The sequence below is a fragment of the Bacteroidota bacterium genome (assembly GCA_035506275.1).
GTDB lineage: Bacteria > Bacteroidota > Ignavibacteria > UBA10030 > UBA8401 > JAGVPT01.
The window spans coordinates 288,358-346,028 of sequence record DATJPT010000008.1 but is presented as its reverse complement, the minus strand read 5'-3'; the positions used below and the strand labels follow the sequence as shown (position 1 = coordinate 346,028).

The following is a 57,671-nucleotide window of genomic DNA, read 5'->3' as shown; positions in this document are numbered from 1 at the left end:
CGTCGAAATCCTTCAACGCTGCATCCATGTTGCCGGCATCCGCATCCACGACAGCTTCAACGAAATAGGCTTGCCGTTGTTCCCCTTCATTGCGGGCGATCTCATAGAGATGGTGCGCCTCCTGGGAGGCGAGTTCCGGTTTTCCCTGGTAGAGAAAATTCATCGTCAATCCGACCTCAGAGGAAGTAAAATTCGGGTCGATGGCGAGCGCCTTCTTGTAGTTGGCTATTGATTCGTCAAAACGTCCCATTTTTAAGAGCAGCTCCGCATAGGAATCGTATGGATTGGCATCGCCGGGGATCAATTCAGTATATTTTTTGAAGGCAGTTTCTGCGTTGTCGTATTGTCCGGCTTGACGATATGCGTACCCGAGCAAATTGTAGGAAGGGGCGAATTTATCTGCGATGCGGACCGACCGGACCAGCTGACCAATGGCGCTGTCGTATTCCTGCTGGCCAAAGAAAAACGTCCCGAGGGTGAGGCGGGCACGCTCGTCGTTTGGATACATGGAGACCAGCTTTTCGAGATACCCGCGCTGTTGTTCAAACTGGGCGTTCGCTCCAGCTTGAGCTGCCAAGATCATGAGGCGTTCCCCTTCGGAAGCGGCGTCCTTATGTGAGACTGCCCCGTTCATATTCTCCAGAAAATCCTTCATCGTCAGTGAGACGTTCGCGCGGTTGAGATAGGCAGTCGCAAACGACGGGTCGAGTGCGATGGCTTTGTCAAAATGGGCAAGGGATTTAGCGGTTTCGAGATTGTCGGCAAGCTCCAGCCCTTCAAGGAATTCTTTCCGTGCTTCATCCGATACCGTTGTCACCGGGACCTTCGCCGAGACATTCTCTGCGGATCGAACTGTCGCACTCGATAGAAGCATCGATGCAACTGCCAACATTACAATTTTCTTCATACTACCTCCGATTTGTGATGATAAAATGGACCGATCGTAAATACGCGACGTTACCGCCGTTTGGTCTCACGGCTGGATGAAAAACCGGCCGAAGAATTACGCAATTCTTCCAATACAACTGCTGTGGTAACTGGCGTTTAGCGAGGGAATTCAGTTCGTGTATATTGATACGGAAAATAAGGAAAAAAGTTGCGAGTGTGGGATGTGGTACAGAGGAACCGATGTGGGATAGTTAGTGTGCCCGAGGGGAGACTTGAACTCCCATGCCCTTGCGAGCGCTGCCTCCTGAAGACAGTGTGTCTGCCATTTCACCACTCGGGCGAATTACCAGCACAAAGATACAAAATTCCGCGACGCAAATCAACAGAGCATCATCTTTTTAAAGAGACGGACGATAATGCGCATAGAATCTCGAGAACAATTTATTATTTTTGTTCTCAGCAGGAGATTTTGTATCTTTGTCATCGCTGGCCGCGGGTGATGTGTGCAGTGCAACAGAGGGTGGAGGCCGACGCTCGAGTCGCAACGATACGGCTCACAACAACATCTCAAAGTACAGAAGTTTCTATGTCCGTCCGGAAGGCAATTCTCTGGAGCATTTTTTGGGTCGTGCTCTCATTGTTGCTGAACATCGGCGTGTATGTTACGTTGGGGGAGCAAAAAGCGCTTGAATTCTTCACCGGCTATGTGATCGAAAAGTCCCTGAGCGTTGACAACCTCTTCGTCTTTCTCCTGATCTTCACCTTTTTCAAGATTCAGCCGGCACAGCAGCGCCGCGTATTGAATTTCGGAATTATCGGCGTCATCATCCTTCGGGGGATCTTGATCCTGCTGGGAACGACTCTTGTCAGGCAATTCCATTGGGTGCTGTACATTTTCGGTGTCGTCCTTTTGTACTCAGGGTATCAGATCACTTTTGGGAAAGAAAGGACGATCGACCCTGAGCGCAACGGGATACTCAAACTGTTTCGCACCTTTATCCCGGTGTCGGACAAGAACGCAAACGGCCATTTTTTTTTTCGCGAGAACGGGACGCTCTTTGCGACATCGCTCTTTGTGGTTCTGCTCGTCATTGAAACCACCGATGTTGTCTTTGCCGTGGATTCCATCCCGGCGATCTTTGCCATTACGACCGACCCGCTCATCGTTTTCAGCTCGAACATCATGGCTGTGCTGGGGTTACGATCGATGTACTTCGTGGTCGAGCAGGGACAGCAGAAATTTGAGTATATGAAGTACGGCGTCGGCGTTGTCCTCGGATATGTCGGGACAAAGATGCTGCTGATGGATGTCGTGAGGATCAATCTCATCGTTTCACTCTTGATCATCGGAAGCGTCCTCGGAGTGTCCGTGTTGCTATCGTATCTTCTCAGGCCGAGGCATTCTGTTCCGTCATAGTCAGCTGCGGTGAGGAAACGTCGGTCGGTTCATCCATTAATCCGGATCAGTAATGAAAAAGAGTATTCTCACTCTTGCGATAATGCTCGCAATGTCTCATTCCCTTTATGCCCAGACGGTGTATCTGCCTGCGACGCATGAAGTCTATAAATTTCTCGACGAAATGGCTGCCAAGCAGATCATCGGCGACTATCGCGATGCGGTAAAACCGCTCTCCCGTCATGCCATAGCAAAATTTTTGATCCGGGTTGACAGCCTTGCTTCCCAGTTGACGGCGGTCGAGCAGGGAAGGTTGAAGCTCTATAAAGAAGAGTTTTACCAGGAATTGAAAAGTCTCAACTCTACGAACCTTCCCGATGAGCGGTGGCATTTGTATGGCTATCAAAGCGACCCGACGCAGGTCGTGGTGGATGTGATCGGTTCAGCTTCCGAGAATCGCATGGCGGACGGGAAAAAATTGTCGGAAACGACCAACGGAATATTTGGATACGGCTATGTCGGGAGCAATGTCGGCGCATATTTCTATTATCATGATTCACACGACGGCGGGTCGTACGTGAATTCGGCGGGAACGTACACAGGATCGGCGGCCTCGTTTCGCCCGTTGACCCCTTTGCCGGCGGCTGTCATCACGAACCCGGGAGCGTCGGTGAGTTCCTTCGATTACGATGTTTTTAACGCGCAGGTTAATTTTGACCTTGGCTTTGTGACGTTGACCGCAGAACAAATGCAGAATGTCTGGGGCTCGGGAGAGAACAGCAACATCATTCAGTCGACCAAAGCGCCTGCGTTCCCGCAGTTGAAACTTCGGGCGCGGCTCAGCAAGGATATCGACTTCACTTATATTCACGGATGGCTTTTCTCGGGAGTCATCGATTCGTCGCAGACGTATAATACCCAGTATTGGGGAATCCGTCCGGTCTACATGAACAAATACATCGCTGCGAACATGCTCGAGGTTACGCCGTGGAACGGAGTTAACATCGCTGTCGGAGAATCGGAAATTTATGGCGGTCCGGGGCGAAGTCCCGAATTATTCTATCTGATCCCGATCATGTTCTTCAAAGCCGCCGAGCATTATCTTGATAATCAGGACAACTCGCAGGTCTATTTTAACCTGAAGTGCGACGTCATCAAAAATTTTGATTTTTATTTCCCCATTTTTTTTGATGAATTCAGCACCACCACGTTCCTCAGTCCGTCAAAAAACCACAACCAGGTGGCGTTTACCGCAGGAGGAAATGCGTACGATCTGTTTTACCACGATACGAGGATCAACGTCGAGTATACGCGCGTCAATCCGTGGGTGTACAATCATCAGTACGTGGAGGATTCGTACCAGAATCATGGCGCGAATCTCGGTGATTGGATCGGGCAGAATGCCGACCTCTTTACGGTGAGCGCTTACCATCGTCCGCTGTACAATTTGGAGGTCGGGCTGACCTTTCAATCGTTGAGAAAGGGGGGGAAGGAGAACACGTACTATCAGTATAACGAGGTCGGTGAGCCCCCCCTGTTGTACGGTCCGTTGACAAAGCAGCAGTCGTTCGGCATTGTTGCAACTTATCAGCCCCTGCGCGACCTCTTTATCGATTTCCATGCTTTGCGGACCCGATTCACGACGCAGATGACGCCGACATATACCGACAACACCGGCTATAATGAATACACCAACAATGTCTTCGACTACGTCATCGACCCGAGTTACGCCGGCAAGTATGATGTTTTGCTGGGAATTCGCTATAATGTCTATTAAGAGCGCCTGCTCGTGTTGCGATGGGAGCGAAGGGGTAAGTGCTGTAGAGGGAGTCATTTCCATCGGGGACTTACCCTAGTAGTTGAATTTACCTTAAACTTTGGCACTATTTCCGTGTCAAAAAAAGTACGGCAAAATATTCGATGGATCAACGCAGCGACCTTGAGCTGATTCGTGAGTTTAAGGATGGGAATGACAAAGCGTTCAACCTCCTCGTACTTCGCTACCAGGAAAAGATCTATTGGGTTGTCCGGCGCTTGCTCCCCGACCACGATGAAGCCGACGACGTCGTCCAGGATATTTTCGTAAAAGTCTACCGGTCGCTGGATTCGTTCAAGGGCGATTCAAGTTTCTACACCTGGCTCTACAGGATCGCCGTGAACCTGTCGCTGAACGAGATCCGCCGCAAGAAGACACGGAGGACGTTTGCCCTCGACGAGACCGTCGCGCAGCATGAGTCGGACGAAATGCTGCCGCTCGAGCGGATGGAGCGTGAAGAAAGAACAGCGTTGATAAAGGAAGCCATCGAGAGGCTGCCGGAGAAGCAGAAGAAAGTGTTCGTCCTGAGGTATTATGAAGAGCTGCCGTATGAAGAAATTTCCAAAATCCTCAAGACAAGCGTCGGCGGGCTCAAGGCAAATTATTTTCATGCAGTAAAAAAAATAGCAGAGTATGTCAAACATGGATTGCGATAAGATTCAGGGGCTGTTGGTGGGGTTGAGAGAGGGGACGATCTCTCAGGAAGAGCGGGAAATCGTTGAGAGGCATACAGCAGCCTGTCCGCAGTGCACGGCCGATCTGACGCTGATCGACGAGGCGCTCGAGGCGTTGCGGAATGTCGCGGACGACACTGTGCCGAATCACTACTTCACGAACCTCCTGCCGCGCGTGCGTGCGAGGATCGAACAGGACTCCCGAAAGAGGATTCCCATTGCTTTCCCGGCATGGCTGCAGCGCTTTCTGGCGCCCGCCTCCGCCGGCGCGGTGCTCGCCTCGATGATCGGCATGTACTTCCTGTTCAGCCCCATGGCCGATACGCAGTTTGCGCTGAGGGAAATTGTCTCCGACCTTCCGAAAGACGAGATCGAGGGGGTTGCGGAATCGGTGACCTCTGCGGGAGTATTGGCACGGGCGACCGAACCTTCACAAAGGCTCGAGGAAACGCTTGCAAATCCGACCGCCGTGACCCGGAGGATCGAGCGGGAACTGGTTGACGACCAGCTGAACCACGGGCACTCCCTGTCGATATTTCTTGCGGCTGAAAATCCTTTTGAAGATATTATAGAAAATGATGATGTCGATTCCATTATAAAGAAACTTAACGATACATCACTTTAACTCAGAGAAGGTCACCATGAAATATTTTGCTACAACGGCACTCGGCATACTGTTGGTGACAGGTTCTGTGCTGGCCCAGCCTGGAAGCGGAGACCGCCCCCAGCGTCCGGCATATGACCGTATTGAAAGCTATAAAAAAGTCCGCATGCTTGAGTCGCTGAAACTGGACGAAGACCAGTCTGCAAAGTTTCTCACACGCTATAATAAACACTCCGATGCGATGCATGCGTTCGAAAAAGAACGGAATGAGTTGGTCGATAAACTCGATGAACAATCGAAAGCCAATGCGGTGGACGACGATTACAATCAGACGTTCAACCTCCTGCTCGACATCGACAAGAAAATCTCCGGAGAACGTCAGCACTTCCTGACGGAGCTTAAAGAGGTTCTCTCCAACAAACAAATTGCGCAGTATATCGTCTTCGAGAGAAATTTTGCCCAGGAGCTGCGTCAGATGGTTCGGGATATTCAGCGTGAGCGAATGAAGGATAGGTGACGGCGAAGCATTATCCGGCAGGATCAAGAGTGAGGATCGTCTCTGAACCTCACTCTTTTTTATTTTAGGGGGGAGAGGATCTGGGTGCCGTGTCTCGGAAATTGTCAGTGCGTTCTTGTGTCTTGAAGATCCAAAAACAGAGACCTTCCCCCGGTCCGAGCCGCATTCGCTCCATCTCCGATAGAAGGGGCCTGCCGGACGCAACCGTCATTCATTTGGGAAATTTCCGCGCTCGCTCCGAAACTCGGTTTGGGAACTGCTTGGGCACTTTGTCTTTCGGCTGGAGGTTTCACTCCGTTCCCAATCGGAGATTGGGAGCGAGAGAACCCGTGCCCAATCGGTTCGAATACGGATCTGTGACGCCGCCCGGCAATTCTTCGGGTTGATTCTTCCTCCATCAATTGATATATTTTTGAATGCCGAACGGCCACGCTGAAAGCGTCTACCTGGATTACAGTGCGACAACGCCCGTCGACCCCGAGGTCGTTGATGCGATGGAGCCGTATTTTTCGCGTTCGTTCGGCAATGCCTCATCCATTCATGCATTCGGCCGGAAAACGAAAATTGTCCTCGAGGAGAGCCGGGAAAAAATTGCCCGCGCGATCGGGGCGGAGCCGGGGGAAATTTTTTTCACGAGCGGCGGGACAGAGGCGGACAACCACGCGCTCGCAGGTGTGGTATCTGCCGCAAAGCGTTCTCATGGGAAGCATCACCTTATCGTTTCTTCCGTCGAGCACCATGCGGTGCTTCGCTGCGCCGAGTACCTGTCGGCAAACGGTTTCGATGTGACCTATCTTCCCGTTGACGGATATGGAAGAGTCGACCCGGATGATGTCCGCGGGGCGATACGTCCGGAGACGGCGCTTGTCTCCGTGATGCACGCGAATAACGAAATCGGAACGCTGCAGCCGATCCGGGAAATTGCCAGGGCTGCTCATGACCAGGGTGTTGTCTTCCACTCCGACACCGTGCAGTCCGCCGGAAAAATTCCGGTCGATGTCAATGACCTCCCGGTTGACCTGCTCGCGCTTTCAGCGCACAAATTCTATGGTCCCAAAGGGATCGGCGCGATCTACATCCGCAAAGGGATCGACATAGACCAATTTATCCACGGCGGAGCGCAGGAACGGAACAGAAGGGCCGGCACGGAAAACATCCCTCTCATTGCCGGTTTTGCCAAAGCGATCGAAATCAGCCGCCGCGATATGGAGAAAAATATTGCTCATGCGAACGAACTGAGGCAGGAGTTGCAACGCCTTCTTTCGCGCCGCTTCGAGTCGATATTGTTTAACGGTCACCCCGTCGATGCCCTGCCGTCGATCGTCAACATCTCCTTCGACAGCACGAAAGCCGACATCGACGGCGAGGCATTGCTGTTGAATATGGATCTGCGCGGGATCGCCGTCACGAGCGGATCAGCCTGTTCGTCAGGGAGCATGGAGCCGTCCCACGTCCTCCGGGCTATCGGGCGCGATCTTAAAACCGCGCGCGCCAGCATCCGTTTCTCGACGGGAAAGAATACGACGATGGATGAGATACGGAAGGCCGTCGATGTTTTGGAGGAAGTTGCGCGGTAAAGTACCGCAGCCGCTGTCTAATTTTTTGAAAGGGATCGCTATGAAGTTCGTGGTCATCATTGTCTTCGCAGTGCTCTTCTTCGGGTGCGACAACACTCCGGAACAAGCGCCGGCGAATTTGCAAAAAGGGGACGAGTATTTCGCCGCACAGCAATACGAGGTAGCGGAGTATTATTACGAGAAGATCCCGGAAGAAAGTCCTCTCTACAAAGAGGCTCAGCTGAAGATCGACAAGATCGACGAAATCCAAAAAAATTCGATACCAAAGATCTCAGTGGCCGAAGAGTCCCAAAAAGTTTCGATCTTTGAACAGACAATGACGAGCAATTCGGGGGGAACCGAGCCGGTGCATTCTGTCGAGCTGAACAACGAGTCCTCCCATAAACTCGTGTCGGTCGTCCTGGAGTTCACGTACTTCGATGCCGGCGGGAACGTTGTTGCGGTGAAACAACTGAAGGTACCGTCGCCGATGCTGGGAAAGACTCAGGAGACATTCAAGGAGATCGCGCCGGGCCACCTCGAATCGCCGTGCACGTCGAGCAAGGTAAAAGTTGTTTCGGCAGAATTTCAATGAGAGGAACCGCCTTTTTCGACCTCACGCAAAAGAATGCCGTAGCGTAAACCGCGGTCGCTCACCACAATTGTCCTCAACCGGGCGGCATCCATGAACTCCAGCAAGATCATGATGCCCGCCAAAAGGATATCAGCTCTCCCCGCCGAGATTTGAGGAATGGCCTTGATGTCATCCAGGGTCTTACCTTTTAAGAGATTGAACGACGATACAATATCATCCAGCTGAAGTTCATATCCGTGGACTTTCTTCGGATCGTACTGCGGCAATTGAAGCATCATTGCGGCGAGCGTCGTGACGGTCCCCGCCACACCGACTGCAAGCGGGATAGACGACCGGATGAAAGAGACGGATTCAAGCTGTTGTCTGATGAATGCTCTCGTCTCGGCGAGCGCCTGATCTGTCGGCGGCGAGGTCTGCAGGAGCCGTTCTGTAACACGGACGCAGCCGATATCAAGGCTTACCTTGTCGAGGATCCCCGATTGCGCGGCCGCGATGATCTCCGTGCTTCCACCGCCGATATCCAGGACAGTAAAATTACCGAAGGAAGTATCAATGCCGACCACGGCGCCGCGGCACGTCCATTCCGCTTCGTCGTTCCCCGTGAGGATCTCGATCGCAATGCCGGTTTCTTTGAGAATGAACTCGCGGAATTCCTCTCTGTTTGCGGCATCCCGAAGAGCGCTTGTTCCCACCGCGATGATTTTTTCTGCGCCGAGCCGCGTTGATGTCCCCCCATACTTCCGCAGAAAATCCGCGGCGCGATGAAAGGTCTCTCGATTGATCACGCGCTTCTCGTCGACCCCCTTGCCGATCCGGGCAATGACTTGTTCGTCGTGAACCACTCTGGCGATCCCGTTCACGCCAATGTCGGCAACGAGCAGCAGAATGGTATTCGTGCCGATGTCAATGCTGCTTACTCTCATGTCATTTGCTTCCGCGCCGCTATCCCGATCCATTCATTTTCGCTTTCAACGAAGTGGATCGCATATCGACGTTCTGAAAGGACTTTGTTTATGGGATCGTAGTCGTCGCGCAAGAGCCCTGAGAGGAGAAGGGTCCCGTGCTGACTGATCTTCTCCAGCATCGAAGGAAATAACTCGGTGATGGTGTTCCGTGTGATGTTTGCAAGGATGAAATCAAATTCGTGCTCTGTGACGACGTCGAGCGATCCGAAGCGGATCTCCACCTTCTGTTCGCATCCGTTTCGTTCGACATTTTCTTTAGCGTTGACATACGACCATTCATCGATGTCGACTCCCACCGCAAATCGGGCGCCGAATTTCACCGCAGCGATCGCAAGGATCCCGGTGCCCGTTCCCACGTCGAGGACGAACGAACCCGGCGTTATCGCCCGCTCCATGATGCGTAGCATCAGCCGCGTTGATTCATGATAGCCTGTGCCGAACGACATTTTGGGGTCGATGATCAACACAACTTGTCCGTCCGGGTTCGTCACATCGCGCCACGACGGGGTGATGATGATGCTCTCCGTCACCGCAACGGGCTGAATCGATGCTTCCCATTGCTGATTCCAATTCTGCTGCTGAATTTCGGAGACGCTGGAAATTGTGTCAAAAGGGAGGCCGTTCTGTTTCACGATCGACGATACCTTCATCCCGACCGCTTCATCCCAGTGACTTTTTGGGATGTAACAATACAGTACGGCGTCGTCCTCGAGAAATCCGTTGAAACCGATTTCAAAGAGTTGAGAAGAAAGAAGCTCTCTCAAGGCAATGTCTGCGGCGAGGCGGAGAGCGACTTCGACGTACGGTTCATTCATAGCGGGTCAAAGGAGGGGGAGCGTTTCACGAAGCTGCATGGATTGCCTATGCATCTACTTGCCCGTACCCGGCAATTCTGAATAGATGACCTGCATTAACACTTTCCCGACTGCACCTAGGCTTTCAGCGCTGCATTTGTCAGGCGTATCCTGTGTTGTGTGCCAATAGGGGTATTGAAAGTCGATAATGTCAACCGCGGGGAGTCCCCCTTCGTTGAGAGGCGTATGGTCGTCCGATATTTGCTCCCCGGGGACATTAATGAACTGCGTGACGCCGAGATTTTCTGCCGTTGACCAGATCCGTTCGACGACCTCGGGGGCATAGGCCGCGGAGCTTTGTTCCATCGGGATCTGGAGGTCCTTGTAGCCGACCATATCGAGCAGCACTGCGAATCGCGGCCTGTAATTCTCGCTTTTGACCTTCATAAAATATCGGGTACCCAAAAAATAATTTTCGAGATCGTGGCTTGTGCCGTAATCTTCTCCATCCACAAAAAGAATGTCGACGCCGATGCGCGGGGGAGTTTGTTTGAGAAGACCGGCGATTTCCATCAGCACCGCCACGCCGCTGGCTCCGTCATTCGCGCCAAGGATCGGCTGATTCCGCTTGGCAGGGTCTTTCTCTTCGTCGGATCGCGGACGAGTATCCCAATGAGCCAGCAATAATATTCGGTCCGTTGCCGAACTGTTGAAGGTTCCGAAAATGTTCGTCAGTCGTAAAATTTCGCCGCCGTACCCGTGGTGAATAAAATCCTGCCGTGTCACGTGTTCTGCATAGCGTGACAGCTCATGCGAGAGGTATTCCAGGCACTGTTGGTGTCCGATTGAATTCGGGTTGCGCGGACCGAAATCCGTCTGCGCCTTCAGATACGAGAATGCTTTTTGACCGTCGAACTCGGGCATGGCGATTTTTGCCGGGAGTGTTTGGGATGGCGGCGATTGCTGCGGATGCGGGCTTTCTGGACGCTGATTGCACGATGTGAAAAGAACTGCCGCCGTTAACAGCAATGGAAATTTGATCATAATCCGGAAGTTGGTGGTGAAAAATGATACAAAAAAGGCCAGCGAGAAGCAATGACATAGGCACCATCGCCATTGATCCATGGAACAAAAGGGAGTATCTGCAAACGATTTGCCGTGAATACCCTGCAACTTTTCTCTAAAATATTCGTTATGTGAACGAGGGGAAAAGAATATAAAACCAAGGAGCGGCTATGAAAATATCACCTTCCTCATGGGCTAAAATAATTGTCTTTATCGCTGTCGGCATCATGTTCGGCGGCGTGATGGTCCTTTATTCGAATTCGCAGTTCGACAACCCGTCTTCGGATTCGCCGCGGGATGAACTGCGATCGATGTTCGGTCACGATGAATCTTCGTCGACCAACCGGCACATCGAAAAGAATTTCTCAGTGAAAAGCGGGGGCAATCTTCTGCTCGACACCGACGCCGGGGATGTCGATATCGTCACATGGGATAAAGAGGAGGTCCTCGTAAAAGTCGATATCGAGGGGAGCGACCGCCGTTCCGATAAATTCGACGTCCGGTTTTCGGAAAGCCCCGACCGGATCTCGATCATCGGCAAAGCGAACGATAATAATTTTTTTAAATGGGATATGGGCGATCTGGACGTGCGGTTCCATGTTACCGTTCCGAAAAAGTTTTTCATCAAGGCAAATACCTCCGGCGGAAATATGACGCTGCGCGACCTTGACGGGGATGTACGCTTCGAGACGAGCGGAGGCAATCTGACGATCGACGACGTCAACGGGACGGTCGACATCAATACTTCCGGAGGGAACATCGACGTTCGCAAGATCAAGGGGGGGCTGAAAGGCGTCACTTCTGGCGGGAACGTCCATGCCGACGAAGTTGCAGGCGGGGTCAATGTCGAAACCTCCGGCGGCGAGATCGAGCTCTCCGGTATCGACGGAAACGTTCACGCGGAAACGTCCGGCGGCAGCGTCATGCTCAAATTGATCGGAGACAACAAGGGCGTTGACATCCACAGCTCGGGAGGGGATATCAATATTTTTGTCAACGACTCTATCTCGGCAAACCTCGAAGCGTCGACGAGCGGCGGAAAAGTCAGGTGCGAACTGCCGATCACCGTCAAAGGAGACATGGCGGACGACGAACTGCGCGGAAAGATCAACGGGGGGGGGAATGTGATCCGGGCGGAGACTTCCGGCGGGGACGTGCGCGTAAAAGCGTTGAAGTAATCTTGTTAGAAGAGAACCGGCGATACGGCCGCTGAAGAAAGTTTCGGCGGCCGCTCTATTTTTGGCCGTTCGTGGAGTGCGTCCGCGAAAAACCTGCCATGAGTGAGCCGATGGCGTCCTGGATTCTTCTATACGGTTCTCCCGACCCGATATAATTCTGCATCATCATCGAGAAGCAAAGCATTTCTCCGTCGGTGGTCGTCACGTATCCTGAGAGAGCGCTCACCCCGCCCAGAGTGCCGGTCTTTGCGTGAAGATTATTCTGCGCCGGCGTTCCTTTCATCCTATTTGCCAGGAGCCCATCGACGCCGGCGTTGGGAAGCGAGGAATAGTAGAGATCGAAAAGATCCTTCCTGGAGTACATTCCCCGAAGAAGCGAGACCAATAGTTCCGGCGTCAGCAAATCATAGTGAGAGACGCCCGACCCATCCACCATGAGAAACTTTGCGGTGTCGATGCCGAAAGTAGAAAGTGTCCGTTTCACTGCCGAGATGCCGTGGAGCGTCGTTCCGGGAATTCCGCAGCATTCCGCTCCGATGCTCTTCAGCGCGTTCTCAGCAGAGAGATTATCGCTCATTTTATTCAGATAGACGACCATCGAATCGATCGGCTGCAGATGCCGGCCGAGCAGGAGGGCGGACCGCGGGATCGTGTCGAGCAGCAGCTTCCCATCGAAGGAAATATTCTCACGCTGTAATTCTTCCTTCACTTGCGTGAGGAAGTACATCTCGGGTTGCCAGACGGAGAGCTCTTCCTTCTGGGGCTTTGATCCGCGCGGAATTTGCCCTCTGACCGTTATGACGTTGAGCCGTTCCTTGAATTTTCGTGATATCTCAAGCGTCAATGGTGCAGTGTCGGGCGACGTGGTTGCCGCGGCGAGAAGAGAAACGTAATGCGTTGGAGGATCGATGGCGACAATGGCGGTATCCCCGGCATTCTGAGCCGGCGTGACGGTCACCTCGACGCAATTGCGGTTGATCGAAAGCGCGGAGTTGTAGGCGGCAAACCCCGACGGCTCGTCGTCCCACATCCACCCGGTTCCCCAACGCTCATCGTCGAAATAGCTTGCGTCGCCGATCACGTTCCCGCCGATGTGAGCGATCCCTTTGGTCTTCAGCGTCGAAAGGAGATCTGCCAGCTGCGCCGAAGTGAGATCGGGATCTCCAAATCCCCTCACATAAATATTCCCGAGGAGCGTATCATTGCTGCTCGCCGTGTCTGCGTAGAGTTCGGTCTTGAAGGAGAAATGCGGTCCCAACGTCGCCAGTGCCGCTGCCGAGGTGACCAATTTCATGTTCGAAGCGGGCCGGAGGAGCGTTTTCGCTTCGCGCTCATAGAGAGTTTCGCCGTTCTCAAGAGAGACGATCTTGATTCCGCATGTCGTTGCCGTAAACAAAGAATCGGCAAAAAGAGCGTCCACTCGTCGTCGAAATTGCTCCAGAGGAGTTTCGCCGCGTGTCAACCGCTCAAGAGTGGAACAACTCTGCAGCGTCAGAGCGATTATTGTCAGTACCGGAAATAAGAGATATTTTTTCAACGGAGGTGTTCGTTGTTTTTGCGAACGATCGGACGCAGTTCAATGTAGATAAATTCTTTTGTGCGTGCAAGAAAAAGGAGCGGGGGCCGAGATGCAGGCTCGTCCCGCTCTTTTTGACATTCATATCTCAATTGTTATATTGAGAACATGAATGCTCCGGTGACAATTCTTGGCATAGAAACTTCCTGCGATGAAACGTCCGCCGCCGTTATGCGCAACGGCATACTCCTCTCGAATATCGTCTCGTCCCAATTTGTTCATGAACAATACGGGGGAGTCGTCCCCGAACTTGCGTCGCGGGCGCACCAGAAATTGATGATTCCGATCGTCCAGGAGGCCTTATTGAAGGCCGGCGTCGGACAGGATGAACTCTCCGCCGTCGCCGGCGTTATCGGCCCGGGGCTGATGGGTTCACTTCTTGTAGGATTGAATTTCGGGAAGTCGTTTGCCTACGGATTGAAAATTCCTTTCATCGGCGTCAATCACATGGAAGCGCACATCTATTCGAACTTCATCGAAGAACCGAGTCCGGCCTTTCCGTTTCTCTGTCTTACCGTTTCCGGCGGGCACACCGAATTGGTCCTTGTGCGCGGGGATTTCAACTATGAAGTGGTTGGCCAGACGCGGGATGATGCCGCGGGGGAGGCCTTCGATAAGGTCGCAAAAATGCTGGACCTTGGTTATCCCGGAGGGCCGAAGGTCGATGCCCTGGCAAAAAAAGGAAATGCTGCGGCGATCGATTTTCCCCGCTCGTTCCTTGACGATGACCCATTTGGATTCAGTTTCAGCGGGATCAAAACCTCCGTCCTCTATTACTTGAGAGATCATGGGGAGGTCCTTCCGGACCGCCTGGCCGACATTTGTGCGAGCTTTCAGGCATCGATCGTGGAAGTGCTTGTCGGCAAAACGATGGCCGCCGCCCAAAAATTTGGTATCAACGATGTTGCAATGGCAGGCGGAGTTTCTGCGAATTCCGGGCTTCGGCGTTCGATGATCGACGCCGCGTCGCATGCCGGTGTGCGGCTCTTTATGCCGAAGCTTGAGTATTGCACCGATAACGGCGCGATGATCGCTGCCGTAGGGCATAGAAAATTTTTGCATGGGTTGTTTTCTTCGATCGCGGAGAGCGCTGTCGCGGCACTGGGACTGACCGCTCAATCTACCAACTGACGCCGATTTCACCCGTGAACCGTATTCATACTCTTTTCCAACAGCTCCGATCTCAAAACAGGAAGGCGCTCATTCCATACATCACGCCTGAATTTCCGGTTCGCGGGACGACTGTTCCGTTGATCCTCGGCCTGGAGAAAGCCGGCGCGAGTCTGATCGAGGTAGGCATTCCGTTCTCAGACCCGATCGCGGACGGCACGACCATTCAGCATTCGTCCCATGTCGCGATCCAAAACGGGGCGACAGTGGGAAGAATTCTGGAGTCCGTTCGCGCGGCACGGCGCGAGACAGCCGTCCCGATCGTGTTGATGGGCTATTTGAATCCGATCTTCCGGTACGGGATGGAGAATTTTCTTCGGGACGCCGATCAATGCGGGATCGACGGAGTCATTGTTCCGGACCTGCTTCCCGAAGAAAGCGAGGTGTGGAGGTCATTGTCCGCTAAATACGATGTGAGCAATATTTTCCTTGTCGCCCCCACGACTCCGGCGGAAAGGATCAAATATCTTGATTCTCTCTCCAGCGATTTTTCGTATTGTGTTTCGGTCACGGGGGTGACGGGCGCCCGGTCGAACTTTGACGGAACGCTGGACGGCTTCCTGCAGCGCGTGAAAGCGAACACTGTCAAGCCGTTCGTCGTTGGTTTTGGAATTTCAAAGCGGGAGCACGTCGTCTCGATCTGCCGGTACGCGGACGGCGTCGTCGTCGGCTCTGCGCTGCTTCGCAGCATCGAGAACGAATCGGGCATCGATCGCGTCGTTGCATCGTCGCAGGAATTTCTCTCTTCGCTGCAGGAACGATAATCACACTGTGTCACGCTGGACCGTTCCCCACAACCAATCAGGGACAGACGATGGGTTCTTCTATAGATGAGTGGCGGATCAAAATTGACAACATCGATAAAACATTGGTCGACCTGCTGAATGAACGCGCCAGGTACGCCGACGAAATCGGAAAGATAAAAGAACAGCTCGGGCTCGATGCATATTCTCCAAAACGCGAACATGAGGTCCTGGAAAATGTCCTCGGCGCCAATAAAGGCCCGCTTTCCGACGCGGCGCTCCGCCGGCTGTTCGAACGCATCATCGATGAATCCCGTAAACTTGAACGTGAGGCAATGAGTGAACGCAAAAAATCTCCTTCCCAAAAGTAACAGTCGTTCAGTCAAGCTCCTTCAAACGTCAGCCGTCGTTGTCGTGCTGCTGGTCCTTGCGTCCCTCTATTTTCTTCTCTGGGAATCCAATTCATTCGACCCGTCTCCTAAGATCGTCACTGTCAGCCGCGGAGAAAGTTTTTCCCAGGCGGTCGATGCATTCTCGGCGTCGGGTCTTTTGAACCATCCGACATTGTTCAAGATCAGCGGAAAGGTTTTCGGCTATGCCGGGAAGATCAAGATCGGAAAGTACAGTTTCACGAGCGGCATGTCCAACAGGGAAATTCTCTATGCCATCAGCACCGGTACATCGACAGCGAATCCTTCCGTCACCATCTATGAAGGCTTGCGCGGCACGCAGATCGCCAGGATCCTGAGGAAGGAGGTAGGTATTGATTCGGCCAAACTGGCACAGGAGCTTAGCGACACGTCGCTCATTCAGCTGAAGAATCACGGCGCCTCTTCGCTGGAAGGGTTTCTGCTTCCGGATACCTATGAATTCTATTGGCAGGTGGATGAAAAGGAGATCATTCGCGATATGCTGGGAGAGTTCCGAAAATTCTTTGCCGACAGTCTGCAAGAACGGGCCAGGAAAATGCGGATGACGATCGGCCAGGTCCTGACGATGGCCTCCATTGTCGAGGGGGAAACGGTCTTGGATCGCGAACGCCCGATCATTGCAGGATTGTACTACAATCGTCTCCGCCGAGGCATGAAATTGGAGGCCGACCCCACGATTCAATATCTCATCCCCGACGGTCCGCGCCGGCTTCTCTACAACGACCTGAAAATAGCATCCCCGTACAATACCTACCAGAATTACGGACTCCCCCCCGGACCGATCAACAATCCTGGAAGGAAATCGATTCTTGCCGCGTTATATCCCGCACAACATAACTACCTGTATTTTGTTGCCGACGGCCTCGGAGGGCATCGGTTTGCACGGACGTTCGACGAACACCTGAAGAATGTCCGGGCCTACCGCCGCGCCCATGCCGCCGCACTTCCCAAATAATACCACTCATCACCGAAACTAAGATCTTTCGGCCGGAGTAATTCTGTTGACTTTCGCCGGCTAATTTTATATAATTGTATAAGATTCAATGACTTAGACACTTTTCCTGCTTCATGCTATGACCAAAACGACTAAGTGGGTGCTTGCAGGTATTGGCACTGTCTTCATTCTCTTTATCCTGTTTTGGGCTGCAATTTTCTTTTTCATTTTTCAAGGGGACAACGAAGAGGAGTATACTTCCGGCGGCAGCGGAGGGACTCTTGCAGTCGTGGAGTTGAAAGATGAAATCGTCTCCTCGGAAAACATCGTACGTCAATTCAAAAAATACCGCGAGAGCTCGTCGGTGAAAGGGATCGTTTTTCGCATCGAGTCCCCCGGCGGGGGCGTTTCGGCAAGTCAGGAAATTTACGAAGAAGTGAAGAAGACGCGCGACAGCGGCAAGCCGGTTGTCGTCTCGATGGGCTCCGTTGCGGCAAGCGGGGGTTACTACGTCGCATGCGGCGCGACAAAGATCATGGCGAATCCCGGCACAGTGACCGGGAGCATAGGCGTCATCACGCAATTTTTGAATTTTAATCAGTTGATGGGAAAAGTAGGGGTCGGTGCAACGACGGTCAAAAGCGGCAAGTTCAAGGACACGGGAAGCCCGTACCGGGAAATGACAGAAGACGAGAAAAAATATTTTCAGGAAACGATCGACGATGTCTATCAGCAATTCCTTGGCGTGGTCGAGACCGAGCGAAAGCTTTCGCACGACGCCGCGAAGAGACTGGCGGACGGACGGATCTACACCGGGAAAAAAGCGTACGAGGCCGGTCTTATCGATACGCTCGGAACGTACGAGGATGCGATCGCACTGGCGGCCAAGCTGGCGAAAATTTACGGGACTCCGAAGATCGTGAAGGAACGGAAGAGGGAACGGCTATCGGATATGTTGTTCGGCAGCCTGACGGAACAATTTGTCGGCCTGAAAGAGAATCTCTTCAGTCAGCCGATTCTGCAGTATAAACTCACACAACCGTAACAACACAGGAGAACGGACTTGACCAAAGCAGATATCGTGGACGTCATTGCTTCCGGCACGGGCTTGACGAAGGTTGAAACAGAAGCGGTGGTCGATGGCTTTATTCAGACCGTGATCGCTTCGCTGCGCGACGGCAAGAACATCGAGATTCGCGGGTTCGGCAGCTTCAAAGTGAAAAAACGGAAGGGAAGAGTCGCGCGGAATCCGAGGACGGGGGAACAGGTTCAGGTGGACGAACATTACGTTCCGATCTTCAAGGTGTCGAAGGATCTGAAAGCTATCGTCAACGACAATCTTAAGAAAACGCTCGGCTAGAATATTTGAAAGGCATCTCTTGTGGCAGTACGACCCTCCATTGTATGCGGCAGCTGCGGCGCGCCGTTGACTCCGGGCGATAAGTTTTGCGCCAAGTGCGGAACGGCCGTGTTGTGGGATGCCGTCCCCCCTCCGGTAAAAGAAAATGTCCAGCCGTCCCCTGTCGTTACTTGCCCTTCCTGCGGAATTCAAAACGCCGCCGAAAATACTGTGTGCAGCGGATGCGGTTCGCCGCTGACGGTAAAACCTTCCGCGAAGAAAAAATCCGCCGCGCCTGACGACGAACCGGTCAGAAAAGGGGAGGCGAAACAGAAGATCGAATCCTGGAAAGTCCTTTCGGTCGCCGGCGCTCTTGTCATCGCGGTTCTTGTCGGCATCGGCGTGTTTCGCAATCCCCCCAAAGAACCTTCTCCTGAAACCCAGCAGCCCGACAATAGCAGCAGCGCTCCCGCGGTCAGCCCGACGCTGATCAGCGATATCGAGGTGCTTCAGAAGAATGTCGATGCAAACCCGAACGACGCCTCGATGGTCCTTCACCTGGCCAATGCGCTTCACGATGCGAAATTTTTGCCGCGCGCCATCGAGACCTACAAAAAGTACCTGCGGATGAAGCCGGACGACCCGGACGCCAGGGTCGACATGGGAATTTGTTATTATGAGAACGGCGACTCGCCGTCAGCGATCAGGGAAATGCAAACAGCGTTAACGCACAACCCGAAACATCAAATGGCATTGTTCAACCTGGGCATCGTGACCCTCAACCAAGGCAATCTGGCCGAATCGAACGAATGGTTCAGGAAAGCCGTTGGAGTCGACCCGAATTCGCAGGTTGGACAGCGCGCACAACAAATACTCACTCAACATTCAACCATCCAACAATAACCTTTCAAGGAGGCGTTCCGATGCCAAGCGGAAAAAAACGCAAACGCCATAAAATGGCGACGCACAAGAGGAAGAAGCGGCTGCGGAAGATGCGTCACAAGAAGAAGATCCGGTAGACGGACGAACTGCTCACGGCCCGCTGCGTGGGCGGTTCGTTTTTTTCTCCTCGTTGGAATTCCCGTCCCGCAGTCATCTCCGGAACCATTCGCAATAAGGAGTTCCCCGTCCGTGAACGGCGGCGATCCGCCGCTTGATTTTTCTGGAAAAAAATATTACCCTGTTTTATTCGCTAGTGTTCGACAGTTTAATTTGGAGGATTCAATGTCTGCTGATGAAGAAAGTGGTATGAGGAAGGGTTTGCTCTTCGGCTTTCTTGCCGGAGGAGTGGTCGGGGCGCTGGTCGCCTTGCTGTATGCTCCGAAGCCGGGGAAGGAACTGCGCGCCGATATCAAGAACAAGGCCGGCGAGATCATGGACGATGCCGAAGGCTATATCACCGTCGCAAAATCGAAGGCGGTCGACATTATCAATGAAGGGAAGAAACGTTCGGAGAACCTCATTACGGAGGCCAAAAAACGGGCTGAAACACTTCTCGGCGACGCCGAAAAGATTCTCACCGACGCGAAGGAACGAGTGAATACGGAGGAGACGAGGATCAAAAGTGCCGTTCGGGCGGGGGCGGAGGCATACCGGGGCGAGAAAAACAAGTCCTAAAAGCTATTGTGTACTTCACTAAGTGGAGATCTCCGTGAACTCTCTCTTGATCGTTGCCCAGATACTCCTTGTGGTATCGCTGACCGTGTTAGCGGTGTACCTCCTCGTCGTCCTGACGAAGGTGAAATCCATGCTTGGCCAAATTGAAAGCGATGTTAAGGAAGTCAGCGCCAGGTTGATCCCCGTGCTGGAGAATATGGAAGTGATCACGTCCAAGCTCAGGGCCATTACGGCCAATGTGGACGACCAGATGTCGATCGTGAGGAGTTCCGTTCAATCGCTCAAGCAGATCGCCGACAATGTGCTGGAGTTCGAGCGCCAGGTTCAGGAGCGCGTCGAAGCGCCGGTACTGGAGGTCGCGGGCATCCTCGGATCGGTCGTCCGCGGCGTTGCCGCGTTCATCAACCGCTTGCGAGGATAATTCACCATTCTTCACGCGTGAGAATGGGCTTCTCACACACCTTCGTGCATTTTCACCCGCGGAAAAAGATCGCTCTGTCCGCCGTTGACCTTCATTCAATGAAACATCTCGTTTATCCTACTCGGAATAAAATTTAAGGAGTCTATCAGTGAGCCAGCATCCTTTACAAAAAGAATACGCCTCGAACGCCGTGAGGACGGTCGCACTCATCGGTCACGGCGGCTCCGGCAAGACGTCGTTCGCCGAGGCCGCCCTCTTTGCATCCGGAGCGACGAACCGCCAGGGAAAAGTCGAGGACGGATCCACGGTCTCCGACTACCATCCGGATGAAATCGAACGCCGCATCTCCATCAACACCTCTCTCCTCGTCACCGACATTGACGGCATCAAGATCAACCTCCTCGACACGCCCGGCTATACCGATTTCACGGGCGAAGTGAAATCGGCGCTGCGCGTCTCGGATACGGCGGCAGTCTTCGTCAAAGCGTTTGAGGGGGTGGAGGTCGGGACGGAGATCGTGTGGAAATACGTTCAAGAATATTCTCTCCCGTCGGCATTCGTTATCACGAAGGTGGACCACGACAATATCGATTTCGACCGGACGGTCGCAGCGATCAAGGAGCGATGCTCGAACGATGCAGTGCTGGTGACGTTTCCGGCCAGCACCGGACCGGGCATCACGGGTGTCGTCGACGTTCTGGCGATGAAGCTGCTGAAATTTTCCCCGGCCAGCGGCAAATATACGGAGGAGGCTGTTCCAGCCGAATTGCAGGAGAGCACAGCACATCTCCACGAAGAATTGATCGAAAAGATCGCCGAATCGGATGAAACGCTGCTGAACAAATTTTTTGAGAACGGAACCCTGTCCGAAGATGATATCCGCGTCGGATTGAAACGGGGGATCGTCGAGCGGAAAGTCTATCCGATCTTTGCTGCCTCCACCGTGCTCAACATCGGCGTGCTCAACATCCTCAACTTTGCCGCGAAGTATTGTCCCGCCCCGACCGACCATGGGATGGTGAAGGGCATCGAACCTTCCAGCAAAAAGGAGATCGATGTGAAGATCGATTCCTCCGCGAGTCCGTCGCTCCTCGTGTTCAAGACCGTTTCCGAACCGCACGTTGGGGAACTCTCGTTCTTCAAAGTCCTGACCGGTTCGATCACCGCGGGCATCGACATGTTGAACGAAGCCAACAGCAAATCCGAACGCCTCGGCCAGATCTTCGTTATGAACGGCCGCGACCGGAAGGAGGTCGCAAAGCTGAATGCCGGAGACTTGGGTGCGGTGGTGAAGTTGAAAGACACACATACGAACAATACATTGTGCGCGAAGAATTTTCCGGTCATTTATCCGCCGGTGGTGTTTCCCGATCCGGTGATCGCCAACGCCATCCTCGCGAAGTCGAAGGGGGAAGAGGACAAGATCGGCTCGGGGCTTCACTCGCTCCATGAGGAAGACCCGACGTTCATCGTGCATTACGACCCGGAGACGAGGCAGACCGTGATTCAGGGACAGGGGGAACTCCATCTTGCGATCATCATCAAACGGTTGAAGGATAAATTCGGCGTTGATGTCGACGTGGTCGAACCGCGCATTCCTTACAAAGAGACGATCAAGGGAACGGTGGCCGACGCGGAATACAAGCACAAGAAGCAGTCGGGGGGTCGCGGCCAGTACGGACATGTTCACCTGAAGATCGAACCGATGCAGCGGGGCACGGGCTTTGCCTTCGAGGACGCGATCGTCGGCGGCGTTGTTCCGGGAAGGTTCGTTCCCGCGGTGGAAAAAGGGATCGTCGAAGCGATGACCAGCGGCGTGATCGCCGGCTGCCAGGTGGTGGACGTCAAGGCGACGCTGCACTACGGTTCGTACCATGATGTCGACTCCGACGACATGTCGTTCAAGATCGCCGGCAAGATGGCGTTCCGCAAAGGGTTCAAGGAGGCCAGGCCGATCCTTCTCGAGCCGCTGTACGAAGTGGAAGTGATGGTCCCCGAAGAACATATGGGAGATGTGATGGGAGATCTGTCGAGCCGCCGGGGGAAAATCCTCGGCATGGATTCCGACAGCTCGCACCAGATCATCCGCGCGCTTGTTCCTTTGAAAGAGCTCTACCGGTACTCCACGACCCTCCGGTCGATGACGCAGGGGCGCGGGATCCATAAGCAAAAATTCTCCCATTATGAAGAAGTGCCGCACGAGGTGGCGGAAAAAATAATCGCCGAGTTCGAAAAATCCAAGCAGGCAGAGGAATAACATTTTTTCAAACCTTAAAAGAGCAGCCTGGAATTTCAGCCATCTAGCCTTTGGAGAATTTTCTTCAAAGGCTTTTGGTTTTCTGACAACGGCCTATCTTGCCCGGACGCTTGGCGTTGAAATGTTCGGCTTTACAGGGTTCGTCGGCTCTATTTCCGCGTATGCCATTCTTTTCTCGAATTTCGGCATTGAAACGTACGCGACCAGGCTGCTGGCGGCCGACAGGGAAGCACTGACAAAAAAGACAATGGGGGTCATTTTTGGGACCCGATCGCTGCTCGCGATCGCTCTTATCATTCCATTCATCGCATTCGGGTTTTACTATTCGCAGACGGTCTCGGAACAGCTCTTCTTCATCTTCGAGTCGGTCATCATTCTTGTTTACGCCTTCAACCTGCAGTATTTTTTTGTCTCCATACGCGATGTCCGAAAAGTGGCGGTCATCAGGACCGGTTCCGCGGCGCTCGTCCTCGTTGCTTCATACTGTTTTATCCACAGTCCTGCCGATGTGCAGTATAATGCATTGATCGGCAGCAGTGTTACGTTGGTGTTCTTTTTGTGGGGAGTGGTTCATGCTTTTCGCAAGCTTCCGGGAGCCTTTTCCTTCCCGTCATTTTCAGAAATGAGGGGGCTCGTCCGGGATTCTCTGCCTCTCGGAGTCTCCGCCCTCATGATCCAGATCTATCACAGCGCAGACATCGTGTTTCTCGGCTTCACCAACCCGGGGACGCAACTAGGATATTATACCGGTGCCTACAGGATCATCAACCTCATCTCCGCCGTGCCGGGGCTGATCTATTTGACGTATATTCCGGACCTTGCGACGATCACCGAAGCCCACCCGGCCGCCAAGACGACAAGAGAGTATATCGCCGCGGTCATTGCACTGGGCATTGTCATTGTGGGTCTCAGTTTTTATTTTTCGAAGGAGATTATTACCATCATCTTGGGAGCGCATTTCGCCCCTGCGAATACGGTGTTCAGAATTCTGCTCATCAACGTCCTTATTATCTACATCAACGTTGCCTTTGCCCATTTGCTGATGGCGTGGGGCGAAAACCGAAGCTACTTGTATGTCGTGTCCACGGGCGCGGCGGTGAACATCGTCATGAATGTTGTGCTGATACCGCACTACGGCATCAACGGGGCGGCGATTGCGACGGCCTGTGCCGAAGCCGCCGTTTTCGTGGCGGCGTGGCGGTATTTGAGGAAGAAGTTTCAATTTTCACTCGCAAAACTGTTACGTCCAGGATGAAATACGATTACCTTGTTGTGGGAGCGGGCTACGCCGGCTGTGTGCTGGCCGAGCGTCTCTCTTCCCAGCGAGACAAAAAGATTCTGCTCATCGACCGGCGCGATCATATCGGCGGCAACGCGTTCGATTCCCTCAATGAGCACGGAATCCGTATCCATCACTACGGACCGCATCTCTTCCACACGAACAGCGAGAAAGTGGTCGCATACCTCTCACAGTTCACCGAATGGCATCCATACGAACATCGTGTCCGTTCGTTCGTGAATGGAACGCTTGTGCCGATGCCGATCAACAGAACCACGGTCAATCAGCTCCTGGGACAATCGTTCCGAACAGAGCAGGAAGTTCTGCGATTTTTTGAACGGGAGAAGGAAACGAGAGCAGAGGTCAACACGTCTGAAGATCTTGTCGTCTCGAAGGTGGGAAGAAGGCTGTATGAACTTCTGTACAGAGGATACACTCGGAAGCATTGGGGAAGGGAACCTTCGCTGCTTGCCCCCTCCGTCTGCGGGCGGCTTCCCGTGCGAACGAACGAGGACGACCGCTACTTTGACGATACCTTTCAGGCGATGCCGAAGAACGGTTATGCGGCGATGTTTTCGGCGATGGTCGCGCAGAGAAATATTCACACCGAGCTGCGCACTCAATTCTCCGACATCCCGCCGCACACGTTCGATCGGTTGATCTTTACCGGCCCGATCGACGAGTTCTTTGGCCATCATTTCGGCCGGTTGGCGTACCGTTCCCTGCGCTTCGAGTTTGAGACCCACGACAAGGAATTCGTTCAACCGGTAGCGCAGATCAATTATCCGAACGATTTCGAGTACACCCGAACGACCGAATTCAAACACATCACGGGACAGCAGAATCCCAAGACGACGGTCGCGAAGGAATTTCCGCTTGATGAAGGGGAGCCGTATTATCCTGTTCCTCAAAAAGAATACCTGGAACTTTATCAGCGCTATCTTGCCGAGGCAAAGAAGCTTACCGCCGCTTTTTTCGTCGGCAGGCTGGCGACGTACCAATACTATAATATGGACCAGGTTGTCGCACAGGCGCTTGCGTTGTTCGAAAAGCTCGCCGTCAGTCATTGAACACTGTTATGGCACAACCGTTAGTCTCTGTTGTGATGCTGAGCTGGAACCGGAAAGACGATGTCATCGTCTCACTCACTCATCTCTTTGAATCGAACTACCCATTGATGGAGGTCATTGTTGTTGACAACCATTCCACCGACGGCACGGTCGATATGGTCAGAGAGAAATTTCCGTCTGTCATTGTCATCCCTCTACCGGAGAATATCGGCATTGCGGGATGGAACAAGGGGTTTGAGATCGCCAGGGGGGAATTTATCCTGGTGCTCGATGATGACAGCTATCCCGGGAAAGAATCGCTGGCGACCGCAGTTGATCGAATGAAAAACGAACCCCGGTGCGGCGTTCTCGCGTTGCAAGTTTACAACATCCGTCGCCGGTCGGTCCAGACGTCCTCCCTCGTTGCGGGCGAAAATACGACTTTCGTCGGATGCGGCGCAGTTCTCCGCAAGGAAGTTCTTCGGATTGCAGGAATGTTTGAGCCTCTTCTTTTTCTTTATATGCACGAAGAAGAATTCGCGATGAGGGTCATTAACGCCGGCTACACCGTTTTGTACGAGCCGGCGGCGATTGTTCAGCATATCAGCTCACCGTCTCACCGGTCGGTTGGCGCAGCATCCTCCATTGACGTGCGGCGGCAATACTACTTAATAAGAAATATTCTTGTGATATTGTCGTTACACTTTTCCGTCCGGCATCTGATGCTGAGAATACCGCGGATCGTGATCGGGAGGATATTGTTCGGGCTGAAAAGCGGCTGCCTTCTTCCGATCCTGAAGGGGATCTGGTCGTTCGTACGGGATGCAAAAGCGGTCGGAAGCCGTCGGTCTGTGCTGAGCGACCGCACGCAGGCGTTGTATCATTTCGGATCATTTGCGGGGGGCTTTTTCTTTTCTGATTGAGTGCGACGTCCCCGGTGCCGCGGGTCATTTTGCCGCCGGTACGGACTTTGCCTTATTGCAACGGATTGCCACCATGATCATCATTAACGACCGGCCGGGACAATTGTGCAACAGACTCTGGGGATTCTCTTTTTTTATTGCGTTTGCCTTAAAGCACAACGTGAAGGTGTATATTCCGTATTTTAGGGAATACCGCTCCCAGTTTGAAAATTTGTCCTCGTTCCCGAATATTCATTTCGCCATTTTCAAATACTCTCGCACCGTCGACCTGCCGTTGTATTATTGTTACCGGCTGGCCGCAAGAGTTTTGCGGAAGGTCGGTTCTTACATCGACCTGACATTGTTCGGTGTGTATATTGACAGCACCCATTGGACCGAGGAATCGTGGGACTCTTCTTTATTGATGGATAAAGGGAAGGTCATATTTCTCGGCTCGTGGCTTCATCCCAAAGAGGTAGCTCCATTACTTGAATATAAAGCAGAAATAATCAGGTTATTTGAACCGAGACGCATCCATAAAGAAAGAGTCGATTCGCTTTTCACAAAGCTGAGATCACGGTTCGAAAAGATCATTGGAGTACATATCCGGCGGCGTGACTACCGCAGTTTTCACGGCGGCGCATATTTTTTTGATGATTCCGTTTACAAACGATATATGACTGCAATGCAGCGGACGAACGAAGGGGAACACCTCTGCTTCTTCGTAGCGACGGATGAGGATATTCAGGCAGCTTCGTTCGACGGATTCAACATCGCCCGCCTTGAAGCCCCCGCCATGGTCGAGGATCTCTATGGACTGAGCCGCTGCGATTATATTTTCGGCCCCCCGAGCACGTTTTCGATGTGGGCCTCGTTTGTCGGCGATGTGCCGCTCCGCATCCTTAAATACAGAGACGAGAACATCCATCCGGACCAATTCTCCCCGATCGTCTATCAGAATGTTTTCAGGAACGGGGAGCATTTCCGTCATGGTGACGAGAACCCGTTATCGATCCGCCATGAAAAATCTTTCATCGATTGAGACCATGTTTCCTGCGTTCTGTGTTCCGAATTCTTTTTGTAGCGGCAGACCGGGTGACGCTGCGCGGCGAGAGCGGTGAACATGGAAACGACTCTTCCAAAAATATCCGTTGTTATGACCGTCTTCAACGCCGGGACGTTTCTTCGGGAGGCGGTGCAGAGTATTCTGGACCAAACGTTCTCGGAATTCGACTTCATCATCGCCGATGACGGCTCGACCGACAGGTCACGTGAATATCTCACGAATCTTGCCGACCCGCGAATACGTTTTTTCCCGCTCGGCCATGTCGGCCGTGCAGCGGCTCTCAACTTTGCTGTGTTCCACACGTCCGCGCCGCTGGTTGCGTTTGCGGACGCTGACGACGTTGCCTCTCCCCACCGACTGCAATTGCAGTATGACGCTCTCCAAAACGATCCTGCGATCGATGCAGTGAGCAGCTGGTATCAGATGATCGACGAGGAGGGAAATCTGATAGGAGAGAAACGGCTTCCGACATCGCATGAGGAAATCGTACAGTTAATGCCGGTACAATGTTCGATGTGTTTCCCGGCAGCGCTTATCCGCAAGGAAATCGTCGTTCAGGCCGGCCCGTTCGATGAGAAACTATCCGCCGCCATTGACTATGATTTCTGGTTAAGGATTTTGGACTTGGCGAGATTTGCGAATCTTCCGATGAGCTTGATGAAGTTTAGAATCTCCCCGCAATCGATTTCGGGCAGATTCAAAACGGCTCAGGGGCAACAAGCGTATGATCTGGGAAAGAACTATTTGCGGAAGAAATTTGAAGAGGCCGGCGACGCCGGATCGAAAGCCGACATATCGCTGCAGCTTGCGAAGGTCGAATACTATTCCGGCAATATGGCCCTCGCGCGGAGGCATCTCGCCGGGCTGTTATGGAACAGCGCCGTCATGGTTGTCGCGTGGAGGTATTTTCTCGCGAGCCTTTTAGGTAAAAAGGTATTTGCTTTCCTTCGACGGACGGGGGTTGCGGGTAGCCTAGGTAAGTTGCTCGGTGGAGCGTCCTCAAAGCATGACTATTTTATGCCGTAACGATTGGAAAGCAAACTCATGTCGGACGATGTCTACATACTGTTCTCTCCTCAGCATTGGAACAGCCAACACAGCAGAACCAGAGCTTTTGCGCTGGGGCTGGCAAAATCGGGGATACGGACGATCTATGTTAATCCTCCAGGGTCCGTCGCGGGGATCGTTCGTGAATCTGTCGCCGCACTTGTCAATCCGCTTCGGCGTGAAAATGTCCGCTTTCCCGTTTCCTGCGAATCGCTCGAAGTGTGGTCGCCCCCTGTGGTGCCGACGTTTTATCGGGGAAGTGTCACGCCTTCTCTCGACCGTCGGCTTTTTACAATGTGGTTTGAAAAACGGCTGGCAACAATTACAGGTTCAATCATTGCGGTTATCGCCATGCCATACTGGTGGGATGGATATCTCAATACGTTTGCGGAAAGTTTTTCGGCAATCGTGTTTGATTATCAAGACTCCGTCGGCACGTACGCCCGCAATGCCACCATCAGTCAACGCCTCGGTGAAGTGCATGCAAATCTTATTGCCCGGGCGGACGGCATCATCGTCCACACCGATGCCAACCGCAAGAGTATTTCAGAACTGCGTAATCCATCCGAGGTTTGTTTGATCCGCAACGCGGGGAACGGCATGCTGCTGCAGCGCGATGGGATCAAGCGTTCCATTCCCGGCTTCAATCACCCTGTTGTCGGGACGGTCGGAAGACTCTCGAGCAATATCGACGTCCCTCTTCTGCTGAAGCTCGCTGACCAGTTTCGCAGCGGGACGATCGTCAATATCGGCACGGTCAGCGTTGAGAGGAGGGAGCTGAAGGCCAAGAAGAACGTTGTTCTTTTGCCTCCGATGGCTGCGGAAGAATTGAACATGAATATCGAGAACTTCGATGTCGGTGTACTGCCATACCGTAGAACAATTGAAGGAAGTCCGTTGAGAGTCTACGACATGCTCTCCCATTCGCTTCAGATCGTCTCTACGCATTTTCCCGACGCCGAATATTTCTCCGGCGTTGTTCACATTGCCGACAGCGATGCAGAGTTTGCTGAAAAGACAGTTGAGCTGTTGTCGGGCAGGAAAAATTGGATCGGCACAGAAATTATAGAGAAGTTTCTCTTACGCAACTCATGGGACGCAAGGGTCGGATCCTTAATAACATTTTGCGAAAGCATAGTTGCCCGGCAGTGACAAGCGATCAAGCGGAATGAAATAGTAGGCTGCTCAGCAAGGAAGAGGTTGAAACGTCGGTATGGCGCTGAATGATTCAATTTTGCTTCTGACGGACGAGATGGAGCCGGGAGGGGTTGCCCGCCATGTTGCCGATATCGCGAACGGCCTCGTTGAACGGGGCATTGTTCCCGTGGTGGCGGCCAGCGACGGACCGTTTCGTTCAAGATTAAGGGCAGAGGTAGAATTCATCGACCTTCCTTTGTTCTCGGGGCTGGACCGCCGCAAACGGCTTTTGGGATTTTTGGGGTCGTATAGAATGCTGGCTCGCGTCATCCGGCAAAAGAATATTCGCCTAGTTCACTCCCATAAACGCTATACGGATATATTAGGACGGATGTTAGCGCGGAGAAGGTCTCTCCCGCACGTGTCGACGTGTCACAACACCTTTGCGACGCTGAAGCAATTTTCGGTCTTCGGCGATGTGACAATTGCGTGCAGTAAATCCGCGGAGCAGATGCTCATAACGGATTTTCGGATACGGCCGGAGAAGCTGGTGCAGATCTATTCGGGCATTCATCCGTTCAGAGAATTCACCGGAGACGAGAAAAAGCGCGTTCGGCAGGAATTGCACATCGCTGAAGGGAAAAAAATTGTCGCAAGTGTCGGGCAGTTGATCGCATCGAAAGACAGGTCCGCTCTGATATGCGCTATTGGAAACCTCCAGAAAAGGAGAAGGCTTGATAATATCATTTTTACCATTCTAGGCGACGGTGAGCAGAAAGAAACGTTGAATCAGCTGGTCAAGCAGGAAGGCGTTCGCGAAAGCGTAATATTTCTTCCTGGAACGTACAGTGTCGAAGCATTATTCAACGTAGCGGATTTTATGGTGTTATCCTCAAAACAAGAAGGCTTACCGTATGTTCTGCTGGAAGCCGCCAGTCTCGGCAAACCGCACATCGCAACCGATGTCGGCGGCGTCTCCGAGTTTGTTTCACACGAGGAAACCGGGCTTCTTGTCCCGCATGGCAGTCCCGGACAACTTGCCGACGGGATCGCCCGCTTGCTCAACAACGGGGCCGAGGCAATAGATCTCGGGAGAAAAGCAAAAGAGAAATTTGACCATCAGTTCACCTTTGACCGATTTATCGGCCGGATGGTGCAATTTTATGAGCAGTACCTTCAAGGTCGATGATATGCCTGCGGAGTATGTAGATATTCTGGGAATTTCGTATAGTACATGCGATGAGCAAGCCGTTCTCGAACGCATTGCCGAAGCTGTTCGCACAAGGAAACCGCTCACGATAGTCCAGCCTCATTTTTTTCATGCGGTGCTCGGCCGGAACGACAGGGCGATTCTCGGCCTCTATCGGCGTTATGACCTGGCGATCCCCGACGGATACGGAATGCACGCGGCCGGCAAGTTCCTGTACGGAGAGGACAAGGCGTTTCGCAGAGTCTCCAACGGGACCGACCTTTACGAAATCTTATTAAAAGAGGCGGACCGCTGCGGTTGGAAGATATTCTTCCTCGGAGATACCGAGCAGACCCTGCAAGCTCTGCACCGTACGATCACCGCAAGATACCCCGGGTTGATCGTCGCGGGCACTCACCACGGCTTCGGCGACCTCGACGATGAAAACATTCTCTCCGCCATTAACGCAAGCGGAGGCGACATTCTTATGATCGGGATGGGAACGCCGAGACAGGATGCATGGCTGTGGAAGCACTATGAAAAGCTCCGTGTCCCCGTGATGATGACGGTCGGTGCAGGCATCGGATTCATGTCGGGGAGAAAAAAACGGGCGCCCGAAATGCTGCGCACCATCCATGCGGAATGGCTGTTCAGGCTTTTTCAGGAACCGCGCCGATTGTGGCGGAGATATTTTCTCGGAATTCCAAAATTTATGGTCTACATCGTTCTTCAGAAAGTTCGGCAATCATGAGGAAGACCGCCTGGCTGCCGGTGATGATCCTTTTGACGATCTGCGTTCGATCGGATTTTCTCTTTTCGGCCGCGCAAAATGTAAAAAAATATTCTTGGGGGTCTCTGCAGGTTTCGGCGCCGAGTTCGGGTTCTGCAAGGTTGAAGCTCTCGCTCGACCCGCAAGGAATCGAAAAAGGGACTGCCGTGATCTCTCAGCGAGTGCTGTTCTATGCTCTTTCTCCGTCCGAGCGCCTGACAACCACGGTGGCTTCGTTTACAGCGGCGCCGATCCTCTTAAGAAATATTTATCGTCCCCTTCGCACTCCTTCAACACGGGATACGACAACCGTAGCTGAGTCGCTCGAACAAATTCCTCTCAACGAATTGCCGCAGGCCCCTAACGTGCGCGTGGCGGGCTACGGATGGTATCGGGGATTCTATCTTGCCCGGATTGAAGTGACTCCGTTTTACGGAAATCCTTCAACCCATGTTCCCTCGTTTGCTCAGTCGATCGACGTTCAGGTAAACAAAACCGGGACGAACGCGGTTGTGCCCCGGCAGCTGCCAAAAATAAGAGATCCTCATTTCGACCGGATTCTCCGGGAACTTGTCGTCAATTATGATGATGCCGCGCAGTACCAAATGCCATTGGTGAGCGATACGACGGGGGGATGGTTCAATACGACATCGACATATGTCAAGCTGACGGTACCGAACGACGGCATTTACCGGATAACGCAGACCCGGTTGGATTCCATTCTTCCCGCAATTGCCGGAGCAGACCCGCGGACCTTTCAGGTTTTTGACCGGGGAAAGGAAATTCCGATTTACGTGGCGGGAGACAGCGACGGGGTTTTTAATCCGGGTGATTACATTGAATTTCCTGCTTTACGTAACTATACAGGGAAACATCGGATCATCACATCGGGGGTCTCCCAAGAATACAACGAATACCTCAACCGCTATACCGATTCCACGATTCTCTGGCTCACATGGGGAATCAAACCAGGTTTGCGGATGCCGGCGAATCCTTCCCGCGCCGCCACTCCGGATACGCTGACCGCCTATACGGCGTTCATCCACATGGAAGTACAAGGGCCGACGCCCGGATTGCAGATGGCGGCGACGGACAATTACTCTTCGCAAGACTACCGCTGGAATTCTTTTGACCTGTGGCCATGGAATTTTCTTGGCGGATCGCAGACGACGACCAAAACGTTTACTGCGAGCAATCCAGCCTTCGACGGCGACAGCGTCACGGTCTATGCAAAGATCGCAAGTTGGGGAGCTAATCTGACAACGGCTGCTCACAAGATTGCCATCCGTTTGAATAAAGGGGTCGATTTGAACACGGTGACGTTGAACCTTGGAGGCGAAGCTGTCCTTTCGGGGAAGACTCGGATCGACTCCCTCAAGTTCGGAACGAATTCAGTGATCCTGTATTCATACCCCACTGCCGCCACGACGAACAGTATTGTGTACGACTGGTTTGAGATCGAATATCCGCGAACGCTTAAGGTGGTGGGGGACACCCTTCTCTTCGATTTTCGCACGCTCCCCGACCGGCATTTTCGAAATGTGAAAATCACCGGATTGCAATCGCCGAATTTTATCCTGTACAGGATAAGGCCGTCCAACGAGAGAATTTCGAATTTCACGATCTCGGCTTCCTCGCCGTACACGGTAACGTTTTGCGATACCATCGGTCCGCAGGAGCAATTTGTGATCATGCCGCAGGCCAAAGTTTACACTCCGGTGTTTACCGCAGTAAAAACATTTGCCGGCCTCCGGTCGAATACGAGTCAGACCGATTATCTTGCCATTACGCATTCGAAGTTTTACCCGGAGGCCGTCCAATATGTGCAGAGTGTGTCTGCCTCGAAACATCTTAGTGCCCGACTCTTCAACGTCCAGGATATCTTCGACGAATTCGGGTACGGCTATCCGACCGCGGAAGCTGTTCAAGCCTTTGTCCGGTCGTCGGCTCAATGGAGCAGTCCGCTCCCCTCGTATCTTACTCTGCTGGGGGATGCTTCATACGACTACAAATACTACTACGCGAATTACAACGCGATCAATTATGTCCCCTCGGTCGGATATCCCGTCAGTGATGTCGCGTACGCACTCTTCGACACCGTGTCGAATTTACCGCAGATGTATGTCGGCCGCCTTCCGCTGAACAACGTCGGGGATTTGACGCAGTATCTTTCGTTTTACAATTCCGTTATCAGTACCCCGAATGACGACTGGAATAAGCATTATCTGCTTTTTACAGGGGGCGACCCCACCGTTTCGGGACAGATCGATCTGCTCAAGTCAATAAACGACGAAGTTGCAAATACGCTGATCACCCCTCCGCCGATTGGCGGCATCGCGACGCACTTTTATAAGACGATCACCCCGCAGTCCGATTTTGGTCCGTACACGTCGCAGCAGGTGAAGGACGCCATTTCAACCGGAGGAGTCTTCATTTCGTACATCGGCCACAGTGGCACGCAGACATGGGATAACAGCATCGGCGACCCGCTGCAGCTGAAGAATTCCCGCGGAAGGTATCCGCTGATCACGGATATGGGCTGCTCGACAGGGAAGTTCGCTGAACCGCAAATACAATCGTTCAGCGAACTTTTCATCGTCGGACCGGAGGCGAGCGCGATCGGGTATATCGGCAATTCTTCGTTGGGATATGAAAGCATCGCAACGTCGCTTCCGCCGATCTTCTATTCGGCAATGCTGAAAGATTCCATCGTCCGCGTCGGCGAGACGCATTTGACGGCAAAACTCAGGCAGATCGCTCAGCAAGGGCTGAGCCCAGTCAACAGTATCATGCTCTATAATAACACATTGATCGGCGATCCGACCGTTGACCTGCCGGTCCCGTTCCTGCCAAACCTGGCGATCCAGGAGAATCTTATCAGCTCCACCTCGGTGTTTACGGACGACCAGGATAGCGCCGAGGTGACCATCGTCTATTCAAATTTGGGGTCGGTGACGACCGACAGCGTTGATGTGCGAATTCAACATCTGTATCATTCTCAGGTCATTCAATCGTGGCTCGTGCGCCGTCCGATGCCGCTCGTCTATGATACCTTGACCGTGTATATCGTCATCAATCAAGAGGCGGATGAACACGATGTTGTCGTTACCCTCGATCCTTCGAATAAGATCACCGAATCGATAAAAACCGATAATTCTGCGACGAAAGCCTTTTTTGTCTCTTCGACCGATTTTAAGGTCGTGCAGCCCCAGCCCACGTCGGTCGCGGCAATCTCGTCCCTCATACTTTTGAATCCGACAACCCAGCGTTACGATCCAACCAAGATCGTCACGGTGGAAGTTGACACGCTCGGCGATTACTCATCCCCGACAAAACCGTTAACGCTGAACGTTCCGATGGGAGTGGTCTCGACGTCGTTTCCACTCGGTTCGTTAAAAGGATCAACACGCTATTATTGGCGCGCGAAATTTCAATCAAATTCCGGTAATTGGTCGACCGGGACCTTCTACCAGGGAACAGATCCAACGAAAGGGCTCGGACAAATAGATTCTGTTGGATGGCAGGGGAACGCGTTTACGCACGTGCAGTTTTTTCCCGGTACAGGTTCAAAAATACAGAACACCTCCATTGTGCTTCAAGCGATCTCCGGAGGATTCCTCGACGGCAATTTCGGTGCCGTTGAGTTTAACGGGGTCAACAAGCTGCCGAGCACGCTGGCACGCGGACATTCCATTGTCGTGATCGACCCGACCGCCGATACGGTGATCAATCAGCGGACGTACGATTTGTACGGGACCGCAGCGTACGCCGACTCCATCGCGCAGTTCGTTAACTCCGCGGCACCCGGCGCCATTGTCGTTGCCGTGATCATCAACGACGGCTGGACGCACATCACGGCTGCCGTGCTGAACGCGTATCACGGCATCGGGAGCAGATTGATCGATTCGGTAAAGTTCCGGGATTCGTGGGCAATCATCGGGCGGAAAGGAGCCGCACCGGGGAGTGTTCAGGAATCATGGAAACCGAGCACCACCGGGAAAGCGATTCTCGACACGACGATCGTTCAGGTTGCTGCGGCCGGAACCATTGTGACCCCTCCCTTCGGTCCGGTGAGCGGATGGAACCAACTTTCCGTCGACAGAACGGTTCCATCGGGGGCTCACGCCACTGTCACCATGCTCGGTCTGCAGAACAACGGCAATGTTGATACGCTCTTTTCATCATACGATTCGTCAACAGTCAACCTTCAGAAGATCTCGGCGGCCCGGTATCCGAATGCGCGGTTAATCTTTAATCTTTCGTCGAACTCCTCACTCAATTCGCCGGTGATAACGGATTGGAATGTTAAAGCGCAGCTCCCTCCTGAACTGGTCCTTACCCAGAACACTGTTTCGCTTGACAAATCGACCATGCAGGAAGGGGAGATCATTAATGTCGGAGCAACAACATACAATGTAGGTTCATCGCCGGCAGACAGCGTGCTCATATCGATCCTCACCGACGACAGCGGCCCCCTTCGAACGCTTAAGAGTATGGTGATCCCCGTGATCAACGCGCAGGATTCTGTGCATGTGCAAACGCAATATGACAGCCGCGGAAAAAGAGGGAGTCATTCGTTCACATTCCAGGTTGATCCGAACAATGCCATCGTGGAATACTATAAATCCAATAATACCGCCGTAGCGCCCTATTCGATCGTCCCTGATACTTTAAGCCCTTCCGTCGACGTAACGATCGACAACATACATGTTGCCAACGGGGATTTTGTCCGGGCTGCGCCCGTGATAGTCTTTCAGGTCAATGATCCGAACGGTTCTCCGATTACACAAAACGATACATCGAACGTTTATATTGAACTGGACGGGAACCAGGTGTATTATTCGGGGAACAATGCAGTCCAATTTACTGCCGGCTCTGCTCCGCTGATCGCCCAGGTTCGCTGGACTCCTCAATTGGCCGAGGGGCAGCACTCGATCGTCTACTACGCCAAGGATGAAGCGGGGAATTTTTCGGACACGACGCTGCTTTCCATTAATGTCACAAACACCCTTCAGCTTTCTGAGGTCTATAATATCCCGAATCCGTTCCCCAATGGAACGACATTTACCTTCGTCCTTGCAGGGACGGACAACCCGCAGAGCGTCCACATTAAAATTTATACCGTTGCGGGACGATTGATTCAGGACCTGGATTTCTCGTCAAAAGTGCACGTCGGCATCAACGGCTACCAGAGTGCGGGGGACAATCTTTACTGGAACGGAAGAGACAGGGACGGCGACGAGATTGCCAACGGGGTCTATTTTTATAGAGTGATCATCAACGGCGGCGGGCAGCAGGCGGCTGCGACGCAAAAGTTGGTAAAGATAAGGTAAGCAAGAAGCAAGGAGCAAGAAGACAGAAGTCAGAAGACAGAAGACAAGATACGGAATTAGATGATAGCAATTGATTAATGTATTCTGACTTCTGTATTCTAAATTCTTCAAAAATAATCCAGACACTACCGAATTCCAATGTACGAACATACCTCCAAACCGTTACTAGAGCGGAAGCGTTTTCTCCGCCGGATGCTGTTTCATTGGCTGCTTGCTACCTCGATCGTTGTTATCTCTCTGGGTTTGGGAATTGCCGGATATTGCATCACCGAAGGTCTGTCGTTCATCGATGCGCTGCTCAATGCTTCAATGCTTTTGGGAGGGATGGGGCCCGTGAATGAACTGCACACGAACGCCGGAAAAATTTTTGCCTCCTTTTATGCCCTCTTTTCGGGGATGGTCTTTCTTGTTGTCGCCGGTATTATCATCGCGCCGTTGGCCCACCGGCTGCTCCACTGGATGCGACTGGAAAGAGAACAGAAGTTGATGTAGTAATATTCAAAAGAAGGTTCACAGGTGATGGGAGATTCAAGAGACGATCCCGCCCGCCCGCGAGTATCCGGCGGTGCGTTGAAGGATGTTGCCCTTCTGTTCTTGCGGCTTGGAACGATTTCGTTCGGAGGACCCGCTGCGCACATCGCGATGATGGAAGATGAAGTTGTCAAGAGACGAAAATGGATCACCCATGAATACTTTCTTGACCTACTCGGCGCAACGAACATCATTCCCGGCCCGAACTCGACCGAAATGGGAATCCATATCGGTTACCTCCGGGCGGGATGGAAAGGCTTGGTGGCGGCAGGAGTCTGCTTTATCCTCCCGGCTGTATCGATGACGCTCTTGTTGGCTCATCTCTATGTTCAGTTCGGATCCGTTCCGCAGTACGCCAACTTTATCTGGGGGATACGCGCCGCGGTCATCGCAATTATTCTTGCGGCGCTGATCCGCCTCGGCAGGCCGAAGATCAAAGATCCATTCATGGTGACCGTGGGCGCTGCCGTCGGTGCGCTGAATTTTTTTCACGTCGACGCGATCCTCCTGCTTGGCGCTGCCGGTGTTCTTGGCTTAGTGTGGGGAAATAGAAAACGATTGATCGGGCGTTCGCTTTCGATTTTTTCAATGGTCGTTTTTCCCGTTGCGCTGGTCTCGTTGTCGGAAAGTGTTCCGCGGGAGGTCATCCCGCCGACGGTTCCGGGGCTCGGATTGTTCTTTCTTAAGATAGGCTCAATCCTTTACGGGAGCGGCTACGTCCTGGCGGCTTTTCTTCAAGGCGGGCTTGTCGGCGCAAATCATTGGCTGACGCAAACGCAGCTGCTCGATGCGATCGCTGTCGGGCAATTCACCCCCGGTCCTGTCCTTTCAACCGCGACGTTCATCGGATATGTCATCCTCGGCTTTCCGGGGGCGCTGGTCTCAACGGCCGGCATATTTCTGCCGTCGTTCATTTATGTCCTCGCCATAAGCCCGTTCGTGCCGAAACTGCGGAAATCTCCTTCGACCTCGGGTTTTCTTGACGGTGTGAACGCTGCATCGCTCGGTCTAATGCTGGCCGTCTGTGCAACGCTCGGCATCGCAACCCTGATCAATGCAGGGACGTGGACGATCTTTATTGCCGCAGCCGCGGTCATTTTGATCTGGAATCTTCATGCCGCGTGGATTGTTGTTGGTGCAGCGATCCTCGGATGGATTTTTTCAGCAGCCGGATTAATGTAAGGGAGTACATCGAATGGGTAAAAGTAAAGCGGTCATCGCGTCCATTGCGTTTCTGTTCCTCGGCATTCTTATTTTTTCTTCGGACATTGCCTCAGCGGGAAATGATCCGCAGCCACAAGACCTAAAGACAACGGTTGCGATGTTGCAGGATTCGCTCAAAGACCTGCAGCAGCAGCTCGATCAACTGAAACAGCAGGTGCCGGGCCTGGGTGAATATATGACAACGATCCAGCTCCATGCCTCGAAACTCTGGTTTGCCGTGGGGGCGTCGAATTGGGAACTGGCCTCATACGAACTCGACGAAATGAGCGAAACGATGGATGGAGCCCGGGCACTTCACGCGTTCAGGAACGGACTGGATATCGCCGGGGTTCTTCAGAGCCTGCAGGAGACGCAGCTTCCTTTGATGCGCCAGGCCATCGCTGCCAGGTCAAGCGCGGCATTTTCGCCTGCTTACGGCCAGACACTCGATGCTTGCAATGGATGCCACCGTTCTGCCGGTTATGGCTTTATTTCGATCATGGTTCCGACAGCTCCCCCCGTGACCAACCAGCGTTGGGATGCGCATTGATGATTGCATTTCGATAGGCTTTTAAGCATGAGAATCTGGTCGCTTCATCCCCAATATCTCGATGCCAAGGGGCTGGTTGCACTATGGCGTGAAAGCTTGCTTGCGAAGAAGGTCCTTCAGGGACGCACGAGAGGATATCAGCACCATCCGCAATTGGACCGGTTTCGCGCCAGGCACGACAGTGTTCAATTGATTGACAGCTATCTTTCGGAAGTGTACGCTGAAGCTCTCGAACGAGGGTATGCGTTCGACCGGAAGAAGATCGGCAGAAAACTTTCGGCAAAGAAGATCGCAGTGACAAAGGGACAGCTTCAATACGAGTTCGAGCACCTCAAGAAAAAGCTGAGAAGAAGGGACCGCAAAAAATTTGCGGCTGTCGTTGACATCTCATTTCCGAAACCGCACCCGCTTTTTAAGATAGTACGGGGAGCAATAGAGAAGTGGGAAAAAATTAACCCGGCAATTTAGCTTGTTATCCGAAAATTGTCGATTGTTCATTGTTGATCGTTCATTGTCGATTGTTAATTCCCCATTAATTGAATATATTAAAGAAAATTCTTCCCCCTCACGCTTTGCCGACATTCTATGAATAGGTTCCTCCTTGTTCTCGGCTTCACCGCCGTCTTTTCGTCCTCGCTATTTTCGCAGCATATTCCATCCATCATGAATCTCTCTGCTCATCCGGATGACGAAGACGGGGCAACGCTTGCCTATTACCGGTATAAATACGGCGTCAAAGTGTATTCTGTCTGCTTTACGCGAGGCGAAGGAGGACAGAATGAAATCGGCCCTGAATTATACAGCGATCTCGGTGTTCTGCGGACAGCAGAGACCGAACGAGCAGCGCACATCATCGGCAGCGAGGTCTATTTCTTGAATTTTGTCGATTTTGGATTTTCGAAGACCGCGGAGGAGACGTTCGACATGTGGGGGAAAGACACCACCGTCGCCCGTCTTGTCTATCTTATTCGGAAACTGAAACCTGAAGTTCTTTTTACGAACCATGACAGCGTCTCGGGGCACGGGAATCATCAGGCCGTGGGAATTGCGGCCTTGCAGGCGTTTTCACTCGCAGCGGACCCGAATTATCATCCGGAACAGTTGAAAGAACCGGGAATCGGATTGTTCCAACCGAAGAAATTGTTCATGAGGATTTTCTTCCAGAGAGATTCGCTTCTCAAACCGGACGTTGTCAATCCCGTCTCGACCGATACGCTCGCTCTCGGGAAGACCGCTGTGCAGCTGGCGATGGAAGCTCTTGCACAGCACCGGACGCAGGGAATGGACAAAGTGATCGCGAGCGGGAGGTTCGGCAGATTTTTTGATTCGACACGCTACATCCTTATCCGCCAAAGCGGGAAGTTTGAAAATGTAAGGAATGATTTTCTTGGCGGCCTTCATATGCCGGGCGAATCGAAATTGCCGCTTCTTCCGACCAAGCCGGCCGTAAGCGCGGTGCTCTCCGACTCCATCGTTGTGAGGAACCAAAAATTTACGCTGGAACTGAAGCCGCTGGCGCATATCGACAACCTGACGGCAGAATTCGTTCTGCCGGAAGGATGGACAAGCCGTCCGCTTGACGATCGGAACAAGAATCTTTACGAAATTACCGTTTCCGGCAGCGCGCGGTACACGTATCCGAAGGTCAGGCACTTGTACGAAATGATGCGGACGGTCCCGTTGATCACCGTGACTGTTTCCTTTGATCGTAACGGGAAACGGGACAACGAAGAAATTCCGGTCTTCATGGACGTCGCGCCCCTGCAAACGCTTTCCCTCGCGTCGCAGGTGTTTCGCATTACCGATGAACCGCTCAAGATCCCATTCAGCGTTAAAAACTACTTCCCCAAAAAAGCCGCGGGAAGGGTTCAAGCGATCATCCCTGCCGGCTGGGAGGCGCTAAATTCGGAATTTGTTATTGCGAAGGAAGACAGCGTCGACGCGGACAGCGTCACAATCATTGCGCCAGCCGGCCTGCCGCAAGGGACCTACAACGTGCGCGTGTGTATTGACGGAGACACGGCATCGGCGGCGCTGAAAAAATTCGATGTAGCGATTGCCCCCCGGTTGAATGTTGGCGTCGTTCAAAGTTACGACGACGTTTTCAGCAAGACCCTCGCCGACCTCCATGTGGCTTATCATCTGTTGACCGAAAGCGACCTCGCCTCAGGAGATCTCCAGCGATACAACTCGATCATCGTCGATATCCGCGCGTACCTCTTTCGTCCTGATCTGGCAAAAAATAATGCCCGTCTTCTGGAATATGTCAGGAACGGCGGCTCGCTCATCGTGATGTACCAGCGGACCGAGGAATGGAAGCCGGAATACGCTCCGTATCCGTTCTCCATCTCCCGGAACCGCATTACGGTGGAGACGGCTCCCGTGACGGTGCTGAAACCCGGAAACATTCTTTTCAACGCACCGAACACGATCGACGCAACGGCGTGGAACGATTGGGTGCAGGAACGTTCGCTGTATATGCCCGCCAGTGTACCCGCCCAATACGAGAAGCTCGTCTCATGCTCGGACCCCGGCGAGCCCCCTCTCGATACCGGATTGCTTTTTACAAACTATGGCAAGGGCATGTATGTGTACACCGCCTACGTGTGGTATCGTGAACTGAAGGAAGTGAACAAAGGCGCTTTTCGCATGTTCGCCAATATGATTTCCTTAGGAAGCAAAAAGTAACCCCAAGAAGTGAACGGCACCAACATCTCACACTGGTTTGTATCGCTCTGCATTGCCGCGTTAGCAGGATGTTCGCAGCCGGCGAAAACTCCGCTTGTTGTGTATTCGCCTCACGGCAAAGATATGCTGGAGGAGTTTGCGGAGAAGTTCGAGGCGGCCAACCCGGGAGTGGACGTCCAATGGCTTGACATGGGTTCGCAGGAAGCGTACGACAGGATCAGGACGGAGATGGCAAATCCTCAGGCCGATATCTGGTGGGGGGCTCCCTCGACAATTTTCATGAGGGCCGAAAAGGAAGGATTGCTGTCGCCGTATCGTCCATCATGGGGGGACAGCATTGCCCCGGAGTATCGAAGCGCCGCCGACATGTGGTATGGGACGTTCATTACGCCGGAGGTGATCGTGTTCAATTCCCGCCTTCTGACCAAAGCCAATGCGCCGAAAGATTGGGACGACCTGCTCGATCCTCAATGGAAGGACAAGATCATCCTCCGGTATCCGCTTGCGTCCGGAACATTGCGTGTGATCTTCTCCGCCATGGTGGCTTCATCCTTGGCAAAGTACGGATCTGAGGCGAACGGCTTCGATTGGCTTCGCCGGCTGGATGCGAACACAAAATCATACACTCCCGACCCGACGCAGATGTATCTGAAACTTGCCCGCGAAGAAGCTTCCGTGTCCATTTGGGATATGCCGGACGTTGTGTTGCAGCAGAAATTGAATAACTATCCGTTCGACTATAATGTCCCGGCAAGCGGGACAGTCCTGCTCACCGACGGCATCGCCGTCGTCGCCGGGGCAAAGCATAAGGCGCTGGCAGAACAATTCTACGAGTTTGTGACGAGCGAAGAAAGCCTCGTTCTTCAAGCGAACAAGTTTTATCGCATTCCGGCCCGGTCTGGACTTCCAAAAGAGAAGCTCCCGTCCTGGATTACGTCGGCTTCATTTACTCCGATGCCCGTCGACTGGGATCTGGTCTCCCAGCATGAATCGGAATGGATGAGAAAATGGGATGAGGAAGTCAAAGGCCGAGGCCGGAGCAATTAACTCCCATCAATGAACAATGAACATTTTCTCGGTTTTTCATCCTTAATTTTTAATTCCTAATTTTTCCTTGTCCTCCGTCCGCCTTCACAATCTTTCAAAGTCTTTCGGCGCCCTTCGGGCCCTTGCTCCGCTCGAGTTAGAGATCCATGAAGGGGAGTTTTTTTCGCTGCTCGGCCCCAGCGGCTGCGGAAAAACCACTCTGCTCCGGATGATCGCCGGGCTCGAAACGCCCTCCTCAGGATCGATCCTCATCGATAATTCCGACATCACATCGTTGCCCCCTCAGCGGCGGAATGTCGGCATTGTTTTTCAGAACTATGCTCTTTTTCCTCACATGTCCGTTTTTGAAAACGTCGCTTACGGGCTCGAGGCGAAGAAGGTGCCGGAGAACGAAGTATACGCGAAAGTTCAGCGCATCCTCCAAAAAGTCCATCTTCAAGAAAAGGCAAACGTTCAGGTGCCGCTGCTCAGCGGGGGAGAACAGCAGCGTGTTGCCGTCGCCCGTGCGGTCGTTGTGGAACCAGGGGTTCTGCTTTTTGATGAGCCGCTTTCAAATCTCGATTATGCTTTGCGGCTTGAGACCCGTACGGAGATCAAAAGACTTCAGCGGGAAGTGGGGATTACCACGATCTATGTGACGCACGACCAGGGGGAAGCCTTGGCGCTGTCGGACCGCATCGCAGTTTTGAAGGGGGGGGCCCTACAGCAGGTCGGGACCCCCGATGAATTATATTTTCGCCCCGGCAATGCGTTTACCGCCGCCTTCATTGGACACGCCAATTTGTTTTCTCCGGCGGCATGTTCGGAATATTTCGGGATCACTTCCTTGATGGAGAATGAATCTCTAGCGATCCTCCCGGAAGAGATCCTCCTTTCGGGGGCAGGGGGAAAGGCGCAGGGGCGGATCATCGACAAACAATTTTCAGGCGCGTCGGTCGAGTACACGCTTGAGGCCGCCGGACAATTGGTCAAAGCAGTCCGCCCGTCTTCGGATAAAGGGTTTGACGGGGAGGTAGGCGGACTTGTCTATCTTTCTCTGAACGAATCAGGTCAGCGGAAGGTCAGAAATGAATAGCGGGCCAAAGCGGTTCGACAATAGTTCTCGCGTGATGCTGTCCGTTGTCGTCTTCTTTGCGGCGGGATACATTCTTTTTCCGCTGTATGCCTTGTTGAAGGAAAGCCTGTCGTCGGCGGGGCACGGAGCCTCTCTGCAAACCTACGCTCATCTCTTCCGGTCGACGCTGCCGGAAGCGGCCTTCAATTCCGTCGCCATTTCCATTCTGAGCGTCATCGGAAGCGGCATCGCCGGGACCTTCATTGCGTACGTGTTTCACTTTCTTGACTTCCCTGCCAAATCGTTCTTCTCAAAAATCGTTCTGATCCCTCTCGCACTTCCGCCGCTCGTCGGGGTCATTTCGTTTTTGTTTTTGGTGGGTGAAAGCGGAATGCTCTCCCGCATTCTTGCGTCGGTCTTCGGCGTGGCCCCTGCTTTCTTCAGCGTGAATGGATGGACGGCGATCGTGCTGGTCCACGTCTATTCCTTTTATGTCTTCTTTTACCTCTTCGTTTCCGCCGCCCTCTCCCGGATGGACGGAGCGATGCTCGACGCGTCGGCGAGCCTTGGCGCCGCCAGAGGGAGGACGATACGAACGATCCTCCTTCCCGCATTAACGCCCGCCCTCGTCGGCTCTTCGCTGATGACATTCATGTCCAGCATGGCATCATTTTCTGCCCCGCTTCTCTTCGGCGGGACCACGCGTTTTCTTACGCTCGAAATTTACACTGCGAAACTCAACGGCGACAATTCCGCCGCTGCAGGGCTGGCGATATTATTGTCGGTCATCTCGGTATGTCTTCTCTTGTTCCTCCGCTGGTGGCAGGATTCGCGCATACGCAGCACGAGTTTGAAGGGTGTTCCGAGGAAGGCAAACATATCTCATGGGAAATGGACAAAAAGAATTCTCTTGACGCTGATGTCCGTGCTGCTGATCCTTTTTGCCCTCCCTGTCTTCACGATCGTTCTCATTTCACTCGTGAAGGAAGGTTCCTGGACATATCAGATTTTCCCGGATGTTTTTTCGGTCGACAATTATCGGCGTTTCTTCAGCGATGCGCGCCTTGTTGAGCCCATCCTGAACAGCATTTGGATGTCGCTGCTTGCCGTGATCATCGTTATTCTTGTCGGCGTCACGGCGGCTTTCTTGATCAAAACGGAGAGGTTCAGAGGAAACCGTCTGCTCGAGATCATTCTTTCTCTTCCGTACGGGATCCCCGGGACGGTGATCGCCGTCGGCCTTATCGTCACCTTCAATCGTCCGACGATATTTTCATTCCAATCGATCCTCGTCGGAACATTGTGGATCATGCCGATCGCTTACGCTGTCAGGAACCTCCCGCTCCTTTACCGTTCAGCGGCGGCGGGGCTCGACGCTCTCGACCCTTCACTCCAGGAAGCCGCCGAGACGCTTGGCTCCTCGAAAGGAAGGACGGTGAGAAAGATCATTCTGCCGGTCATTATGCCCTCGGTGATCTCCGGGATCCTCCTCGTTTTCATAAACTCGGTGGGGGAATTTGTTTCTTCGATCCTCTTGTATTCGTACGGGACACGCCCCGTGTCGGTCGAAATTCTCTCTCAACTGCGCCTGTTCAACATCGGCGGGGCGTCGGTCTACGGCACATTGCTGACGGTTCTCGTTATGTTCGTCATTGCGCTTTCCAACAGATTTTTCCGGGCATCGTTTACCTCATAAGGCCGGTTTTTCGGTAATTTTTCCTCTCGCCTTTTTTACCCCGTCTTCGTATATTGATCATGTTGCTGTCACTCACCCCGTTCTTGACCAATGAAACGAACTGATTTTTTAATATTTCTTTTTTCGTGGTTTCTTTTCCTTCCGGGTTGCTCGGACCTTTCCCGGCAGAACCGACGCTTTACCGACGCTGTCGACCGCATTAATGCTCAATACGCGCCCGACAAAAAGCTTGCGATCTTTACCGTGACCGTAAAGAGGACAAATAAAGGAATCGCACTCTTCGGCGAGGTTGACGACCCCGCCGCAAAACAGGCTCTTATTGCGGCACTGTCTCCGCTCGTGAAAAAAATCACGGACGATATTACCGTCCTTCCCGGAGCGGATCTTGGCGGAAGAAATCGGGGAATCGTTAGCGTGGGCATAGCGGATATGCGGCGAGAGCCGGTTGACTCGTCGGAGCTTCTTTCTCAAGCGACGATGGGGAGCGCTGTAAAATTATTGAAGGAAGAGTCCGGCTGGTATTACGTTCAAACCGCGGACAAATATCTGGGATGGATGAGCGGTGGATCATTCACGCGCTGTACCAAAGAAAATGCGGATGCCTGGGATCATGCCCGCAAAGCGATCGTCGTATCGACGTACGCTTCCATGCGTGAGCTCCCGCAGGCGCATTCCCCGGCTGTCTGCGACCTTGTCGCCGGATCTTTGGTGAAGAGCATCGGTTCAGTCGGCGCTTGGACCCGGGTCGAGCTGCCGGACGGGCGAAAGGGATTTATTCCGGACCTGAATCTCGCCGATTTCGACTCGTGGGAGAAAAATATCACGCCGACTCCCGACGGCGTTGAGCGGACTGCACGGTCGCTTCTCGGGGTCCCGTACTTATGGGGAGGGACGTCGACAAAGGCGGTGGATTGTTCCGGGTTCACAAAAACCGTCTATCGGATGAATGGCGTCCAGCTTCATCGGGATGCATATCAGCAGGCGCAGGAGGGGGTTGACGTTGTGCCGGGAGAAAAATTTCAAAATTTGCGCAAAGGGGATCTGCTCTTCTTCGGCCGCAAAGCGAACGGGAACAGACCCTGCGAAATTCTGCACGTTGCGCTGTACCTGAAGGACCGATTGTTCATTCACGCGTCTGGCACGGTAAAGATCAACAGCCTTGATCCCTCCTCACCGATCTTTGATGCGAACAAAATACGATCGTTCATCTGTGCGCGAAGAATTATTCCCGAAACTCCGGCGAGACCGGGAATTGCGCTGCACCACGAGTAACATTCTACGGAGCCAGGCCTATGTCGATGTCCAAAAATGCCGTATGCAGTAAATGCGGAAAGAAATTTGTGTGGAGAATCCAGCGCCCCGGCGACGGCCATTGGGACCGGTGGTCGAACGACGACGGCGATACGCTGGCGAATTGGTTCATCTCCAACTCGCTGTGCTGGGAACATGCATTTGCCGCGATGCCGGAACGGTTCGCGAAGATCCTGAAAACGATCGACTACAGTGAAGAAGAGGGAGTTCTTAAGTAGTCGATTTCTTCGTGATTGCGCTGATGGCGCAGATTCAGCGCAGACGCCAGATTGCGAAGATGAGTAGAACAAGGATTCAAGACGGCGGGCACTCCTAGGGTGCCCGCTATTTTTTTTATTTGGGCCTCTGTGTCCGCCGATACACGCACCGATTGACAAGCCCCCTTCATTTTTGTATCTTCAAGTAGATATTTGCCATCCCCCTACAACTACTTTAGTGCGAAGATTGTTTTCCTTTTCAAGGGAATGCTTTCTTTTGGAAGGCTGTTTCCTTGCAAGGAATTTACATCCCGGCCGAGGCGTTAGGAACGAAGGAAGAGCCACCGACCTGCTCGAGTGGAAGCTCCTAATCATCAAACCATGTGAGGTAAAAATGAAAAGATTGGTTCTCGTTCTGACGGCGGTCGTCGCAACTTGTTCCTTCGCGCAGTTCAGTCAGCAGGGGGGAAAACTAGTTGGCACTGGCAGTACCGGAAGTACGCCGGAGCAGGGCTCTGCTGTTGCGCTCTCAGCGGACGGAAATACTGCTGTTGTCGGCGGATGGGACGACAGCGCAGGTGTCGGAGCGATTTGGATTTTTACTCGTTCAGGGGGGCATTGGTCGCAACAAGGACCTAAGTTAGTCGGAAAAGATCATGCTGGTACTTCAAACCAAGGCTATTCAGTTGGCATATCGGCAGACGGTAATACAGTGATTGAAGGGGGGTACTATGATAATAACAGAGTCGGTGCCGCTTGGGTATTTTCTCGCACCGCGGGAGTATGGTCTCAACAGGGAAGTAAACTTGTCGGAAATGATTACGTGTTTAGTTTTTTCCCCGCTTCATACCAGGGTTGGTCCGTTGGGCTTTCCGCTGACGGCAATACTGCAATTGTCGGCGGTTACTATGATAATCATGCAACAGGTGCGGCATGGATCTATAAAAGGACGGATACTGTTTGGTCGCAGGTCGGAAGTAAACTCGTAAGCAGTTATTACTCTGGACAGGCTCAACAAGGATATTCGGTTGCAATTTCAGGAGATGGCAATACCGTTGCAGTTGGCGGAAACGATGATGCCCCATATTATGGTTCTGCATTTATCTATGTCTGGAATGGTACTTCATGGGTGGAACAAGGCAATAAGTTGGTTGGAGGCAATAATTCCGCATTCGGCAGTGCGGTAGCGTTATCGTCCGACGGCAATACTCTCGTTGTCGGCGGATCGGGCGACTATAACTACGCTAGTGTCGGTGCCATATGGGTATTTGCAAGGAATGCGGACAGCACATGGGTGTTAAGGGCAAACGAGCTCCGTCCTGTTAACTATACGACAGGCACTCCTTCGATCGGCTGTTCCGTATCCCTGTCCTCGGACGGTAGAACAGCGATCGTAGGCGGAGTTGGAGACAGCTCTTACGCTGGAGCCGCTTGGATATTTAGGCCTCTCGATGAACCGAACGATACGGAATGGAGTGAAATCTACAAGCTTCCAGCAACAGATATTGTTGGTACCGCATTTCGAGGAGGCTCAGTCGCAATCTCAGGGGACGGCAATACTGCGATTGTCGGGGGATACGCAGACAGCTCATACTTTGGAGCTGCGTGGATCTATGCTACTCCGAACGCCCCAATGCCGGTTGAGTTAACAACGTTTACCGCATCCTCAAACAGCTTAAGCGTCGAATTACGATGGACAACAGCAACAGAAATAAACAACGCTGAATTTGAAATTGAACGAACGCCGTCACTGGCAGGGGGACAATGGATCCGTGTTGGCGCGATCGCCGGCGCGGGAACTTCTAATTCGCCGAAGAGCTATATGTATAAAGACCTTGTCAACTCCCCCGGGGCCTACGAATATCGTCTGAAGCAGATTGACCGCAGCGGTGCTTTCAAATATTCGCAAGAGGTCTCAATTCTCGTCGGATCCGCGCCGGCTGCTTTTCAACTGTCCCAAAACTATCCTAATCCATTCAATCCGACAACCATGTTCGAGTTTTCCGTACCGACGGATGGCCGGGCAAGATTGCAGGTTTACAATGCCGTTGGCCAGCAGGTTGCCACTCTTTTTGACGGCACCGCGGCAGCAGGAGAGTATCATCAGGTCACGTTCGACGGATCACATTTTGCGAGCGGCATTTATTTTGCCAGACTGCAGTTTGGCGACCGGTCGGAAATGAGGAAACTTCTCCTTCTCAAATAGGTGCAGTTGCAACTTCGCATGACGAGTTGTCCGGAAAGCGCCGATGTGTATTTCTACTACGGCGGCGTGCTCCACAGTGCAGATAAGATTTTGTAGAGTGATATTATTTTATTAACAACGAGGAGGTAGGTATGAAGCGCACTCTGTGCATCCTGTCCATCGGGTTTGTATTGGGCATTCCGTTTTTTGCTTCCGCTCAGGTCACAAACCTGAAAATTGAGAACGTAAGCTCAAATTTCAGCATGACGTCAGGAGATACGTTCAGTTGGGAATACAATTGCCCCACGGGGGCTACCGTAACGGGTGAAATCTGGTACGACGTGAACAGCAATGGAATAATTGATGCCGGGGATGTTCTCCGGTTTGCTTTTACACAAACGGACGGGAACAACAACCCTAATAGTTATGGTCCGCCGGATGAAGACGGAAGCTTGAACGGTCACGTACTGTTCTATCAACGGCTTGGAGTTGCGCCGGGTAAATATGTCTTCAGGTTCACTCAAAATGGAAGCAGTGTTACGGAAGCGGGGACAGTCTTAGCGTTAGCTTCTCCTGCCCATACCATTTCCGGCCACGTGACCCCGCCGTCCGGTAAAAGCGCTGAAAATATAAACGTGGAACTCCACAGGCATAATGGAAACGGCGGCAATAGCGCTGGACTTGATTTCTGGGATGGCTATACTAATTCCTCAGGAGATTTTCAGATCGCAATGGATGCCGATACCTCGGGTAATCCGTGGGATTTTCAAATTCAAAACAACCCTTATCCTCCTTCAATCTTAACTCCCGGAGACACTTCCATAACGATCATCGGGAACCCAAGCGGGATCAATTTGGCGCTACAGCCCGCAAACGCTCAGGTGGCGGGTTACTATAAAGATGATTCGGGAAATCCGATCCAAAACGACGTCTTTGTACAGTTTAATGGGAGCATAGGTTTCAATGCCTATTTTGTGCGCGATGTCCCAAGTGATCTCAACGGACTTTTCCAGATAGGGTTTCTCTCGAGTGAATTATCGGAGCAGGGGGGGCAGCACTGGACGCTGTCTACCTACACCAATGGAGATAGCATCACGACTTCCGTCATTCCTTCGATAACGCTGCCGGTCATTCATAACGGCGATAGTTTGTTCTATAATTTCGTCGCTTATGCGGTGAATTCCACTATCACGGGAAAAGTCGAATTTAACGGTGGTCCAATAAGCGCTCCGTACGAAGTTCAGGCAATCAACCCCGATACCGGATATTCCTTCGGCTGGACCGATAACCAGGGAAACTTCGTGTTGAAGGTGAGTAATAAAATCTCCAATTACAATCTGACCATCTATGGCGGTTTGGGGCCGGATCTTATTGCAAACACGGTTGTTGTCCACCCGGGTGAAACGGGGGCGATGCTCAATATTACCACGACATCGGTGCGCGACGCTTCGGCGAAGGTCCCGGCGGTCTTTGCGTTATCGCAAAATTATCCGAATCCATTCAACCCGACAACGGAAATTCAGTTCACCGTTCCATCCGATGGAAGGGCTGTATTGAAGGTGTTCAATGTCCTTGGCCAGGAGGTTGCAACGTTATTTGACGGCGAGGCGGCCGCGGGGAAAATCCACGAGGTCCAATTCAATGCGTCAAATCTTGCCAGCGGAGTTTATTTTTCCCGGTTGGAGTTCGGCGGCAAGGTGCAAATGAAAAAAATGATCCTGCTTAAATAACGCCGGCGGCGCAGGCATTCACTACTTACTCCCAAGCGCTTGCATTAGCTCTTGGGAGTTTCTATAATTGACTGTTTCGCCTTTTGGCCGTATCAATGAAAGGACCTTGTGATCCCATCAATCTCAAAATGTTTGGTCGGTTTGGTCGCCGCAGAACATTGCTACATTCTTTGGCTGGAGATGTTTGCCTGGACGACGCACGGGAGAAAAGTATTCACTTCTGTTCCGGGCGATCTATTCGAAAGAACGAAGGTCCTTGCCGCCAATCAGGGGTTGTATAACGGCTTTCTTGCTGCAGGATTAATCTGGTCGTTGATCATTCAGGACAGCCGCTGGTCGCAAAACGTGGCAGCGTTCTTTCTATCGTGTGTCATTCTTGCCGGAATTTACGGAGGAGTCTCGGCTCATAAATCGATCCTTTACAAACAGGCGCTTCCGGCGATCGCGGCGTTGCTCTTTTTATTTTGGTGATCTATCTGTCGGGAAAAACTCTCATTCACACTCACGCAGGAAATTTCAATGATAAAGATCGATAAACCGAACGAAGGAGAATACGCTCCGTACGCGATCATGTATATCAGTTTGCTGCCGGATGACGGGGATGTCATCAGTCATCTCAGAAACAACCTTGCCGCGGTAAAAAGTTTTATCGTTTCGCTTCCCGGGGAAAAACTGACCTATCGATACGCCCCCGATAAGTGGACGATCAAAGAGGTCCTGGTGCATGTCATGGATACCGAACGCATTTTTGCTTACCGGGCCCTCCGTTTCGCGCGGAACGACAAGACCGCGTTGCCGGGATACGAGCAGAACGACTACGTTCCGTATTCACGGGCGAATGATCGGAGCATCGACAATATCTTTCGTGAGTACAGCGCGGTACGTGTGGCGACGCTGTCGCTTCTGGAGAGTCTGAGCGGAGACGATTTTTTGAGGAGCGGGATCGCGAACGGAAACCCGGCAAGCGTGCGTGCGCTGGCGTACCAGATCGCGGGGCATGAATTGCACCACATGAAAATAATTAAGGAGAGGTATCTCTAAGGGGGAATAGCGAGGCGCCCTCTTACTTCGTCCGTTCCATCACGAAGTCGACGAACATCAGAAGGGATTCTTTCGCGTCCGAACCGGGGAGGGAACGGAGGCATTGGCGCGCCTCCTCGCTGTAATGCTCGGCCTTTGACACCGCGTAATCGATACCGCCGTACTGCTGGGCGAACGCCACCACCGTATCCACGTCCTTCCCCTTGGCTCCGTTCCTGATCATTTTGAGAATCCGGCGCGATTCCTTTTTCGGCGCTTGGCGGAACGAATGGATCAGAGGCAGCGTGATCTTCTTCTCCTTCATGTCACCGCCCACCGGCTTGCCGATGATGTTCTTTCTGCTTGTGTAATCGAACAGGTCGTCGCGGATCTGGAATGCCATCCCGACATTCTCACCGAAGTTTCTCATGATCTGACGGAGCGATGCATCGGCGGTAGCGCTTGCGGCGCCGATGACGGTGCACGTCGAAAGGAGGGAAGCGGTCTTATCCGAGATGATCTTCAGATACGTCGCTTCGTCAATGTCGAGATCCCGGCTTTTCTGGATCTGCAGGATTTCCCCTTCGCTCATTCTCCGGACGGCGTCCGAGATCGCGTTGAGGAAGTAATGATCTTCGTGTTTCAGCGAAAGCATGAGGCCGGCAGAAAGAAGGTAATCTCCCATCAGGACGGCCACCTTATTTTTCCACACGGCGTTGATGGACGCCAATCCCCTGCGGGTGTCGGCATCGTCGACGACGTCGTCGTGGACGAGAGTTGCGGTATGCAGAATTTCCACAAGCGTTGCGCCGCGGTATGTGCTCTCGGTGATCTGTCCGCACGCTTTTGCCGCCAGAAAAACGAGGATCGGACGGATCCTTTTCCCTTTTTGCTTGACGATGTACCGCGCGATCGTATCGACCAAAAGAATGTTCGAGCGCATCGCCTGTTTGAAATGCCTGCCGAAGCCCTGCAGCTCGTCGCTGACCGGTCCTTTGATCTCGTCCAAACCTATCGATTCAAGCCGTTTCATGAGGCGGTTTCCGGGTCTTTCTTCTGGGCGAATTTCGAGACGATGATGCTGATCTCGTACAGGACGAACATCGGCGCCGCCAGCAGACTTTGTGTGACGATATCCGGCGTCGGTGTGACGATGGCGGCAATAATCAGGATGACCACGATCGCATGGCGGCGATAATGCCGCATGAACGCCGGCGTCAGGAAACCGAGCTTGGTCAGGAAGTACGAGATCATCGGCAGCTCGAAGACCAATCCTGCGCCGACCACCAGGCTCATGATAAAGCTGATATATTTATCCGCCGCAATGTTCAGGTCGATATTCTGCGTACCGAAGCCCGCGAAGAATGTCAGCGCTGTCGGGACCAGGATGAAGTATCCGAAAACGACTCCGGCGAGGAAGCAGAACGACGTAAAAAAGACGATCCGCCAGATGTACTGCCGCTCGTTGGGCATCAAGCCGGGAGCGATGAACTTCCAGAGTTGGTACAGCAGGACCGGCATGCTCAGGATGAGCCCCGCAAACAGGATCACTTCCATGTACAGCACCATGATCCCGTACGGCGTAAGCACCTGCACCTTCAGATGGGCCGCACGCAAAGGACCAAGCAGGAGATCCTGCACAAGAAAATCCGAGAAGAACGCGCAGGCAATGGACGCGACGACGAGTGCGCTGAGTCCCTTGATGATCCTCCACCGGAGCTCTTCGAGATGGTCGAAAAACGACATCTCGCGTGCGTTGCTCTCGGTTCCTGCCTGTTCTTCTGCCATAGACGATGGGACGCGGAGCGTCCGTTAGAGAATTAAATTAAAAGGTGGAATTTTTTCTTCGACGTTGCCTAGCCCGCTTATGCCATCTCTTTATAGAGCGGGAAACCGCCGCAGAGGTCGGCGACTTTCTTCTTCACAGATTCGTGCACGTCCGTTTTTCCGGGACTGCTGAGCACTTGATCGATCAGCGATGCGACGGTTCGCATCTCGGATTCGTTCATCCCCCGGGTCGTCAGTGCGGGGGTCCCGACGCGAATCCCGCTGGTAATGAGAGGGGATTTGTCGTCGAAAGGAACTGCATTTTTGTTGACGGTAATTCCCGAGGCATCGAGGGCTTCCTGCGCGTCTTTTCCCGTTACGTTTTTGTTACGAAGGTCGATGAGCATCAGGTGATTGTCGGTCCCTCCCGAAATGATGTTGTATCCCTTACCGACCATCGCTTCGGCGAGGGCGTGCGCATTCTTGATGACCTGTTTCGAATACTCTCTGAACCCCGGCTCGAGGGCCTCTTTGAACGCCACGGCCTTTGCCGCGATAATGTGCATCAAGGGGCCCCCCTGGATTCCCGGGATCACCATCGAGTCGAGCAGTTCGGAGATCATTTTTGTTCTCCCCGACTTCGGCGCCACGATGCCGAACGGGTTCTCGAAATCCTTTCCCACGAGGATGATGCCTCCGCGGGGACCGCGGAGAGTCTTGTGCGTCGTCGATGTTACGACGTGGCAGTGGGGGATGGGGTCGTTCAGAAGTTTCGATGCGATGAGCCCTGCCGGGTGGGCGATGTCGGCGAAGAGAAAGGCCCCGACCCTGTCCGCGATTTCCCGGAATTTTTTGTAATCGATGTTTCGCGAATAGGCGCTCGCCCCGACCGTGATCAGTTTCGGAAGTTCGCGCTTTGCCGTGTCTTCCACTTCGTTGTAATCGATCTGTCCGGTCTCTTTTGAGACTCCGTACGCGGAGAACTTATAGAATTGTCCGGAAAAATTCACCGGCGAGCCGTGCGTCAAATGTCCGCCGTGGGAAAGGTTCATCCCGAGCACCGCGTCCCCCGGTTTGATGAAGGTGAAATAGACGGCCATGTTCGCCTGCGAACCCGAATGCGGCTGCACGTTGGCGTACTCAGCGCCGAACAGCGCTTTCACGCGCGTCCGCGCGAGGTCTTCGACGACGTCGACGTACTCGCAGCCGCCGTAGTACCGCTTGCTGGGGTATCCTTCGGCATACTTGTTCGTCATGATGCAGCCGGCCGCCTCGAGAACGGCAGGGCTGACAAAGTTTTCCGAAGCGATCAGTTCGAGCTTGGTGTTCTGCCGGTGGAGTTCATTTTTGATCGCGGAATAAACTTCGGAATCGGTGGAATGGAGTTGATTCATAATGGTCTCGTTGAACGATCGGTATGAATAGAAGCTTCTGCGGTGTCACCGGCGAAGCATGTGGACGGGGATCAGCACGACGTGAGGGAATGGATCTTTGCGACCCTCCGTTCGTGGCGACCTCCCTCAAAATCTGTCCTGAGAAAAATTCTTACGATCGACTGGGCTTCATCCCATGTCGTAAGCCGTTCCCCGATGCAAAGGATATTGGCGTCATTGTGTTTGCGCGATAACTCCGCAGCTTCGATCGTTTCACATGCCGCCGCCCGCACCCCCTTGTGCTTGTTCGCGACGATCGACATGCCGATGCCCGTTCCGCACACCAGAATTCCTCTGTCGCATGTCCCGTTCGAGACCGCCGACGCCGCCGCGTGGCCGTAGTCGGGATAGTCCGTCGATTCGTTCGAGGTGGCGCCGAAATCGGTGAACGGGAGCTGTAGTTCGTTGAGCACCGTTTTAATTTTTTCCTTGTAGGAAAATCCGGCGTGGTCGCTGGCGAGTGCAATCATAGTCTATTGAACCTCCGGAACAATGAACCAGGTGTCGCTGCCTGTTAATGAGACCGTGACGCGTGTGATGGCGTCGCGTTCAAGTCCGTTCGATGTCGTACCGCGAATTCCGTGCTCGAGTCCGATGTTGAGCCGCGCCTCGCTCCCCGGAGTAGAAAAGACGGGGACGCTGATCCCGCCCGTAATAAAATAATCGTCGATCGCCTGGCCGTTCAGTTTGAGATAGGATTGATCCATATACCCTCCGACGCGGTATGTCACCTGGCGATAGTAGGGCTCCGAAAGCGATCTTGTCGGAAGGAATTCTGCCCCGACGCCGACGCGCATGCTGTTTTGAATCTCAGGCGGATGCACTCCCATATACGTATACCGGCTCCACTGCTGATACTGGAAATCTCCCGTGAGGATAAAATTGTTCCGCACATCGTACTCAAGACCGAGAGCGAAACCGAGAGGGATCTTCGTTGTCGTGGAGATGGAGTCCGTCGTATCCGCCACCGTTGAAAAATTCTGGAAGATCTGGCCGTCGGATTTTAAGGTCGCTCCCGAAAAAAAGGTCGCCCCGATATTCAGGTGCTTTTCTTTCGAGATCCCCAGCGCCTTGTCGAGCCCGGAGAACAGGCCTCCCACGGTGAACGCAAATCCATCGGTCGAGATATTTTTGTCCCCGTTCGTGGTGAAATAACCGAGGCTGTCGTATTCGATCTCCTGGACGTCGTCAAAATTTCCGAACAAATAATGCGTCGTCACGCCGAAGTAGAGATCCTGAACCGGCGAGAACGAAAAGCCGAATTGCGCCGATGACAATCCGCCGCTGCCGGTGAACGTCTGGGTAATTCCCGGATTCGATTGCTTGTCGATCACGTCGTACGCCCGCCGGCTGAACGGCGTGACGCTGAATGCGAAGCCGATGCCATACTCACTGTAGACCGGAAAGGCAAGAGCGGCCGATTGGAAATTCCCCGAACTCAAAAACGTCGACGCTGTTCCGTCGCTCATGGAATATCCCTGGTACTGGACCTCTCCGGCATACTGCGTCCGCGTCAGTTGTCCGAGGCCGGCCGGGTTCAATTCGTTGACCGTTCCGTCGGCGAGCGACGCAATGCCCGTGCCCCCCATGGCAAACGAACGGATCCCTCCGTAGTTGATGATATCCCCCACGCCGAAGCTCGAGTAAATTGAGCCGTTCCCGGCCAAGAGAGGGAGGGATGTTCCGGCAACTGCAACAAGCAAAAAGAAAAACTTTACCGTTTTCATCGCCAAAGATTACTTTTTTGTGTACGTGATGGAGAGTTTAGGTCCATACACCGAATCTGCCGAAGAATAGAATACATGCCTGTCGACGTTCGAACTGCCTCCCAATGCGCGCAGCTCGGCGCCGAAATTGCCGCTGGGGACGTTGATCCATTGCTGCACCATCGAGGTGATGTTGAAAATGTACACGCTGTTGGTTGTCTGGCTCGTGTCCTTGCGGTAGCCGTACCCGTAATAAGAGCTCCCCACCGAGTCGAGCTGTGTTGCGCTTCCCGCAAGGTACGCTACAACGCTGTCGATCGAACCGTAGCCGACCGAGCTTTGGGAATTTTTCAGCGTCAGGGACATCGTCGCATTGTTGACGATGATTCTGTTTGACGCCACGGAATCGAAGAGCGGCGGCTTGAGGTTGAATTTGATAATGCTGTATTCGGAGATCCCCCCCTGGGTTTGTATCCCCGCCGAAGCCAGGATGGGACTGCTCGCAGCAAGAAAGGTTCCGACGCCGTTCGTGAGGCTCGTCGAATCCTTCACTCCGTTCTTCTCATAGATGATGGTCAATGTCGGCGGCGTGCTGCTGTTGAAACTAGAGAAACCCCACACGCCGCAGTTCACCGTTCCCGGGGCGGGAACAAGCGCGAGGCTGAAAAACCTCGGCAGCAGGGTGTCGGCAGAGATATTGATCCATCGGCGTACGAGGGAGGTATCGATTTGCGTAACGATCGCCAGCGTGGAGCTCAGCGTATCCTGGCTTGTGATCGTGACAAGTGCGGAATTGGTCGGCGCCATGGCGATGGTACTTAAAGAGTCGACCGTCACCGTCGACGACGACCACGATGATAGAACTTCCTTAATCTGAAATTGAGCTGGGACAGGGGGAAGCGAGACGTGCCATCCGTAATTTGATGTCAGCGTCAGTTCAGCGGTATCGATCTGTACTGTCGTGAGCGTATCCGGAAGGTACGCCGCGAAGAGGAGGAGCGACGTCGCGTTCACTGATGCGTAATTTCCGACCAGGAGGCTTGCGCCGGACCCATTAGCCTGGGAAAACTTGAATGACGTATCGCCGACCGCAGCGATGGTCGTGTCATGAGAGCTGTATCTGGCGCTCCCCGGGATCAGCTTGGCACCGACCGACGTCGGGCTCTGGCTGCATCCGTTCATCAACATAAGAATAATAAAAATGACAGGGTATGACTTCTGCAACGCGTTCATGCTGGAGAGGACT

The 57,671-nt window shown here is 53.0% G+C and carries 53 protein-coding genes and 1 tRNA gene (2 of these 54 only partly in view); 41 read left to right on the top strand and 13 right to left on the bottom strand.

Annotated elements, in window-relative coordinates; genetic code table 11:
- Both VMF88_06875 and VMF88_06870 read right to left on the bottom strand, forming a co-directional pair.
- On the bottom strand, nt 1-907 hold the 5' portion of the coding sequence (locus VMF88_06875; protein ID HTY10779.1) for a tetratricopeptide repeat protein. Its footprint begins 551 nt before the window's first position; the window shows 907 of its 1,458 coding nt (coding positions 1-907); its start codon is at nt 905-907; its stop codon lies off the left edge, out of view.
- Nucleotides 908-1,145: 238 nt separating this feature from the next.
- Nucleotides 1,146-1,228 (bottom strand) — tRNA-Leu (locus tag VMF88_06870).
- A gap of 159 nt (nt 1,229-1,387) precedes the next feature.
- Here VMF88_06870 and VMF88_06865 point away from each other — a divergent pair.
- From VMF88_06865 to VMF88_06835, 7 genes are all read left to right on the top strand, one after another.
- Complete coding sequence (locus VMF88_06865; GenBank protein HTY10778.1) at nt 1,388-2,305, top strand: TerC/Alx family metal homeostasis membrane protein; 918 nt, start codon at nt 1,388-1,390, stop codon at nt 2,303-2,305.
- Nucleotides 2,306-2,357: 52 nt separating this feature from the next.
- The gene (locus VMF88_06860) at nt 2,358-4,061 is read left to right on the top strand and encodes a capsule assembly Wzi family protein (protein HTY10777.1); all 1,704 of its coding nucleotides are present in this window, start codon (nt 2,358-2,360) and stop codon (nt 4,059-4,061) included.
- A gap of 143 nt (nt 4,062-4,204) precedes the next feature.
- Nucleotides 4,205-4,756, top strand: a complete 552-nt coding sequence (locus tag VMF88_06855) for a sigma-70 family RNA polymerase sigma factor (protein ID HTY10776.1) — start codon at nt 4,205-4,207, stop codon at nt 4,754-4,756.
- On the top strand, nt 4,734-5,399 hold the full coding sequence (locus VMF88_06850; GenBank protein ID HTY10775.1) for a zf-HC2 domain-containing protein: 666 nt from the start codon (nt 4,734-4,736) through the stop codon (nt 5,397-5,399). The genes VMF88_06855 and VMF88_06850 overlap by 23 nt, the downstream gene beginning before the upstream one ends.
- Nucleotides 5,400-5,415: 16 nt before the next feature.
- Nucleotides 5,416-5,895, top strand: coding sequence for a hypothetical protein (locus VMF88_06845; protein HTY10774.1), 480 nt, complete (start codon nt 5,416-5,418; stop codon nt 5,893-5,895).
- 416 nt (nt 5,896-6,311) lie between these two features.
- Entirely contained in the window at nt 6,312-7,472 is a 1,161-nt protein-coding gene (locus VMF88_06840) for a cysteine desulfurase family protein (GenBank protein HTY10773.1), read from the top strand.
- Nucleotides 7,473-7,512: 40 nt separating this feature from the next.
- Nucleotides 7,513-8,046 carry a hypothetical protein gene (locus tag VMF88_06835; protein ID HTY10772.1) on the top strand — a complete coding sequence of 178 codons (534 nt, stop codon included), beginning with the start codon at nt 7,513-7,515 and terminating at the stop codon, nt 8,044-8,046.
- Here VMF88_06835 and VMF88_06830 read toward each other — a convergent pair.
- The 3 genes from VMF88_06830 to VMF88_06820 are packed head-to-tail and all read right to left on the bottom strand — an operon-like array spanning nt 8,040 to nt 10,849.
- Nucleotides 8,040-8,969 carry a Ppx/GppA phosphatase family protein gene (locus VMF88_06830; protein HTY10771.1) on the bottom strand — a complete coding sequence of 310 codons (930 nt, stop codon included), beginning with the start codon at nt 8,967-8,969 and terminating at the stop codon, nt 8,040-8,042. The genes VMF88_06835 and VMF88_06830 overlap by 7 nt on opposite strands.
- Entirely contained in the window at nt 8,966-9,826 is an 861-nt protein-coding gene (gene prmA, locus VMF88_06825) for a 50S ribosomal protein L11 methyltransferase (GenBank protein HTY10770.1), read from the bottom strand. The genes VMF88_06830 and prmA overlap by 4 nt, the downstream gene beginning before the upstream one ends.
- Before the next feature lie 54 nt (nt 9,827-9,880).
- Entirely contained in the window at nt 9,881-10,849 is a 969-nt protein-coding gene (locus tag VMF88_06820; GenBank protein ID HTY10769.1) for a M28 family peptidase, read from the bottom strand.
- Between the two features lie 191 nt (nt 10,850-11,040).
- Between VMF88_06820 and VMF88_06815 the strand changes: the two genes are divergently transcribed.
- Nucleotides 11,041-12,048 (top strand): DUF4097 family beta strand repeat-containing protein, encoded by a 1,008-nt coding sequence (locus VMF88_06815; protein HTY10768.1) that lies wholly within the window; start codon nt 11,041-11,043, stop codon nt 12,046-12,048.
- A gap of 55 nt (nt 12,049-12,103) precedes the next feature.
- Here VMF88_06815 and dacB read toward each other — a convergent pair whose 3' ends face one another.
- Complete coding sequence (gene dacB, locus VMF88_06810) at nt 12,104-13,585, bottom strand: D-alanyl-D-alanine carboxypeptidase/D-alanyl-D-alanine-endopeptidase (GenBank protein ID HTY10767.1); 1,482 nt, start codon at nt 13,583-13,585, stop codon at nt 12,104-12,106.
- A gap of 147 nt (nt 13,586-13,732) precedes the next feature.
- On the opposite strand from dacB, the gene tsaD reads away from it, so the two are divergent.
- From tsaD to VMF88_06645, 33 genes are all read left to right on the top strand, one after another.
- Nucleotides 13,733-14,755 (top strand): tRNA (adenosine(37)-N6)-threonylcarbamoyltransferase complex transferase subunit TsaD, encoded by a 1,023-nt coding sequence (gene tsaD / locus VMF88_06805; GenBank protein HTY10766.1) that lies wholly within the window; start codon nt 13,733-13,735, stop codon nt 14,753-14,755.
- A gap of 14 nt (nt 14,756-14,769) precedes the next feature.
- The gene (gene trpA / locus VMF88_06800) at nt 14,770-15,558 is read left to right on the top strand and encodes a tryptophan synthase subunit alpha (protein ID HTY10765.1); all 789 of its coding nucleotides are present in this window, start codon (nt 14,770-14,772) and stop codon (nt 15,556-15,558) included.
- Nucleotides 15,559-15,608: 50 nt separating this feature from the next.
- Nucleotides 15,609-15,908 carry a chorismate mutase gene (locus VMF88_06795; protein ID HTY10764.1) on the top strand — a complete coding sequence of 100 codons (300 nt, stop codon included), beginning with the start codon at nt 15,609-15,611 and terminating at the stop codon, nt 15,906-15,908.
- Nucleotides 15,877-16,923, top strand: a complete 1,047-nt coding sequence (mltG, locus tag VMF88_06790) for an endolytic transglycosylase MltG (protein ID HTY10763.1) — start codon at nt 15,877-15,879, stop codon at nt 16,921-16,923. Before VMF88_06795 ends, mltG begins: the two co-directional genes overlap by 32 nt.
- 118 nt (nt 16,924-17,041) lie before the next feature.
- Nucleotides 17,042-17,947, top strand: coding sequence for a signal peptide peptidase SppA (gene sppA, locus VMF88_06785; GenBank protein HTY10762.1), 906 nt, complete (start codon nt 17,042-17,044; stop codon nt 17,945-17,947).
- Between the two features lie 18 nt (nt 17,948-17,965).
- Complete coding sequence (locus VMF88_06780) at nt 17,966-18,262, top strand: HU family DNA-binding protein (protein HTY10761.1); 297 nt, start codon at nt 17,966-17,968, stop codon at nt 18,260-18,262.
- Nucleotides 18,263-18,283: 21 nt separating this feature from the next.
- Nucleotides 18,284-19,144, top strand: a complete 861-nt coding sequence (locus VMF88_06775; protein HTY10760.1) for a tetratricopeptide repeat protein — start codon at nt 18,284-18,286, stop codon at nt 19,142-19,144.
- A 321-nt stretch (nt 19,145-19,465) separates the two neighbouring features.
- On the top strand, nt 19,466-19,858 hold the full coding sequence (locus tag VMF88_06770; protein ID HTY10759.1) for a YtxH domain-containing protein: 393 nt from the start codon (nt 19,466-19,468) through the stop codon (nt 19,856-19,858).
- A gap of 34 nt (nt 19,859-19,892) precedes the next feature.
- A complete protein-coding gene (locus tag VMF88_06765) occupies nt 19,893-20,279 on the top strand; it encodes a hypothetical protein (protein ID HTY10758.1) in 387 nt (128 codons plus the stop codon).
- A 148-nt stretch (nt 20,280-20,427) separates the two neighbouring features.
- Nucleotides 20,428-22,536 (top strand): elongation factor G, encoded by a 2,109-nt coding sequence (fusA, locus tag VMF88_06760; GenBank protein ID HTY10757.1) that lies wholly within the window; start codon nt 20,428-20,430, stop codon nt 22,534-22,536.
- A 1-nt stretch (nt 22,537) separates the two neighbouring features.
- Complete coding sequence (locus VMF88_06755; protein HTY10756.1) at nt 22,538-23,791, top strand: flippase; 1,254 nt, start codon at nt 22,538-22,540, stop codon at nt 23,789-23,791.
- Entirely contained in the window at nt 23,788-24,885 is a 1,098-nt protein-coding gene (glf, locus tag VMF88_06750; GenBank protein ID HTY10755.1) for a UDP-galactopyranose mutase, read from the top strand. Before VMF88_06755 ends, glf begins: the two co-directional genes overlap by 4 nt.
- An 8-nt stretch (nt 24,886-24,893) precedes the next feature.
- Nucleotides 24,894-25,787, top strand: coding sequence for a glycosyltransferase family 2 protein (locus tag VMF88_06745; protein ID HTY10754.1), 894 nt, complete (start codon nt 24,894-24,896; stop codon nt 25,785-25,787).
- Between the two features lie 73 nt (nt 25,788-25,860).
- Complete coding sequence (locus tag VMF88_06740; protein ID HTY10753.1) at nt 25,861-26,808, top strand: hypothetical protein; 948 nt, start codon at nt 25,861-25,863, stop codon at nt 26,806-26,808.
- Nucleotides 26,809-26,889: 81 nt separating this feature from the next.
- Nucleotides 26,890-27,858 (top strand): glycosyltransferase, encoded by a 969-nt coding sequence (locus tag VMF88_06735; GenBank protein HTY10752.1) that lies wholly within the window; start codon nt 26,890-26,892, stop codon nt 27,856-27,858.
- Nucleotides 27,859-27,861: 3 nt separating this feature from the next.
- Nucleotides 27,862-29,031 (top strand): hypothetical protein, encoded by a 1,170-nt coding sequence (locus VMF88_06730; protein ID HTY10751.1) that lies wholly within the window; start codon nt 27,862-27,864, stop codon nt 29,029-29,031.
- A gap of 61 nt (nt 29,032-29,092) precedes the next feature.
- Entirely contained in the window at nt 29,093-30,205 is a 1,113-nt protein-coding gene (locus VMF88_06725) for a glycosyltransferase family 4 protein (protein ID HTY10750.1), read from the top strand.
- Nucleotides 30,180-30,956 (top strand): WecB/TagA/CpsF family glycosyltransferase, encoded by a 777-nt coding sequence (locus VMF88_06720; protein HTY10749.1) that lies wholly within the window; start codon nt 30,180-30,182, stop codon nt 30,954-30,956. Before VMF88_06725 ends, VMF88_06720 begins: the two co-directional genes overlap by 26 nt.
- On the top strand, nt 30,953-36,307 hold the full coding sequence (locus VMF88_06715; GenBank protein HTY10748.1) for a C25 family cysteine peptidase: 5,355 nt from the start codon (nt 30,953-30,955) through the stop codon (nt 36,305-36,307). The genes VMF88_06720 and VMF88_06715 overlap by 4 nt, the downstream gene beginning before the upstream one ends.
- A 138-nt stretch (nt 36,308-36,445) precedes the next feature.
- Nucleotides 36,446-36,799, top strand: a complete 354-nt coding sequence (locus VMF88_06710) for a hypothetical protein (GenBank protein HTY10747.1) — start codon at nt 36,446-36,448, stop codon at nt 36,797-36,799.
- 27 nt (nt 36,800-36,826) lie between these two features.
- A complete protein-coding gene (gene chrA, locus VMF88_06705) occupies nt 36,827-38,020 on the top strand; it encodes a chromate efflux transporter (protein HTY10746.1) in 1,194 nt (397 codons plus the stop codon).
- A gap of 13 nt (nt 38,021-38,033) precedes the next feature.
- Complete coding sequence (locus VMF88_06700) at nt 38,034-38,591, top strand: hypothetical protein (GenBank protein ID HTY10745.1); 558 nt, start codon at nt 38,034-38,036, stop codon at nt 38,589-38,591.
- A 27-nt stretch (nt 38,592-38,618) separates the two neighbouring features.
- Complete coding sequence (locus VMF88_06695) at nt 38,619-39,059, top strand: pyrimidine dimer DNA glycosylase/endonuclease V (protein ID HTY10744.1); 441 nt, start codon at nt 38,619-38,621, stop codon at nt 39,057-39,059.
- Nucleotides 39,060-39,176: 117 nt separating this feature from the next.
- The gene (locus tag VMF88_06690; protein ID HTY10743.1) at nt 39,177-41,279 is read left to right on the top strand and encodes a PIG-L family deacetylase; all 2,103 of its coding nucleotides are present in this window, start codon (nt 39,177-39,179) and stop codon (nt 41,277-41,279) included.
- A gap of 9 nt (nt 41,280-41,288) precedes the next feature.
- Nucleotides 41,289-42,326 carry an extracellular solute-binding protein gene (locus tag VMF88_06685; GenBank protein ID HTY10742.1) on the top strand — a complete coding sequence of 346 codons (1,038 nt, stop codon included), beginning with the start codon at nt 41,289-41,291 and terminating at the stop codon, nt 42,324-42,326.
- Between the two features lie 67 nt (nt 42,327-42,393).
- Entirely contained in the window at nt 42,394-43,401 is a 1,008-nt protein-coding gene (locus VMF88_06680; GenBank protein HTY10741.1) for an ABC transporter ATP-binding protein, read from the top strand.
- Nucleotides 43,394-45,076 carry an iron ABC transporter permease gene (locus VMF88_06675; protein HTY10740.1) on the top strand — a complete coding sequence of 561 codons (1,683 nt, stop codon included), beginning with the start codon at nt 43,394-43,396 and terminating at the stop codon, nt 45,074-45,076. Before VMF88_06680 ends, VMF88_06675 begins: the two co-directional genes overlap by 8 nt.
- Nucleotides 45,077-45,166: 90 nt before the next feature.
- Nucleotides 45,167-46,348 (top strand): NlpC/P60 family protein, encoded by a 1,182-nt coding sequence (locus tag VMF88_06670; protein HTY10739.1) that lies wholly within the window; start codon nt 45,167-45,169, stop codon nt 46,346-46,348.
- A gap of 20 nt (nt 46,349-46,368) precedes the next feature.
- Nucleotides 46,369-46,605, top strand: a complete 237-nt coding sequence (locus VMF88_06665; protein ID HTY10738.1) for a hypothetical protein — start codon at nt 46,369-46,371, stop codon at nt 46,603-46,605.
- A 373-nt stretch (nt 46,606-46,978) separates the two neighbouring features.
- The gene (locus VMF88_06660) at nt 46,979-48,790 is read left to right on the top strand and encodes a T9SS type A sorting domain-containing protein (GenBank protein HTY10737.1); all 1,812 of its coding nucleotides are present in this window, start codon (nt 46,979-46,981) and stop codon (nt 48,788-48,790) included.
- A 131-nt stretch (nt 48,791-48,921) separates the two neighbouring features.
- On the top strand, nt 48,922-50,499 hold the full coding sequence (locus VMF88_06655) for a T9SS type A sorting domain-containing protein (GenBank protein HTY10736.1): 1,578 nt from the start codon (nt 48,922-48,924) through the stop codon (nt 50,497-50,499).
- A 111-nt stretch (nt 50,500-50,610) separates the two neighbouring features.
- The gene (locus VMF88_06650; GenBank protein HTY10735.1) at nt 50,611-50,970 is read left to right on the top strand and encodes a DUF1304 domain-containing protein; all 360 of its coding nucleotides are present in this window, start codon (nt 50,611-50,613) and stop codon (nt 50,968-50,970) included.
- A gap of 48 nt (nt 50,971-51,018) precedes the next feature.
- On the top strand, nt 51,019-51,540 hold the full coding sequence (locus VMF88_06645; protein ID HTY10734.1) for a DinB family protein: 522 nt from the start codon (nt 51,019-51,021) through the stop codon (nt 51,538-51,540).
- Nucleotides 51,541-51,562: 22 nt separating this feature from the next.
- On the opposite strand, the gene VMF88_06640 is transcribed toward VMF88_06645, so the two are convergent.
- From VMF88_06640 to VMF88_06610, 7 genes are all read right to left on the bottom strand, one after another.
- On the bottom strand, nt 51,563-52,552 hold the full coding sequence (locus tag VMF88_06640; protein HTY10733.1) for a polyprenyl synthetase family protein: 990 nt from the start codon (nt 52,550-52,552) through the stop codon (nt 51,563-51,565).
- The gene (tatC, locus tag VMF88_06635) at nt 52,549-53,307 is read right to left on the bottom strand and encodes a twin-arginine translocase subunit TatC (protein ID HTY10732.1); all 759 of its coding nucleotides are present in this window, start codon (nt 53,305-53,307) and stop codon (nt 52,549-52,551) included. Before tatC ends, VMF88_06640 begins: the two co-directional genes overlap by 4 nt.
- 77 nt (nt 53,308-53,384) lie before the next feature.
- The gene (gene glyA / locus VMF88_06630) at nt 53,385-54,680 is read right to left on the bottom strand and encodes a serine hydroxymethyltransferase (protein HTY10731.1); all 1,296 of its coding nucleotides are present in this window, start codon (nt 54,678-54,680) and stop codon (nt 53,385-53,387) included.
- Nucleotides 54,681-54,751: 71 nt separating this feature from the next.
- Nucleotides 54,752-55,189 carry a ribose 5-phosphate isomerase B gene (gene rpiB, locus VMF88_06625; GenBank protein HTY10730.1) on the bottom strand — a complete coding sequence of 146 codons (438 nt, stop codon included), beginning with the start codon at nt 55,187-55,189 and terminating at the stop codon, nt 54,752-54,754.
- Nucleotides 55,190-55,192: 3 nt separating this feature from the next.
- Nucleotides 55,193-56,446: a hypothetical protein gene (locus VMF88_06620; protein ID HTY10729.1), complete on the bottom strand. Its 1,254-nt coding sequence runs from the start codon at nt 56,444-56,446 to the stop codon at nt 55,193-55,195.
- A 9-nt stretch (nt 56,447-56,455) separates the two neighbouring features.
- On the bottom strand, nt 56,456-57,658 hold the full coding sequence (locus VMF88_06615) for a DNRLRE domain-containing protein (protein HTY10728.1): 1,203 nt from the start codon (nt 57,656-57,658) through the stop codon (nt 56,456-56,458).
- Nucleotides 57,655-57,671, bottom strand: the final stretch of a protein-coding gene (locus tag VMF88_06610; protein ID HTY10727.1) for an HAD family hydrolase. The gene runs 589 nt beyond the window's last position; only the last 17 of its 606 coding nucleotides appear in the window; its start codon lies off the right edge, out of view — the gene reads right to left on this strand; it ends in the stop codon at nt 57,655-57,657. Before VMF88_06610 ends, VMF88_06615 begins: the two co-directional genes overlap by 4 nt.

Excerpts from the sequence above, each read along its gene's own strand:
- rpiB (HTY10730.1), bottom strand. The coding sequence starts at position 55,189 with ATGATTGCACTCGCCAGCGACCACGCCGGATTTTCCTACAAGGAAAAA.
- VMF88_06670 (HTY10739.1), top strand. The coding sequence starts at position 45,167 with ATGAAACGAACTGATTTTTTAATATTTCTTTTTTCGTGGTTTCTTTTC.
- VMF88_06850 (HTY10775.1), top strand. The coding sequence starts at position 4,734 with ATGTCAAACATGGATTGCGATAAGATTCAGGGGCTGTTGGTGGGGTTG.
- VMF88_06865 (HTY10778.1), top strand. The coding sequence starts at position 1,388 with ATGTGTGCAGTGCAACAGAGGGTGGAGGCCGACGCTCGAGTCGCAACG.
- VMF88_06835 (HTY10772.1), top strand. The coding sequence starts at position 7,513 with ATGAAGTTCGTGGTCATCATTGTCTTCGCAGTGCTCTTCTTCGGGTGC.
- VMF88_06745 (HTY10754.1), top strand. The coding sequence starts at position 24,894 with ATGGCACAACCGTTAGTCTCTGTTGTGATGCTGAGCTGGAACCGGAAA.
- VMF88_06655 (HTY10736.1), top strand. The coding sequence starts at position 48,922 with ATGAAGCGCACTCTGTGCATCCTGTCCATCGGGTTTGTATTGGGCATT.
- VMF88_06830 (HTY10771.1), bottom strand. The coding sequence starts at position 8,969 with ATGAGAGTAAGCAGCATTGACATCGGCACGAATACCATTCTGCTGCTC.
- VMF88_06695 (HTY10744.1), top strand. The coding sequence starts at position 38,619 with ATGAGAATCTGGTCGCTTCATCCCCAATATCTCGATGCCAAGGGGCTG.
- VMF88_06860 (HTY10777.1), top strand. The coding sequence starts at position 2,358 with ATGAAAAAGAGTATTCTCACTCTTGCGATAATGCTCGCAATGTCTCAT.
- VMF88_06840 (HTY10773.1), top strand. The coding sequence starts at position 6,312 with ATGCCGAACGGCCACGCTGAAAGCGTCTACCTGGATTACAGTGCGACA.
- tatC (HTY10732.1), bottom strand. The coding sequence starts at position 53,307 with ATGGCAGAAGAACAGGCAGGAACCGAGAGCAACGCACGCGAGATGTCG.
- glf (HTY10755.1), top strand. The coding sequence starts at position 23,788 with ATGAAATACGATTACCTTGTTGTGGGAGCGGGCTACGCCGGCTGTGTG.
- VMF88_06700 (HTY10745.1), top strand. The coding sequence starts at position 38,034 with ATGGGTAAAAGTAAAGCGGTCATCGCGTCCATTGCGTTTCTGTTCCTC.
- VMF88_06620 (HTY10729.1), bottom strand. The coding sequence starts at position 56,446 with ATGAAAACGGTAAAGTTTTTCTTTTTGCTTGTTGCAGTTGCCGGAACA.
- VMF88_06710 (HTY10747.1), top strand. The coding sequence starts at position 36,446 with ATGTACGAACATACCTCCAAACCGTTACTAGAGCGGAAGCGTTTTCTC.
- chrA (HTY10746.1), top strand. The coding sequence starts at position 36,827 with ATGGGAGATTCAAGAGACGATCCCGCCCGCCCGCGAGTATCCGGCGGT.
- glyA (HTY10731.1), bottom strand. The coding sequence starts at position 54,680 with ATGAATCAACTCCATTCCACCGATTCCGAAGTTTATTCCGCGATCAAA.
- VMF88_06715 (HTY10748.1), top strand. The coding sequence starts at position 30,953 with ATGAGGAAGACCGCCTGGCTGCCGGTGATGATCCTTTTGACGATCTGC.
- VMF88_06665 (HTY10738.1), top strand. The coding sequence starts at position 46,369 with ATGTCGATGTCCAAAAATGCCGTATGCAGTAAATGCGGAAAGAAATTT.
- VMF88_06640 (HTY10733.1), bottom strand. The coding sequence starts at position 52,552 with ATGAAACGGCTTGAATCGATAGGTTTGGACGAGATCAAAGGACCGGTC.
- sppA (HTY10762.1), top strand. The coding sequence starts at position 17,042 with ATGACCAAAACGACTAAGTGGGTGCTTGCAGGTATTGGCACTGTCTTC.
- tsaD (HTY10766.1), top strand. The coding sequence starts at position 13,733 with ATGAATGCTCCGGTGACAATTCTTGGCATAGAAACTTCCTGCGATGAA.
- prmA (HTY10770.1), bottom strand. The coding sequence starts at position 9,826 with ATGAATGAACCGTACGTCGAAGTCGCTCTCCGCCTCGCCGCAGACATT.
- VMF88_06820 (HTY10769.1), bottom strand. The coding sequence starts at position 10,849 with ATGATCAAATTTCCATTGCTGTTAACGGCGGCAGTTCTTTTCACATCG.
- VMF88_06795 (HTY10764.1), top strand. The coding sequence starts at position 15,609 with ATGGGTTCTTCTATAGATGAGTGGCGGATCAAAATTGACAACATCGAT.
- VMF88_06770 (HTY10759.1), top strand. The coding sequence starts at position 19,466 with ATGTCTGCTGATGAAGAAAGTGGTATGAGGAAGGGTTTGCTCTTCGGC.
- VMF88_06615 (HTY10728.1), bottom strand. The coding sequence starts at position 57,658 with ATGAACGCGTTGCAGAAGTCATACCCTGTCATTTTTATTATTCTTATG.
- VMF88_06725 (HTY10750.1), top strand. The coding sequence starts at position 29,093 with ATGGCGCTGAATGATTCAATTTTGCTTCTGACGGACGAGATGGAGCCG.
- VMF88_06740 (HTY10753.1), top strand. The coding sequence starts at position 25,861 with ATGATCATCATTAACGACCGGCCGGGACAATTGTGCAACAGACTCTGG.
- VMF88_06675 (HTY10740.1), top strand. The coding sequence starts at position 43,394 with ATGAATAGCGGGCCAAAGCGGTTCGACAATAGTTCTCGCGTGATGCTG.
- VMF88_06815 (HTY10768.1), top strand. The coding sequence starts at position 11,041 with ATGAAAATATCACCTTCCTCATGGGCTAAAATAATTGTCTTTATCGCT.
- VMF88_06735 (HTY10752.1), top strand. The coding sequence starts at position 26,890 with ATGGAAACGACTCTTCCAAAAATATCCGTTGTTATGACCGTCTTCAAC.
- VMF88_06660 (HTY10737.1), top strand. The coding sequence starts at position 46,979 with ATGAAAAGATTGGTTCTCGTTCTGACGGCGGTCGTCGCAACTTGTTCC.
- VMF88_06855 (HTY10776.1), top strand. The coding sequence starts at position 4,205 with ATGGATCAACGCAGCGACCTTGAGCTGATTCGTGAGTTTAAGGATGGG.
- VMF88_06645 (HTY10734.1), top strand. The coding sequence starts at position 51,019 with ATGATAAAGATCGATAAACCGAACGAAGGAGAATACGCTCCGTACGCG.
- VMF88_06690 (HTY10743.1), top strand. The coding sequence starts at position 39,177 with ATGAATAGGTTCCTCCTTGTTCTCGGCTTCACCGCCGTCTTTTCGTCC.
- VMF88_06720 (HTY10749.1), top strand. The coding sequence starts at position 30,180 with ATGAGCAGTACCTTCAAGGTCGATGATATGCCTGCGGAGTATGTAGAT.
- VMF88_06845 (HTY10774.1), top strand. The coding sequence starts at position 5,416 with ATGAAATATTTTGCTACAACGGCACTCGGCATACTGTTGGTGACAGGT.